Origin of the sequence: Modestobacter sp. VKM Ac-2978, assembly GCF_026968025.1 — a bacterium.
Taxonomy (GTDB): Bacteria; Actinomycetota; Actinomycetes; order Mycobacteriales; family Geodermatophilaceae; genus Modestobacter.
This window is the reverse complement of the sequence record NZ_JAPVBP010000009.1, coordinates 56,848-111,479: the sequence shown is the minus strand read 5'-3', so window position 1 is coordinate 111,479 and position 54,632 is coordinate 56,848. Positions and strand designations below refer to the sequence as shown.

61 protein-coding genes and 1 other RNA gene (2 of these 62 only partly in view) are annotated in these 54,632 nt (G+C 73.7%); 34 read left to right on the top strand and 28 right to left on the bottom strand.

Annotated features, from left to right (window positions below; translation table 11 throughout):
• Positions 1–672: the final stretch of an ABC-F family ATP-binding cassette domain-containing protein gene (locus O2W53_RS20130; protein WP_269164843.1), read on the top strand. The gene continues 957 nt to the left of window position 1, outside the view; 672 of the gene's 1,629 nt are visible here — the last part of the coding sequence; the start codon falls outside the window, past its left edge; the stop codon is at positions 670–672.
• 74 nt (positions 673–746) lie between these two features.
• On the opposite strand, the gene O2W53_RS20125 is transcribed toward O2W53_RS20130, so the two are convergent.
• Both O2W53_RS20125 and O2W53_RS20120 read right to left on the bottom strand, forming a co-directional pair.
• Positions 747–1,463, bottom strand: coding sequence for a Clp protease N-terminal domain-containing protein (locus O2W53_RS20125; RefSeq protein ID WP_269164842.1), 717 nt, complete (start codon positions 1,461–1,463; stop codon positions 747–749).
• 55 nt (positions 1,464–1,518) lie between these two features.
• Positions 1,519–1,749: a hypothetical protein gene (locus tag O2W53_RS20120; protein WP_269164841.1), complete on the bottom strand. Its 231-nt coding sequence runs from the start codon at positions 1,747–1,749 to the stop codon at positions 1,519–1,521.
• 193 nt (positions 1,750–1,942) lie between these two features.
• Here O2W53_RS20120 and O2W53_RS20115 point away from each other — a divergent pair, with 193 nt between their 5' ends.
• From O2W53_RS20115 to O2W53_RS20105, 3 genes are read left to right on the top strand one after another with little or no spacing between them, the layout of a single operon-like run.
• Positions 1,943–2,188: a hypothetical protein gene (locus O2W53_RS20115; RefSeq protein ID WP_269164840.1), complete on the top strand. Its 246-nt coding sequence runs from the start codon at positions 1,943–1,945 to the stop codon at positions 2,186–2,188.
• The gene (locus O2W53_RS20110) at positions 2,185–2,928 is read left to right on the top strand and encodes an ABC transporter ATP-binding protein (protein ID WP_269164839.1); all 744 of its coding nucleotides are present in this window, start codon (positions 2,185–2,187) and stop codon (positions 2,926–2,928) included. Before O2W53_RS20115 ends, O2W53_RS20110 begins: the two co-directional genes overlap by 4 nt.
• A gap of 3 nt (positions 2,929–2,931) precedes the next feature.
• On the top strand, positions 2,932–5,439 hold the full coding sequence (locus O2W53_RS20105) for an FtsX-like permease family protein (RefSeq protein WP_269164838.1): 2,508 nt from the start codon (positions 2,932–2,934) through the stop codon (positions 5,437–5,439).
• A gap of 15 nt (positions 5,440–5,454) precedes the next feature.
• Here O2W53_RS20105 and O2W53_RS20100 read toward each other — a convergent pair whose 3' ends face one another.
• The 3 genes from O2W53_RS20100 to O2W53_RS20090 all read right to left on the bottom strand — a co-directional run bounded on the left by O2W53_RS20100 (position 5,455) and on the right by O2W53_RS20090 (position 6,552).
• The gene (locus O2W53_RS20100) at positions 5,455–5,652 is read right to left on the bottom strand and encodes a hypothetical protein (RefSeq protein ID WP_269164837.1); all 198 of its coding nucleotides are present in this window, start codon (positions 5,650–5,652) and stop codon (positions 5,455–5,457) included.
• 145 nt (positions 5,653–5,797) lie between these two features.
• Positions 5,798–6,034 (bottom strand): hypothetical protein, encoded by a 237-nt coding sequence (locus tag O2W53_RS20095; protein WP_269164836.1) that lies wholly within the window; start codon positions 6,032–6,034, stop codon positions 5,798–5,800.
• A gap of 281 nt (positions 6,035–6,315) precedes the next feature.
• Positions 6,316–6,552: a hypothetical protein gene (locus O2W53_RS20090; protein WP_036337631.1), complete on the bottom strand. Its 237-nt coding sequence runs from the start codon at positions 6,550–6,552 to the stop codon at positions 6,316–6,318.
• A 230-nt stretch (positions 6,553–6,782) separates the two neighbouring features.
• Here O2W53_RS20090 and O2W53_RS20085 point away from each other — a divergent pair, with 230 nt between their 5' ends.
• Positions 6,783–8,564 carry a putative bifunctional diguanylate cyclase/phosphodiesterase gene (locus tag O2W53_RS20085; RefSeq protein WP_269164835.1) on the top strand — a complete coding sequence of 594 codons (1,782 nt, stop codon included), beginning with the start codon at positions 6,783–6,785 and terminating at the stop codon, positions 8,562–8,564.
• Between the two features lie 32 nt (positions 8,565–8,596).
• Here the strand turns inward: O2W53_RS20085 and O2W53_RS20080 are convergent, their stop codons facing one another.
• Positions 8,597–8,911, bottom strand: a complete 315-nt coding sequence (locus tag O2W53_RS20080; protein WP_269164834.1) for a DUF6343 family protein — start codon at positions 8,909–8,911, stop codon at positions 8,597–8,599.
• A gap of 45 nt (positions 8,912–8,956) precedes the next feature.
• On the opposite strand from O2W53_RS20080, the gene prfB reads away from it, so the two are divergent.
• The 5 genes from prfB (at position 8,957) to O2W53_RS20055 (ending at position 13,374) form a co-directional block, all read left to right on the top strand.
• Positions 8,957–10,069, top strand: coding sequence for a peptide chain release factor 2 (prfB, locus tag O2W53_RS20075; RefSeq protein ID WP_269164833.1), 1,113 nt, complete (start codon positions 8,957–8,959; stop codon positions 10,067–10,069).
• Between the two features lie 165 nt (positions 10,070–10,234).
• The gene (gene ftsE / locus O2W53_RS20070) at positions 10,235–10,924 is read left to right on the top strand and encodes a cell division ATP-binding protein FtsE (protein ID WP_269164832.1); all 690 of its coding nucleotides are present in this window, start codon (positions 10,235–10,237) and stop codon (positions 10,922–10,924) included.
• Positions 10,925–11,001: 77 nt separating this feature from the next.
• A complete protein-coding gene (gene ftsX / locus O2W53_RS20065) occupies positions 11,002–11,886 on the top strand; it encodes a permease-like cell division protein FtsX (RefSeq protein ID WP_269164831.1) in 885 nt (294 codons plus the stop codon).
• A gap of 83 nt (positions 11,887–11,969) precedes the next feature.
• Positions 11,970–12,446, top strand: coding sequence for an SsrA-binding protein SmpB (gene smpB / locus O2W53_RS20060; RefSeq protein ID WP_036333358.1), 477 nt, complete (start codon positions 11,970–11,972; stop codon positions 12,444–12,446).
• A gap of 4 nt (positions 12,447–12,450) precedes the next feature.
• A complete protein-coding gene (locus O2W53_RS20055; protein WP_269164830.1) occupies positions 12,451–13,374 on the top strand; it encodes an NADP-dependent oxidoreductase in 924 nt (307 codons plus the stop codon).
• Positions 13,375–13,381: 7 nt separating this feature from the next.
• Here the strand turns inward: O2W53_RS20055 and O2W53_RS20050 are convergent, their stop codons facing one another.
• Entirely contained in the window at positions 13,382–13,708 is a 327-nt protein-coding gene (locus tag O2W53_RS20050) for a DUF1905 domain-containing protein (protein ID WP_269164829.1), read from the bottom strand.
• Positions 13,709–13,802: 94 nt separating this feature from the next.
• Between O2W53_RS20050 and O2W53_RS20045 the strand changes: the two genes are divergently transcribed.
• Complete coding sequence (locus O2W53_RS20045; RefSeq protein WP_269164828.1) at positions 13,803–14,693, top strand: amidohydrolase family protein; 891 nt, start codon at positions 13,803–13,805, stop codon at positions 14,691–14,693.
• A gap of 11 nt (positions 14,694–14,704) precedes the next feature.
• Positions 14,705–15,700 (top strand): GNAT family N-acetyltransferase, encoded by a 996-nt coding sequence (locus O2W53_RS20040; protein WP_269164827.1) that lies wholly within the window; start codon positions 14,705–14,707, stop codon positions 15,698–15,700.
• A 45-nt stretch (positions 15,701–15,745) separates the two neighbouring features.
• Here the strand turns inward: O2W53_RS20040 and O2W53_RS20035 are convergent, their stop codons facing one another.
• Together O2W53_RS20035 and O2W53_RS20030 are read right to left on the bottom strand one after the other, a co-directional pair.
• Positions 15,746–17,257 (bottom strand): MFS transporter, encoded by a 1,512-nt coding sequence (locus O2W53_RS20035; RefSeq protein ID WP_269164826.1) that lies wholly within the window; start codon positions 17,255–17,257, stop codon positions 15,746–15,748.
• Positions 17,258–17,460: 203 nt separating this feature from the next.
• Positions 17,461–18,090 carry a TetR family transcriptional regulator gene (locus tag O2W53_RS20030; RefSeq protein WP_269164825.1) on the bottom strand — a complete coding sequence of 210 codons (630 nt, stop codon included), beginning with the start codon at positions 18,088–18,090 and terminating at the stop codon, positions 17,461–17,463.
• A 109-nt stretch (positions 18,091–18,199) separates the two neighbouring features.
• On the opposite strand from O2W53_RS20030, the gene O2W53_RS20025 reads away from it, so the two are divergent.
• The 4 genes from O2W53_RS20025 to corA all read left to right on the top strand — a co-directional run bounded on the left by O2W53_RS20025 (position 18,200) and on the right by corA (position 22,024).
• On the top strand, positions 18,200–19,192 hold the full coding sequence (locus O2W53_RS20025) for a hypothetical protein (RefSeq protein ID WP_269164824.1): 993 nt from the start codon (positions 18,200–18,202) through the stop codon (positions 19,190–19,192).
• Positions 19,193–19,210: 18 nt separating this feature from the next.
• Positions 19,211–20,092: an SCO6745 family protein gene (locus tag O2W53_RS20020; protein WP_269164823.1), complete on the top strand. Its 882-nt coding sequence runs from the start codon at positions 19,211–19,213 to the stop codon at positions 20,090–20,092.
• Positions 20,089–20,625 (top strand): carboxymuconolactone decarboxylase family protein, encoded by a 537-nt coding sequence (locus O2W53_RS20015; RefSeq protein WP_269164822.1) that lies wholly within the window; start codon positions 20,089–20,091, stop codon positions 20,623–20,625. Before O2W53_RS20020 ends, O2W53_RS20015 begins: the two co-directional genes overlap by 4 nt.
• A gap of 253 nt (positions 20,626–20,878) precedes the next feature.
• On the top strand, positions 20,879–22,024 hold the full coding sequence (gene corA, locus O2W53_RS20010; protein ID WP_269164821.1) for a magnesium/cobalt transporter CorA: 1,146 nt from the start codon (positions 20,879–20,881) through the stop codon (positions 22,022–22,024).
• A 3-nt stretch (positions 22,025–22,027) separates the two neighbouring features.
• On the opposite strand, the gene O2W53_RS20005 is transcribed toward corA, so the two are convergent.
• A complete protein-coding gene (locus tag O2W53_RS20005; RefSeq protein WP_269164820.1) occupies positions 22,028–22,921 on the bottom strand; it encodes a dioxygenase family protein in 894 nt (297 codons plus the stop codon).
• A 171-nt stretch (positions 22,922–23,092) separates the two neighbouring features.
• Here O2W53_RS20005 and ssrA point away from each other — a divergent pair.
• Positions 23,093–23,468, top strand: a transfer-messenger RNA (tmRNA) gene (gene ssrA, locus O2W53_RS20000).
• Positions 23,469–23,613: 145 nt separating this feature from the next.
• On the opposite strand, the gene O2W53_RS19995 is transcribed toward ssrA, so the two are convergent.
• Positions 23,614–24,858, bottom strand: coding sequence for a serpin family protein (locus O2W53_RS19995; RefSeq protein WP_269164819.1), 1,245 nt, complete (start codon positions 24,856–24,858; stop codon positions 23,614–23,616).
• 186 nt (positions 24,859–25,044) lie between these two features.
• Between O2W53_RS19995 and O2W53_RS19990 the strand changes: the two genes are divergently transcribed.
• Both O2W53_RS19990 and O2W53_RS19985 read left to right on the top strand, forming a co-directional pair.
• Entirely contained in the window at positions 25,045–26,670 is a 1,626-nt protein-coding gene (locus tag O2W53_RS19990) for a sodium-dependent transporter (RefSeq protein ID WP_269164818.1), read from the top strand.
• Positions 26,667–26,801, top strand: a complete 135-nt coding sequence (locus tag O2W53_RS19985; RefSeq protein ID WP_269164817.1) for a methionine/alanine import family NSS transporter small subunit — start codon at positions 26,667–26,669, stop codon at positions 26,799–26,801. Before O2W53_RS19990 ends, O2W53_RS19985 begins: the two co-directional genes overlap by 4 nt.
• A gap of 43 nt (positions 26,802–26,844) precedes the next feature.
• Here the strand turns inward: O2W53_RS19985 and O2W53_RS19980 are convergent, their stop codons facing one another.
• Together O2W53_RS19980 and O2W53_RS19975 are read right to left on the bottom strand one after the other, a co-directional pair.
• Positions 26,845–27,537, bottom strand: a complete 693-nt coding sequence (locus tag O2W53_RS19980) for an NADPH-dependent F420 reductase (protein WP_269164816.1) — start codon at positions 27,535–27,537, stop codon at positions 26,845–26,847.
• Positions 27,538–27,598: 61 nt separating this feature from the next.
• Positions 27,599–28,633 carry a 5-methyltetrahydropteroyltriglutamate--homocysteine methyltransferase gene (locus tag O2W53_RS19975; protein WP_269164815.1) on the bottom strand — a complete coding sequence of 345 codons (1,035 nt, stop codon included), beginning with the start codon at positions 28,631–28,633 and terminating at the stop codon, positions 27,599–27,601.
• A 148-nt stretch (positions 28,634–28,781) separates the two neighbouring features.
• Between O2W53_RS19975 and O2W53_RS19970 the strand changes: the two genes are divergently transcribed.
• From O2W53_RS19970 to O2W53_RS19955, 4 genes are all read left to right on the top strand, one after another.
• Positions 28,782–29,720, top strand: a complete 939-nt coding sequence (locus O2W53_RS19970; RefSeq protein WP_269164814.1) for a Rieske 2Fe-2S domain-containing protein — start codon at positions 28,782–28,784, stop codon at positions 29,718–29,720.
• Positions 29,717–30,199, top strand: a complete 483-nt coding sequence (locus O2W53_RS19965) for a hemerythrin domain-containing protein (protein WP_269164813.1) — start codon at positions 29,717–29,719, stop codon at positions 30,197–30,199. The genes O2W53_RS19970 and O2W53_RS19965 overlap by 4 nt, the downstream gene beginning before the upstream one ends.
• Before the next feature lie 79 nt (positions 30,200–30,278).
• On the top strand, positions 30,279–31,541 hold the full coding sequence (locus tag O2W53_RS19960) for a sensor histidine kinase (RefSeq protein ID WP_269164812.1): 1,263 nt from the start codon (positions 30,279–30,281) through the stop codon (positions 31,539–31,541).
• A complete protein-coding gene (locus O2W53_RS19955) occupies positions 31,529–32,188 on the top strand; it encodes a response regulator transcription factor (protein ID WP_036333338.1) in 660 nt (219 codons plus the stop codon). The genes O2W53_RS19960 and O2W53_RS19955 overlap by 13 nt, the downstream gene beginning before the upstream one ends.
• A 103-nt stretch (positions 32,189–32,291) precedes the next feature.
• On the opposite strand, the gene O2W53_RS19950 is transcribed toward O2W53_RS19955, so the two are convergent.
• Positions 32,292–32,618, bottom strand: a complete 327-nt coding sequence (locus O2W53_RS19950; protein ID WP_269164811.1) for a hypothetical protein — start codon at positions 32,616–32,618, stop codon at positions 32,292–32,294.
• A gap of 13 nt (positions 32,619–32,631) precedes the next feature.
• Positions 32,632–33,285 (bottom strand): DJ-1/PfpI family protein, encoded by a 654-nt coding sequence (locus O2W53_RS19945; protein WP_269164810.1) that lies wholly within the window; start codon positions 33,283–33,285, stop codon positions 32,632–32,634.
• A 117-nt stretch (positions 33,286–33,402) separates the two neighbouring features.
• Here O2W53_RS19945 and O2W53_RS19940 point away from each other — a divergent pair, with 117 nt between their 5' ends.
• The 4 genes from O2W53_RS19940 to O2W53_RS19925 all read left to right on the top strand — a co-directional run bounded on the left by O2W53_RS19940 (position 33,403) and on the right by O2W53_RS19925 (position 36,510).
• Entirely contained in the window at positions 33,403–34,341 is a 939-nt protein-coding gene (locus tag O2W53_RS19940) for a GlxA family transcriptional regulator (RefSeq protein ID WP_269164809.1), read from the top strand.
• A gap of 214 nt (positions 34,342–34,555) precedes the next feature.
• Positions 34,556–35,458 (top strand): hypothetical protein, encoded by a 903-nt coding sequence (locus O2W53_RS19935; protein WP_269164808.1) that lies wholly within the window; start codon positions 34,556–34,558, stop codon positions 35,456–35,458.
• Between the two features lie 52 nt (positions 35,459–35,510).
• Positions 35,511–35,960: an ASCH domain-containing protein gene (locus O2W53_RS19930; RefSeq protein WP_269164807.1), complete on the top strand. Its 450-nt coding sequence runs from the start codon at positions 35,511–35,513 to the stop codon at positions 35,958–35,960.
• 256 nt (positions 35,961–36,216) lie between these two features.
• A complete protein-coding gene (locus tag O2W53_RS19925; RefSeq protein ID WP_269164806.1) occupies positions 36,217–36,510 on the top strand; it encodes a response regulator transcription factor in 294 nt (97 codons plus the stop codon).
• Between the two features lie 96 nt (positions 36,511–36,606).
• Here O2W53_RS19925 and O2W53_RS23995 read toward each other — a convergent pair whose 3' ends face one another.
• The 3 genes from O2W53_RS23995 to O2W53_RS19910 form a co-directional block, all read right to left on the bottom strand.
• A complete protein-coding gene (locus tag O2W53_RS23995) occupies positions 36,607–36,996 on the bottom strand; it encodes an excisionase family DNA-binding protein (RefSeq protein ID WP_442929293.1) in 390 nt (129 codons plus the stop codon).
• A gap of 407 nt (positions 36,997–37,403) precedes the next feature.
• The gene (locus O2W53_RS19915) at positions 37,404–38,519 is read right to left on the bottom strand and encodes a winged helix DNA-binding domain-containing protein (protein WP_269164805.1); all 1,116 of its coding nucleotides are present in this window, start codon (positions 38,517–38,519) and stop codon (positions 37,404–37,406) included.
• 140 nt (positions 38,520–38,659) lie between these two features.
• A complete protein-coding gene (locus O2W53_RS19910) occupies positions 38,660–39,091 on the bottom strand; it encodes a VOC family protein (protein WP_269164804.1) in 432 nt (143 codons plus the stop codon).
• 101 nt (positions 39,092–39,192) lie between these two features.
• Here O2W53_RS19910 and O2W53_RS19905 point away from each other — a divergent pair, with 101 nt between their 5' ends.
• The gene (locus O2W53_RS19905; protein WP_269164803.1) at positions 39,193–40,236 is read left to right on the top strand and encodes a helix-turn-helix transcriptional regulator; all 1,044 of its coding nucleotides are present in this window, start codon (positions 39,193–39,195) and stop codon (positions 40,234–40,236) included.
• 22 nt (positions 40,237–40,258) lie between these two features.
• On the opposite strand, the gene O2W53_RS19900 is transcribed toward O2W53_RS19905, so the two are convergent.
• The 4 genes from O2W53_RS19900 to O2W53_RS19885 all read right to left on the bottom strand — a co-directional run bounded on the left by O2W53_RS19900 (position 40,259) and on the right by O2W53_RS19885 (position 42,592).
• On the bottom strand, positions 40,259–41,002 hold the full coding sequence (locus O2W53_RS19900) for a DUF6518 family protein (protein WP_269164802.1): 744 nt from the start codon (positions 41,000–41,002) through the stop codon (positions 40,259–40,261).
• 131 nt (positions 41,003–41,133) lie between these two features.
• The gene (locus O2W53_RS19895; RefSeq protein WP_269164801.1) at positions 41,134–41,412 is read right to left on the bottom strand and encodes a hypothetical protein; all 279 of its coding nucleotides are present in this window, start codon (positions 41,410–41,412) and stop codon (positions 41,134–41,136) included.
• A complete protein-coding gene (locus tag O2W53_RS19890) occupies positions 41,388–41,870 on the bottom strand; it encodes a hypothetical protein (protein ID WP_269164800.1) in 483 nt (160 codons plus the stop codon). Before O2W53_RS19890 ends, O2W53_RS19895 begins: the two co-directional genes overlap by 25 nt.
• On the bottom strand, positions 41,867–42,592 hold the full coding sequence (locus O2W53_RS19885; protein WP_269164799.1) for an ABC transporter ATP-binding protein: 726 nt from the start codon (positions 42,590–42,592) through the stop codon (positions 41,867–41,869). The genes O2W53_RS19890 and O2W53_RS19885 overlap by 4 nt, the downstream gene beginning before the upstream one ends.
• Positions 42,593–42,722: 130 nt before the next feature.
• Between O2W53_RS19885 and O2W53_RS19880 the strand changes: the two genes are divergently transcribed.
• Positions 42,723–43,898, top strand: a complete 1,176-nt coding sequence (locus O2W53_RS19880) for a sensor histidine kinase (protein ID WP_269164798.1) — start codon at positions 42,723–42,725, stop codon at positions 43,896–43,898.
• Complete coding sequence (locus tag O2W53_RS19875; protein ID WP_269164797.1) at positions 43,895–44,545, top strand: response regulator transcription factor; 651 nt, start codon at positions 43,895–43,897, stop codon at positions 44,543–44,545. The genes O2W53_RS19880 and O2W53_RS19875 overlap by 4 nt, the downstream gene beginning before the upstream one ends.
• Positions 44,546–44,582: 37 nt before the next feature.
• Here the strand turns inward: O2W53_RS19875 and O2W53_RS19870 are convergent, their stop codons facing one another.
• Together O2W53_RS19870 and O2W53_RS19865 are read right to left on the bottom strand one after the other, a co-directional pair.
• Positions 44,583–45,758 (bottom strand): serine hydrolase domain-containing protein, encoded by a 1,176-nt coding sequence (locus O2W53_RS19870; protein ID WP_269164796.1) that lies wholly within the window; start codon positions 45,756–45,758, stop codon positions 44,583–44,585.
• A gap of 125 nt (positions 45,759–45,883) precedes the next feature.
• Complete coding sequence (locus tag O2W53_RS19865) at positions 45,884–46,387, bottom strand: hypothetical protein (RefSeq protein WP_269164795.1); 504 nt, start codon at positions 46,385–46,387, stop codon at positions 45,884–45,886.
• Between the two features lie 123 nt (positions 46,388–46,510).
• Here O2W53_RS19865 and O2W53_RS19860 point away from each other — a divergent pair, with 123 nt between their 5' ends.
• On the top strand, positions 46,511–47,512 hold the full coding sequence (locus O2W53_RS19860) for an aldo/keto reductase family protein (protein ID WP_269164794.1): 1,002 nt from the start codon (positions 46,511–46,513) through the stop codon (positions 47,510–47,512).
• Positions 47,513–47,555: 43 nt separating this feature from the next.
• Here the strand turns inward: O2W53_RS19860 and ggh are convergent, their stop codons facing one another.
• Both ggh and O2W53_RS19850 read right to left on the bottom strand, forming a co-directional pair.
• The gene (gene ggh / locus O2W53_RS19855; RefSeq protein ID WP_269164793.1) at positions 47,556–49,100 is read right to left on the bottom strand and encodes a glucosylglycerate hydrolase; all 1,545 of its coding nucleotides are present in this window, start codon (positions 49,098–49,100) and stop codon (positions 47,556–47,558) included.
• 136 nt (positions 49,101–49,236) lie between these two features.
• Positions 49,237–50,604: an APC family permease gene (locus O2W53_RS19850; protein ID WP_269164792.1), complete on the bottom strand. Its 1,368-nt coding sequence runs from the start codon at positions 50,602–50,604 to the stop codon at positions 49,237–49,239.
• 162 nt (positions 50,605–50,766) lie between these two features.
• Here O2W53_RS19850 and O2W53_RS19845 point away from each other — a divergent pair, with 162 nt between their 5' ends.
• Complete coding sequence (locus O2W53_RS19845) at positions 50,767–52,050, top strand: EAL domain-containing protein (RefSeq protein ID WP_269164791.1); 1,284 nt, start codon at positions 50,767–50,769, stop codon at positions 52,048–52,050.
• Positions 52,047–52,226 (top strand): DUF1059 domain-containing protein, encoded by a 180-nt coding sequence (locus O2W53_RS19840; RefSeq protein ID WP_269164790.1) that lies wholly within the window; start codon positions 52,047–52,049, stop codon positions 52,224–52,226. The genes O2W53_RS19845 and O2W53_RS19840 overlap by 4 nt, the downstream gene beginning before the upstream one ends.
• 15 nt (positions 52,227–52,241) lie before the next feature.
• Here the strand turns inward: O2W53_RS19840 and O2W53_RS19835 are convergent, their stop codons facing one another.
• Complete coding sequence (locus O2W53_RS19835; RefSeq protein ID WP_269164789.1) at positions 52,242–53,267, bottom strand: potassium channel family protein; 1,026 nt, start codon at positions 53,265–53,267, stop codon at positions 52,242–52,244.
• An 86-nt stretch (positions 53,268–53,353) separates the two neighbouring features.
• Positions 53,354–53,896 carry a MarR family winged helix-turn-helix transcriptional regulator gene (locus O2W53_RS19830; RefSeq protein WP_269164788.1) on the bottom strand — a complete coding sequence of 181 codons (543 nt, stop codon included), beginning with the start codon at positions 53,894–53,896 and terminating at the stop codon, positions 53,354–53,356.
• Positions 53,897–53,936: 40 nt separating this feature from the next.
• Between O2W53_RS19830 and O2W53_RS19825 the strand changes: the two genes are divergently transcribed.
• Positions 53,937–54,632: the beginning of an MMPL family transporter gene (locus O2W53_RS19825; RefSeq protein ID WP_269164787.1), read on the top strand. 1,443 nt of this gene lie beyond the right edge of the window; the window shows 696 of its 2,139 coding nt (coding positions 1–696); the start codon lies at positions 53,937–53,939; its stop codon lies beyond the right edge, outside the window.

Here is a 54,632-nt window from a genome sequence, read left to right as displayed (position 1 = left end):
CGGGACGACCAGGCGATCGTGCTGGAACTGCCCGGCACCGCGGTGCCGGCCGGGCGGACCGTGTTCGCCGGCGAGGGGCTGCAGCTGCGGCTGGGGGAGCGGGCACTGTTCGCCGAGGACGGCGTCGACCTGACCGTCCGTGGCCCGGAGCGGATCGCGCTGACCGGGGCGAACGGCGCCGGGAAGTCGACACTGCTGCGGCTGATGACCGGCGACCTGCACCCCGACGCGGGGGAGATCCGGCGGGCCGACGGTCGGGTCGCCCACCTCTCCCAACGGCTGGACCTGCTCGACCCCGACCGCACCGTGGCCGAGGCGCTCGCAGACGCGGCACCGGCGATGCCCACGGCGGAGCGGATGAACCTGCTGGCCCGGTACCTGTTCCGCGGCAGCCGGGCGCACCTGCCGGTGCGGTCGCTGTCCGGCGGTGAGCGGCTGCGGGCCACGCTGGCCTGCGTGCTGCACGCCGAACCGGCTCCCCAGCTGCTGCTGCTCGACGAACCGACGAACAACCTCGACCTGGTCAGCGTCGGCCAGCTGGTGAGTGCGCTGGCGGCCTACCGGGGCGCGTTCGTGGTGGTCAGCCACGACGAGCGGTTCCTCACCGAGCTCGGCATCACCCGCTGGCTCCACCTCACCGACGGCCGCCTGCAGGAGATCATCGCGCCCTGACCCGGCCGCGCCTGTGCACTCGTCGTCGGTCCTGGCGCGGCGAACCGACGGTCAGCGCACAACGGGCGCCGTCCTCACTGCGGGGGTTGCTCGGAACTGGCGGCCAGGGCGGCGACCAGGTTCCGCTCCGCGGTCGCCTTGTCGACACCCAGCGAGGTCAGCAGGCCGGCGCCGTCCTCGGCCTCCAGCAGCGCCAGCAGCAGGTGCTCGGTGCCGATGTAGTTGTGCCCCAGCCGCAGCGCCTCGCGGAAGGTCAGCTCCAGCGCCTTCTTCGCACCCGCGTCAAACGGGATGAGGGCCGGGACGTCGCCGGCCGCCGGCGGCAGCGACGCGGACGCGGCCTGCCAGACGGCGTCCAGCGTCAGGCCCTGCGCGACCAGTTCCTCGGCGCCGAGCCCGTCACGCTCGGTCAGCAGCCCGAGCACCAGGTGGGTCGTGGTCAGCTCGACGTTGCCGGCCGCGCGAGCTGCCTCCTGAGCCGCCACCACCACGTTGCGGGCGCGCGGGGTGAAGCGGTTGAAGCCCTCGTCCGGGTCCATCGGCAGGTCCTTGGGCACGAAGCGCTTCTGGGCCGCCTGCTTGGTCACGCCCATGCTCTTGCCGATCTCGGTCCACGACGCCCCGGAGCGGCGGGCCTGGTCGACGAAGTGGCCGATCAGGTGGTCGGCGACCTCACCCAGGTGGTCGGCGGCGAGGACGGCGTCGGTGAGCTGGTCCAGTGGCTGGTCGTGCGCCCGCTGGATCGCCGAGATCAGGTCGTCGAGCCGGACGGTGGGCGGTAGCTGTGTCATGCCGTCAACGCTAGGTTGACGACTCGCTGACGTCAACCCCCGGTTGACGATATGGTCAGCCGGCGATGCGGGTGCACTCGGCGCAGCGGTCGGTGCCCGGGAAGGTGAGCCAGTCCTGCGTGGCGACGGCGGAGACCAGGACGCCGCAGACCGACTGGTCCAGACCGTCGACGACCGGGCGGGCGACGGCATGGGTGACCTGGTCGCTGCTGCGCGGGTCGTGTGCCGTGGAGGCCACGTGGGTGGCGGTGCCGTCGGTGCCGATCGAGGAGATGGTCGCCGTCATGGCCAGCAGCCTGCCGGACGAACATGACGATCTGACTGCGATGGGACGTTGATCCTGCGATGGCTCGTCACACACGTGCCGAGCCGGCCCCGGGTACAGCCTGCTGCACCGCAAGAGGCCAGGTCAGGGGATCGGAGACGGGGCCCGCCCCGAGCAGCATCGGGAGGGACACCAACCCGACCGAGGAGCCCCCGTGCCCGACCCGTACCGCCTCGAGCCCACCGCACAGCCCGTCGACCTCCGCCCCGCACCCGAGCCGGCCCGCAGCACCCCGGACCGGTCGCTGCGCACGCTGCTGTGGGTCGTCCTGGTGCTGAGCATCGCCGGCAACAGCGTCACCTCGTTCAGCGCCGTCCCGCTCGCGGTCAGCATCGGCTTCGGCCTGCTGACCGCCGTCAGCGCCATCACGCTGATCAGCCTGCACGTACGCAACCGATGAGCACCGCCCTCGCACCGACGGCCACCGCCGCCGTCGCGCTCACCCACGTGACCAAGACCCACCCCAACGGCGTCCGCGCCCTGGACGACGTCACGGTCGAGGTGCCCCGCGGCAGCTTCCTCGCCGTCATGGGCCCCTCCGGCTCCGGCAAGAGCACCCTGCTGCAGGTCGCCGCCGGGCTGGACACCCCGACCAGCGGGGAGGTCCTCCTCGACGGCACCGGGATCGGCGGGCTGGACGAGACCCGTCGCACCGAGCTGCGCCGCGACCGGATCGGCTTCGTCTTCCAGGCCTACAACCTGCTGCCCGCGCTCACCGTGGGGGAGAACATCACCCTGCCGTTGCGGCTGGCCGGGAAGTCGCTGGACCGGGAGTGGGTGCAGTACCTGGTCGACCGGGTGGGCCTGGGCGACCGGCTGGACCACCGGCCGACCGAGCTCTCCGGCGGCCAGCAGCAACGGGCGGCGATCGCCCGCGCCCTGGTCGCCCGGCCCGCCGTCGTCTTCGCCGACGAGCCCACCGGCGCCCTGGACCTGCACAGCGCCGCCGAGGTGCTCGGCCTGCTCCGCGCCCTGGTCGACGACCTGGGGCAGACCGTCGTGCTGGTCACCCACGACCCGGCCGCCGCCGCCCGCGCCGACCGCGCGCTGGTGATGGCCGACGGCCGGGTCGTCGACACCCTCGAGCACCCGGCCGCCGCCGACCTGGCCGGGCGCCTCGTCGCGCTGCGCGAGGGCTGAGCCGTGCTCGCGCTCGCCCTGCGGCTGGCCCGCACCCGGCTCACCGCCTCTCTCGCCGTCCTCGTCGCGGTGCTCGGCGGGGCGGCCATCGTCACCGGCACCGGCGTGCTCGCCGAGTCCGGCCTGCGCTCGCACCTGCCCGTCGACCGGCTGGCCGGCGCGGAGGTGGTCGTCTCCGCCGACCAGACGGTGCAGCCCAGCGCCGACCTCGCCGTCGCCCTGCCCGAGCGGGGGAGCGTGCCCGCAGCGCTGGCCGACGAGCTGGGAGAGCTGCCGGGGGTGGACGCCGCCGTCGCCGACGTCGGCTTCCCGGCCGCCGTCCTCGGCACCGACGGGGACGTCGTCGCGACCACCGACCCGACGACCACCGGGCACGGCTGGTCCTCCCTCGGCCTGCTCGACGACCCCGAGGTCACCGGCACCCGGCCGACCGGCGTGCAGGAGGTCGCCCTCGACTCGGCGATCGCCGCTGCGGCCGGCGTGGCCCCCGGCGACACCGTGCGGGTCGTGCTGGCCGGCCGCCCCGTCGACGCCCGGCTCGCCGCCGTGGTCCCGGCCGGTGCGGGTGTGCTCGTCACCGACGACCGGGCGGCGCAGCTGGCCGGGCAGACCGACACCGTCGACCTGATCGGCCTCCAGGTGACCGGGGACGTCGAGGCGGTCGCCGACTCCGTCCGCCCGCTGCTGCCCGCCGGCACGATCGTCAGCACCGGCGACGCCCGCGGCGACGTCGCCCTCCCCGAGGCGGCCGCGGCCCGGTCGCTGCTGGTCGTGCTCGCGTCCTCCCTGATGGGCGTGCCGCTGCTGATCGTCGGGTTCGTCGTCGCCGGGGCGCTGGCCGTCTCGATCGGCGGTCAGCGCCGCGAGCTGGCCCTGCTCCGCGCGGTCGGCACCACCCCGCGGCAGCTGCGCCGGCTGGTCGCCGGTCAGGCGAGCGTGGTCGCGGCGGTCGCGCTCGTCCCGGGCATCGCCCTCGGCTACCTGCTGGCCGGGCAGTTCCGTCGGCTGCTGGTGCACGTCGGGGTGCTCCCCGACGCGCTGCCGCTGGCCGTCGGCCCGCTGCCGGCGCTGGCCGCCGCCGCACTGCTGCTCCTCGTCGTCCAGGTCGCCGCCCGCTGCGCCGCCTGGCGCACCAGCCGCGAGCCGGTGACCCAGCTGCTCGCGGACTCCCGGACCGGCCCGCGCACCCCGTCACCCGGCCGGCACCGCACCGGCCTGCTGCTCATCGCCGCTGCCGTGCCGCTCTCGGTGCCGCCGCTGCTGGTGCAGTCGCCGATCGGGGCGGCGTCCACCTCGCTGGCCGGCATCGTCGCCGCCATCGGCTTGGCGCTGGCCGGCCCCCTCCTGCTCCGCCGGGTCACCGGCCGGCTCGCCCGCCGGCTGCCGGCCGGCACCTCCGCGCCCGCCTGGCTGGCGGTGGCCAACCTGCACGGCTACGCGCTGCGCTCGGCGGGTGCGGTCACCACGCTGGCGATGGCGGTCGTCGTCGCGCTCACCTACACGTTCGCCCAGACCACCGTGATCGACGCGACGGCGGAGGAGACCCGGGCGGGCACCGTCGCCGATGCGACGGTCACCGCCCCCGCGCTGGGCGGCATCCCCGCCGGCCTCCTCGGCGCGGTGCAGGCCGTCCCCGGGGTGGAGTCGGTCGCGCCGGTCAGCTCCACGGCCGTGCTCTGGCCGATGCGCGTGCTGGGGGAGGAGGAGCTGTCCGGCGGGCCGGCGCTGGTGCTGCCCCCGACGGGGGCCGGCGTGCTCGACCTCGACGTGCGGGACGGCGACCTGGCCGACCTGACCGGCGCCACCGTTGCCGTCGGAAGCGACGCCGCCGCCGCCCGGGACGTCGGGATCGGCGACCAGGTGCAGCTCATCCTGGGGGACGGCGCCGAGGTCGAGGCCCGGGTGGTCGCCGTCTACGACCGGGAACTGGGCTTCGGCTCCGTCGTCCTCTCCGCCGACCTGGCCGCGGGGCACACCACCGGCGGGCTGGCCGACAGCCTGCTGGTGCGCACCGACGGCGACCCGGCGACCGACCGGGCGCTGGCGGGCCTGACCGACCGGCCCGGCGTGACGGTGTCCGACGGCGGGGTCGCCGGCGACCGGCCGGCCGCGCCGCCAGAGGTGTGGATCAACCTGGCGGTCATCGGCGTGCTGCTCGGCTACCTGCTGCTGGGCATCGCCAACGCGCTGGTCGCGGCCACCGCCCAGCGGCGCGGGGAGATCGCGGCCCTGCGGCTGACCGGGACCACGCCGCGTCAGGTGCGCGCGATGATGCGGCGCGAGGCGGCGCTGGTCTCCGGCGCCGCGGTCGTGGCCGGGGTGCTGGTCTCCGTGGTGCCCCTGGCGCTGCTCGGCCTGGGCTTCCTCGACCGCCCCTGGCCGTCGGGGCCCGGCTGGCTGCTGCCGGTGACGGCGCTGGTCGTCACCGGCATCGCGTTCCTCGCCATCGAGGTGCCGACCCGGGCCGCGCTGCGCGTCCCGCCGGCCGACGCGCTCGCCACCCAGGGGTGAACCGGCCGTGCCGACTCAGCTCGGGAAGCCGTCCCCGCCGGCCAGTGCGGTGATCGCGATCATCGCGGCGAAGACCAGGACGGTGGCGACCAGGACGCCGAGGCACAGCACCCAGCCGCGGTCACCCAGCCCGGGCTCCTCCGCCGGCGCCGGGGTGGGGGTGGACTGCTCGGCAGCGGGACGGGTGCGGCGCTGCTCGACGGACACGCTCATGCGGACTCCCGGAGACGTCGGCCGGACCGGCCGGTGGCCTGGACGCCGTGGTCAGCGCCCGATCCGGACGTTAGGGAGCCCAGGGGCGCAGGACCCGGGGTCGGAGGTCCCTGGTCGAGGGACTCTCGGCCTCAACCGGGCAGCGTCACTGCAGGGTGTCGCGGTTCTGGGCGTGCTCGCTGACCTGCGGCATCTCCTCGCCACCGGAGCCCACCCGCACCGGCTCGCCGGCCGTGGTGCGGGCCCAGCACAGTCGGCACAGGTGGGTGGGCTCCTCCGGCAGCAGTGGGTGCGCGCCGAGTGGCTGCACCTGCACCCAGCCGACGGCGGCGGGGGCGTCAGCCACCTCGGCGCACCGGTCGCAGCGGTACTGGACGGACATGCGGATCAGCCTCCTGGCCCGGGGGACGACGGTGGCCCTCAGGACACCAGCGTCCCCCTCCGCCGCCGAGATCGCAGCCCGGATCCGATCAGGAGCGCAGCGTGATCAGGCCAGCGGCAGCTGCTCCTGCAGGTCGGCCTCGAACCAGTCGCTGCCCAGGTCCTCGACCTCGCGCAGTTCGAGCTCGGCGAGCAGGGCGTAGGCGGTCTCGATGTCCATGCCCCCGAGCCAACGGCGAGTTCCGCACGCCCGGCTGGAGGGATCCGCAAGAGAACCGCAGATCAGCCGCCGCGGTTGACCTCGGCCTGGACCACGCCGAGGAGCGCGGTCTGCAGTGTCTGGTCGTCGTGGTCGCCGCGGTCGAGGGCCTCCTGGGCCGGGCCGGGGAGCTGGCGCACGTCGAGGTCGTCGAGCCACGTCGTCTCCCCGCCGACCTGGCGCCCCAGCGTGAGGGCGTCGCCCTCCCGCCGCACCAGGTACTCCTCGCCACCGAGCTCGATCGTCGTTGAGTCGCTCATGGCGTCGCCGTACCCGGGGCCCCTGCAGGTCTACACCCGCCCCGACACGGGCACCCCGGTGATCGGGCGCTGGGACACGCCGTCCTGAGCTGCCGGTGTTCACTCTTTCCGGGCCGACCGGCGTGGCGGGTCTCCAGCTGTGGCCACTGTTGCCGATGGTCTCGGGGAGACAGGAGAGGCCTGGGAGATGCCCGGACGGGCCCTGGGACGGACCGGAGGAGGAGGTGGACGTGCCGCGAGCGAGGAGTGGTGCACAGCTGCCGATGGACGTCCGGCACCGGGACGGCGGCGAGCAGGCGCAGGCCGGCCTGGTGGCCGGCGTGCTGGACGCCCTGCCCTCGCCGACGGTGCTGATCGACGCCGACGGCACGATGCTGCTGGTCAACTCCGCCTGGCAGGCCGCCGGCGACCTGCTCGACGACGACCGGCTGCGGGTCGGCGTGGGGGGCAACTACTTCGCGGTGGTGCTGAGCCTGTCCGACGACGCGGCGAACCGGGCGCGCATCGACCAGCTGCGGGAGCTGTCGGCGGGGCGCCGGACCACGGTGTCGGCCGACTACGCGCTGGCCACGGTGACCGGGGTGCGCTGGTACCACCTGCAGGCCTCCCGCGCCGACCGTTCCGGGCGGGTGGTGGTCACCCACACCGACGTGACCTCGCGGGTGGAGGCGGAGCGGGCGTCGTCCTGGCAGGCCCGGCACGACCACCTCACCGACCTGCCCAACCGGGCGCACCTGCACGACCTGATCTCCGCCGAGCTGCGCCGCGTCGACCGTGGCCCGGTCACCGTGCTGTTCCTGGACGTCGACGGCTTCAAGGACGTCAACGACACGCTCGGTCACGAGATCGGCGACCACCTGCTGCGCGAGCTGGCCACCCGGCTGACCAGTCGCACCCGGACACAGGACACCGTCGGCCGCCTCGGCGGCGACGAGTTCGTCGTGCTGTGCCGTGACTGCGACGTCGACGGCGCCCTCGCGCTGGCCGAGCGGTTCCAGAGCACCTTCGACGAGCCGTTCGACCTCGGTGAGCGGGTCACCCGGCTGACCGTGAGCATCGGCGTGGCCACCGCGCCCGGCGACGACCCGGACCTGCGCTCCACCGACCTGGTCCGGGACGCCGACCTGGCGATGTACGCGGCGAAGGCGGCCGGCCGCAACCGGGTACGGGTGTTCAGCCCCGACCTGCGCAGCGCCGTCGAGCAGAAGGTGCTCGTCGCCGCCGAACTGCGGGAGGCGATCGAGGCCGGCCAGCTGGTGCTGCACTACCAGCCGGTGCTGCACCTGCCCAGCGGTGAGGTGTCCGGGGTGGAGGCGCTGGTCCGCTGGCAGCACCCCGAGCGGGGCCTGCTGAGTCCGTGTGACTTCATCCCGCTGGCCGAGCAGACCGGGGTCGTCGTCCAGCTCACCCGGTGGGTGCTCGGCGAGGCGACCCGGCAGGCCGCAGCGTGGGAGCGGGCCGGCCTCTCGCTGGTCACCGGGGTCAACATCAGCGCCGCGCACTTCGCCACCGGCACCCTCGTCGCCGACGTCCACGACGCGCTCGACGCCGCCGGGCTCGCCCCCGAGCGCCTGGTGCTGGAGCTCACCGAGACCAGCGTCGCGGAGGACCCGCTCCGGGCCGCGGCCCAGTTCGCCCAGCTGCGGGTCACCGGCGTCGAGGTGTCCATCGACGACTTCGGCAGCGGCTTCTCCTCGCTGAGCCAGCTGGTGTCCATCCCGGCCGGCGTCCTCAAGCTGGACCGCAGCCTGATCGCCGGCATCGAGGTGCGGCGCAGCGAGTCCGCGGCGGCGATCGCCGCGGTGGTCGGGCTGGCCGCCGCCTGCGGCATGCGCAGCCTCGCCGAGGGGGTGGAGACCGCCGGTCAGCTGGAGCTCGTCAGCGAGCTGGGCTGCACCCACGCGCAGGGCTTCCACATCGCCCGGCCCATGCCGGCCGCCGAGGTGGCCGACTGGCTGGCCATCCGGCACGCAGCCCGGCGCGCCCGGCGCAGGCGCCTGCAGACCGCCTGACCCCGCCCGGCGGCCGGTGCGGGCGGCCGGGCTCAGCCCGGTTCGCCGCGCAGTTTGCGGCGGGCCACGACCATCAGGTCGACCAGCGCGATCACCGCCAGCACGGCCAGCGCGATCGGGAAGACCAGTGGGACGTCGGCGAGGAACGCCAGCACCGCGAACACCGCGCAGATCACCAGACCGAAGGTCGCCAGCACCAGCCGCAGGGTCAGCGCACTGCGGGCTGTGTCGGCGCCGCCTTCCGGGTACCTGGGTTGGGACTCGGGGATCCCGTGCGGGAACTGGTCGCGCTCGTACTCGGTGAGGTCGTCGGGGTTGCGCCGGTCGTCCGGCGGTGACGTGCTCATGCCGCCGTGGGTACCCGGTGGCGCAGCGCACTACCCTGGATCGACGTGGCCGCTGACTTCTCCGTCGTCCTGGACGAACTCGACACGACCTTGAAGTCCATCGAGGCCGTGATGCGGGTCGATGACCTGCGTCGGGAGGTGGCCGAGCTCGAACAGAAGGCCTCCGCACCCGACCTCTGGAACGACGTCGAGGCGGCGCAGGCGGTGACCTCACGCCTGTCCTACCTGCAGGGCGACCTGCGCCGGGTGGAGGAGCTGCGCAGCCGGCTCGACGACGTCGGACTGCTGCACGAGATGGCGGCCGAGGAGGGCGACGAGGCCACCACCGCCGAGACCGAGCGCGAGCTGACCAGCATCCGCGCCGTGCTCGACGAGCTCGAGGTGCGCACGCTGCTGTCCGGCGAGTACGACTCCCGCGAGGCGCTGGTCACCATCCGCTCGGAGGCCGGGGGAGTGGACGCCGCCGACTTCGCCGAGATGCTGATGCGGATGTACCTGCGCTGGGCCGAGCGGCACAAGTACCCCACCGAGGTCTACGACGTCTCCTACGCCGAGGAGGCCGGGATCAAGTCGGCCACCTTCGCCGTCAAGCAGCCCTACGCCTACGGCACCCTCTCCGTCGAGCAGGGCACCCACCGGCTGGTGCGCATCTCGCCGTTCGACAACCAGGGCCGCCGGCAGACCTCCTTCGCCGGCGTCGAGGTGCTGCCGGTCGTCGAGCAGACCGACCACGTCGACATCCCGGAGAACGAGATCCGGGTCGACGTCTTCCGGTCCTCCGGCCCGGGTGGGCAGAGCGTGAACACCACCGACTCCGCCGTCCGGATGACCCACATCCCCACCGGCATCGTCGTCTCGTGCCAGAACGAGAAGTCCCAGATCCAGAACCGGGCCGCCGCGCTGCGCGTGCTCCAGGCCCGGTTGCTCGTGGTCCGGAAGGCCGAGGAGCGGGCCGAGATGGACGCGCTCAAGGGCGAGGGGAGCAGCTGGGGCAACCAGATGCGCTCCTACGTGCTACACCCGTACCAGATGGTCAAGGACCTGCGCACCGAGGTCGAGACCGGCAACCCGAGCAACGTGCTCGACGGTGACATCGACGGCTTCATCGAGGCCGGGATCCGCTGGCGGCGGCAGCAGGAGTCGGCGCCGCTCGCCTAGCGGCCCGGGGGAGAGACCGGCCACAGCCGGCCCCCGCCCGGGGGCACGCTGGGTGACCACGGCCCACAGGAGGGGCTGTGCTCGCTCACCGTCTGCACACAACGTCGCAGGGCGCGCCGGGCGAACGTGTCATCGTCCGGCGCGGGGCAGGTACCGTTGCCCCCCGTGATCGAATTGCAACACGTCTCCAAGATGTACCCGACCAGTCCCCGGCCGGCGCTGGATGACGTCTCGATGCACATCGACAAGGGTGAGTTCGTCTTCCTCATCGGTTCGTCGGGTTCGGGCAAGTCGACCTTCCTGCGGCTGCTGCTGAAGGAGGACAGCCCCACCAAGGGCGTCATCACGGTCAACGACAAGAACCTGAACACGATGAGCAAGTGGCAGGTGCCCAAGCTCCGCCGCACGATGGGCTGCGTCTTCCAGGACTTCCGGCTGCTGCGCAACAAGACGGTCGCCGAGAACGTCGCCTTCGCCCTCGAGGTGATCAACAAGCCCCAGCGCACCATCAAGCGGGTCGTGCCCGAGGTGCTGGAGATGGTCGGCCTGGACGGCAAGGAGAACCGGCTGCCCAGCGAGCTCTCCGGTGGTGAGCAGCAGCGGGTGGCGATCGCCCGGGCGTTCGTGAACCGGCCGCTGGTGCTGCTGGCCGACGAGCCCACCGGGAACCTGGACCCGGAGACCAGCCAGGACATCATGCTGCTGCTGGAGCGGATCAACCGCACCGGCACCACCGTGGTCATGGCCACGCACGACTACCACATCGTCGACTCGATGCGGCGGCGCGTGATCGAGCTCAACGACGGCGTCGTCAGCCGTGACCAGAGCCGCGGCGTCTACGGCGTGGGCCGCTGAGGTGGCGGCCGCCTCCGCGCGACCGCTGGACGCCCGACCGCTGACACCGGGCCACTGAACGACATGACAGGGAACTGATGCGCGTCAACTTCGTCCTCTCCGAGGTGGCTGCCGGGCTGCGTCGGAACCTGACCATGACGGTCGCGATGATCCTGACCACCGGGATCTCGCTGGGCCTCATGGGCACCGGCCTGCTGATCGCCAACATGATCGGCGACATGCGCGAGATCTACTACGACAAGATCCAGGTCTCGATCTACCTCGCCGACGACGTCACCGACGAGCAGCGTGACTCGATCGCCGCGCAGCTGGACGCCTCACCGGAGGTGCAGGAGTACATCTACGAGACCCGCGCGGAGGCCTACCAGCGCTTCACCCAGCAGTTCCAGGAGCAGCCGGCGCTGATCGCCAACACCCCGGAGGACGCGCTGCCGGAGAGCTTCCGGGTCGAGCTGGTCAACCCCGAGCGGTACCCGGTCATCGCCGAGCAGTTCCCCAACGGGGAGGCCGGCGTCGACGAGGTCCGCGACGAGGGCGACTTCCTGGACCGGCTGTTCAGCCTGCTCAACGGCGCCCGCAACGGCACGCTCGCGGTGGCCCTCGTGCAAGCGCTGGCCGCGTTGCTGCTGATCTCCAACACGATCCAGCTCGCGGCCTTCAACAGACGCAACGAGACCAACATCATGCGGTTGGTCGGCGCCTCCCGCTGGTACACCCAGCTGCCGTTCATCCTGGAGGCCGCGCTCGCCGGCCTGATCGGTGCGCTGCTCGCCATCGGCGGCCTGGTGCTGACCAAGATCCTGTTCGTCGACAAGACGCTCGCCGGGCCGATCAAGGCGGGCATCATCCCGCCGGTCGACTGGTCGGCGATCATCGCGATCTCGCCGATCATCGCCGCGGCCGGGGTGGGCCTGGCCGCCGTCGCCGCCTACGTGACGCTGCGGCTCTACGTCCGGCTCTGACGCTCGCCGTCCGCTGATCATGGCGCCTGCCCCCTCGGGGTCGGGCGCCATGATCGGTTGCGGGCCCTGGGTAACCTGGCGACATGCCGCGGGAACAGGGGCGCAAGTTCATCGCCCAGAACAAGAAGGCGCGGCACGACTACTCGATCCTGGACACCTACGAGGTGGGCCTGGTGCTCACCGGCACCGAGGTGAAGAGCCTGCGTGCCGGCCGTGCCTCGCTCGTCGACGGCTTCGCCACCGTCGACGACGGCGAGGTGTGGCTGCAGCACGTGCACATCCCCGAGTACACCGAGGGGACGTGGACCAACCACACCCCGCGCCGCAAGCGCAAGATCCTCATGCACCGCGCCGAGATCGAGAAGCTGATCGGCAAGACCAAGGAGGGCGGGCTGACGCTCGTCCCGCTGGACCTGTACTTCAAGGACGGCAAGGTCAAGGCCACCCTCGCGCTGGCCAAGGGCAAGCGGAGCTACGACAAGCGCCAGGACCTGGCCGAGCGTGACTCCCGCCGGGAGATGGAACGCGCCTTCGGTCGCTACGTGAAGGGACGGCGCTGACCTCATGCGCGGCATCGCCTACGACCGGTTCGGTGACGAGTCGGTCCTGCAGTTGCGCGACGACCTGCCCGAGCCCCCGGTGGGGCCGGACACGGTGCTGGTCCGCACCCGCGCGGCCGGGGTCAACCCGGTGGACATGGGCATCCGGGCGGGCGGGCTGGCCGGCTTCTTCCCGCACCACTTCCCGATCGTGCCGGGCTGGGACCTGGCCGGTGTCGTGGAGCAGGTCGGGCCGGCGGTGGTCGACTTCGCCCCCGGTGACGAGGTCTTCGGTTACCTGCGCCGGGACGACGTCCAGTGGGGGACGACGGCCGAGCTCGTGCCCGCCCCGCAGCGGTGCATCGCGCACAAGCCCGACTCGCTGGGGTTCACCGAGGCCGCCGCGCTGCCGCTGGCCGGGCTGACCGCCTACCAGGCGCTCACCGAGGCACTCGACGTCGGCGAGGGCGACCGGGTGCTGGTGCACCGGGCCGCCGGCGGGGTCGGCTTCTTCGCCGTACAGATCGCCGCCGCGCTCGGCGCACACGTCATCGGCACCGCCAGCCCGCGCAACCACGGCTTCCTGACCGACGCCGGCGCCGCCGAGGTGCTCGACTACAACGCCGGCCCGATCTCCGGGCAGCTGTCCGAGCCGGTCGACGCCGTCCTGGACCTGGTCGGTGGGCCGGCGCTGGGCGACGCGCCCGACCAGGTGCGTGACCCGAGTCGGATCGCCAGCGTCGTCGACCCGGCGGTGCTCGACCTCGGCGGCCGGTACGTCTTCGTCCGCCCCGAGCGGCACGACCTGGAGGAGCTCGGCCGGATGGCCGACGCCGGGCAGCTGCGGGTGGCGATCGCCAAGGCGTTCCCGCTGGCGCAGACCGCCGACGCCCAGCGGCTGGTGGCCGAGGGGCACGTGCGCGGCAAGGTCGTCATCACGCTCCCCTGATCCCGCCTCACATGGTCGGGCCGCTCCCGTTGGCGGCCCGACCGCCGCGAGGGGCCACGCTCAGCGCGACCGTCACCGTGTCGCCGTCGTCGAACCGCTCCGCCGCGCGGACGTGCTGCTTCACCGGGAGCACGTAGCCGCCGGCGCGCGGGAGCAGCGAGGTCTCCCACTCGGTGGTGCCGATCTGCACGCGCACCGGGACCGCGCCCCAGCCGTAGCTGGCCACGGTGGCCTCGGCCCGGATGCGGTCGCACACGTCCGCGGGCAGGGGCAGCCAGTGGAACGGCGCCGGACCACGCCACTCGAACAGCTCTGCGGTGAAGGTCGCGTCCACGCCGCCGGAGGCTAGTGGCGATCAGCGGACGGCGGTGCTCGTCCTGCCCGGCACGGTGGGCGCCGGACGGTGGGGCGGACCTAGGGTGGCCCTCGTGCTCGCGCCGCCCGTCGACGATGCCGACGTCCCGAGGTACTGGCGGGAGCTGGGGCTGCCCGGGCTGGTCGACGTGCACGTGCACTTCCTCCCCGCGCGGGTGCAGGCGAAGGTCTGGCAGTACTTCGCCGAGGCCGAGACGCACTACGGGGCGCCGTGGCCGGTCACCTACGCGCTGCCGGTCGAGGAGCGGCTGGCGGTGCTGGCGGCGCTCGGCGTCTGCGCCTTCCCGACGCTGCCCTACCCGCACCGGCCGGGGATGGCCGCCTGGCTGAACGACGAGGCAGCCGCGTTCGCGGCCGAGCACCCGGCCGTGCTGCAGTCGGCCACGTTCTTCCCGGAGCCCTCGGCGGCGGCCTACGTCGCCGAGGCGCTGGACGCCGGCGCCCGGGTGTTCAAGGTGCACGTGCAGGTCGGCTCGTTCGACCCGCGGGACCCGCTGCTGGACGCCGTGTGGGCCCGGCTGGCCGAGACCGGCACCCCGGTGGTCATCCACTGCGGCTCCGGGCCGCTGCGCGGGGAGCACACCGGCCCGGCGCCGATGGCCGGCCTGCTGGAGCGCCACCCGCGGCTCCAGTTGGTGATCGCGCACCTCGGGATGCCGGAGTACGCGGCGTTCCTGGACCTCGCCGAGCGGTACGAGCGGGTGCACCTGGACACCACGATGTTCGCCACCGACTTCACCGAGCGGCTGATGCCCTTCGACCGGGCGCTGCTGCCCCGGCTGGCCGCGCTGCGGGACAAGGTGGTGCTCGGCAGCGACTTCCCGGCCATCCCGTACCCCTACGCCCACCAGTTGGCCGCACTGCACCGGCTGGACCTGGGGGAGGAGTGGCTGCGGGCGGTCCTCTGGCACAACGGTGCACGGCTGTTCGGGGTCACCGCCTAACCTCGTCCCTCGTGAACTCTGCGCCGCTGGTCCTGCCCGAGGGCCTCTCCGCCCGCCCGATCCGCCCCGACGACGCCGTTGCCGTCGCCGAACTGCTCGCCGTGGCCGAGGCGGTCGACGACACCGGGCTGCACGAGTCCCCCGAGGACCTCACCGGGCTGTGGGTCAGCGAGCTGGTCGACCTGGAGCGGGACACCCGGCTGGTGAGCACCGCCGACGGCACCGTCGTCGGCTACGCCACCACGATCGCCCCGCCCACGTTCCGGGACGCCTACGGCGTGCACCTGCAGGGGCGGGTGCTGCCGGAGTGGCGGGGCCGGGGCATCGGCCGGGCGCTGCTCGCCTGGCAGCTGGCGCGGGGCGCGGAGCTGCACGCCGAGCGGCACCCGGAGTCACCGGCCCGGCTGACCGCCACCGTGTACACGACGATGCCCTCGCTGGAGGCGCTGGTGCGCCGGGCCGGGCTGGAGGCGGTCCGCTGGTTCTTCCACATGGAGCGCCCGCTCACCGACCTGCCGCCGCGGCGCCGGCTCGACGGCATCGACATGGTGCCGTTCACCTGGGACCGCGACGAGGAGGTGCGGCTGGCGCACAACGCCGCCTTCACCGAGCACTACGGCTCCAGCGAGCGCGACGTCGCCTCCTGGCAGGTCATGTTCACCGGCATGCGGACCTTCCGCCCGGACCTGTCGGTGCTGGCCGTCGAGGACGGCGAGGTGCTCGGCTACGCGCTGGCCTACGTCTCCGAGGCGACCGCCGCGGCCAGCGGCTCCCGGGAGAGCTACTTCGGCCAGATCGGCGTCCTCCCGGCCGCCCGGGGCCGGGGTGTCTCCAAGGCCGTGATCATCGAGGCGATGCACGCCGCCGCGGCACAGGACTGCCAGACCTCCGGGCTGGAGGTCGACAGCGAGAACGTCACCGGCGCGCTGGGGCTGTACGAGAGCCTCGGCTTCGCCACCGCCCGCACCCAGGTCTCCTGGTCCCGGCGGCTGGCCCCGCTCAGCTGACGCACCGGAGGGGCCGACGCCGCGACGTCGGCCCCTCCGTGGCGGTCAGGCCGCCAGCACCATCTCGGCGGGCAGGTCGTCCTTCTTCGCCCGGATCAGCACGATGCTGATGACCAGCGCGACCGCCAGGAACACCGCGGCCCAGATGAAGGCCACGTGGTACCCCTGCACGAAGGCGGCGCCCGGCGCCGCACCCGGGTTGTCGACGAGGTACCCGGTGACCGCCGAGGCGTAGAAGGTGTTCAGCAGGGCCAGGCCGAGCGAGCCGCCGACCTGCTGGCTGGTGTTGAGCACGGCCGAGGCGATCCCCGTGTCGTGGCTCTCCACCCCGACCAGCGCCGTGCTGGACGCCGGGACGAACACCGCTGCCATGCCGAGGCTGATCGCCAGCAGGGCCGGCAGCACCTCGGTGACGTACGAACTGGTCTCACCGATCCGGGTCAGCCAGAGCATGCCCAACGCAGCCAGCACCAGCCCACCGATGATCAGCGGTCGCGGCCCGATCCGGGGGAGCACCTGGGAGACGATGCCGGCGCCCACGATGATCCCGGCGCTGAAGGGCAGGAAGGCGAAGCCGGAGTCCAGCGGGCTGTACCCCAGGGTCTGCTGGAAGTAGAAGGTCAGGAACAGGAAGATCGCGAAGATCCCGGCCCCCACCAGCAGGAAGACCAGGTACGAGCCGCCCCGGTTGCGGTCCAGGACCACGCGCAGCGGCAGCAGCGGGTGGCTGGCCCGCTGCTCGTAGAGCACGAAGGTCACCAGCAGGACGGCGGCGGCGGCCAGCAGGGCCAGGGTGACCGGGTCGGTCCAGCCCACGCCCTCCTCGGCGGCCTTGCTGAAGCCGTAGACCAGGCTGACCAGGCCGGCGGCCGACAGCAGCACGCCCGGCACGTCGTAGCGACGATCGCCGTCGGCGCGGCTCTCCTTCACCAGGCCGATCGCGAAGACGGCGGTGGCCAGGGCGATCGGCACGTTGACGCCCAGCGTCCAGCGCCACGAGGCGTACTCGGTGAGCACCCCACCGAGGATCAGGCCGATCGCGGCGCCACCACCGGAGATGGCACCGAAGACGCCGAAGGCGCGGGCCCGCTCCTTGGGGTCGGTGAAGGTGACCGCCAGGAGGGACAGCGCGGCCGGCGCGAGCAGCGCCGCGAACGCACCCTGCAGGCCACGGGCGGCGAACAGCAGCTCCTGGTTGGGAGCCAGGCCGCCCAGTGCGGAGGCGCCGGCGAAGCCGATCAGGCCGATCAGGAAGGCGCGCTTGCGGCCGGTGAAGTCGGCGATCCGCCCGCCGAGCAGCAGCAGCCCGCCGAAGGCGAGCGTGTAGGCGGTGACCACCCACTGGATGTTCGCCGCGCTGATGCCCAGGTCGAGGCCGGCGTCGGGGAGCGCGATGTTCACGATCGAGGCGTCCAGCACGACCATCAGCTGGGCGACGGCGATGACGGCGAGGGCCAGCCAGCGGCGGGGGTCCGGCCCCTCGGTGTCCGGTGCGGGCGGTGGTGGCGCGTCGGGGACGGTGGTCCCCGGCGGGGTGATCAGGCTGTCTGCGGGCATGGCGGAGCCGTCCTTCCTGCGCAGGGCGCAGATCGGGCTGAGGGGACGAGGGCAGGGGAGGGCTCACGGCCGGCGACGGTGCGCGGTCGCGTGGTGCAGGAGGAGCCCGGGCAGGCGCGACGGCGCGACGGTGCGCGGTCGGGGAGGGGAGTGCCTGCCGGAGGAGGGCCGGCGGGGTCGAGGCCGGCGGGGTGGGGAGCGGGTCAGCTCACGGGTCGGGCCAGTCCGCCGCCGACCAGTCGCAGGCAGTCGCGGACGAGGTCCAGGAAGTGGTCGAAGGAGTCGTCGGGGTCCCAGGCCTCGATCGCCGTGTTGAAGGCGGCGAAGGTGGTGTTGAGGACCAGGGCGGCGTGCAGCTCCTCGCCGTCGGGGGTGCGACGGGCGACCCACTCCCGCAGGTCGGGCCCGAAGCTGTCACAGACGTCCCGCGACGAGTCGCAGAGCTCCGGTGACTGCTCGAACAGCCGCTTCTGCAGGGGCAGGCGGTCGGCGAGGAGTTCCGCCAGGCTGAGGGCGAGACCGGTGAGCGCCTCCCACAGCGGCTCGCCCTTCGGACAGTCCGCCAGGAGAGCGCGCCACTGCTGCAGCTCCTGCGGATCGAGGTCGTAGACGACGGCTTCCTTGCTGCGGAAGTAGCTGAAGAACGTCGTCCGGGAGACACCGGCCTCAGCGGCGATGTCCTCCACGCTCACCGCGTCGAACCCGCGTTCGCTGATCAGGCGCAGCGCGGTCGAGCGGATCGTCCGCCAGGCCTCGAGCTTCTTGCGTTCCCGCAGGCCCAGCACGCGACCGACCGGGCAGTGCGGGGTCTTCCCCTGTCCGGATCCGGTCACGTGAGCACCGTAGGACAGAAACTGAACGGAGTACAGACATTTACCCAGTCCAGTTTCGTGAACATCGTGCGACCGATCGACGGCCGTCGCGAGGCGTAGGGTCGACGGGATGCGGAGCACCCTGCGGACGGCCGTCGTGGCCTCGGCTGCGCTCGGCGCCGCGGTGCTCGGCGCACCGGCGACCGCCTCGGCGGAGGAGCCCGGTCCCCAGCTGCGCAGCACGGTGGGGAGCACGGTCGGGTACGACGTCTCGTACCCCCAGTGCGACCGGACGCTCCCCGACGACGCGGCGTTCGCGGTGATCGGCGTCAACGGCGGCATCGCTACCACGGAGAACCGCTGTCTCGCCGACCAGTGGGAGTGGGCGGACGACTCCTCGGGTGCCGTGCCGGCCCAGCCGCGGGCGCAGCTCTACGTGAACACCGCCAACCCCGGCGAGGTGCGCGAGCAGGTGACCACCTGGCCTCGGCTGGGCGTCAACCGCTACGGGGTGTGCGACGGCGACAACAGCGCTGCCTGCTCCTACGAGTACGGCGTCGACCGGGCCGAGGACGACGTCCGGATCGTGCTGGACACCCTGGGCGACCTCGACGGGGACGCCGCCATCGAGGACCGGGCCGACCTCGTCGGCCTGCGCTGGTGGCTGGACGTCGAGACGATGAACACCTGGCAGACCGACGGCGCCGCGGCGCAGCGGAACAACCGGGCCACCCTGGAGGGGATGACCGACCACCTGGAGTCGGTGGGCGGCCGGGTCGGGCTCTACTCGACCGGCTACCAGTGGGGCGAGATCGTCGGTGACGTGCCCTCGTGGAGCAGTCTGCACGGGCTGGACAGCTGGCTGGCCGGCGCCCGCAGCCTCTCCGGCGCGGTGGCGAACTGCTCCGACTCCCCGCTCGTCGACGGCGGCCGGGTGATCATGACCCAGTACGTCGAGGACGACCTGGACCACAACCACTCCTGCGTCGCGGCCGCCCTCTCGGCCCCGGCCACCACGGCCCCGGCCACCACGACGCGGAGCACCACGGCCCCCGCCACCACCGCGCCGAGCACCACGGCCCCCGCCAGCGCGACGCCGACCACCGCGGGCGCGTCCGGCTGAGTGGTTAGGGTGCGCGGCATGGTCAGCGTCGATCAGCCCGCCTCCCCGCTCGCCCCCGACCTCCGCCTGGTCGCCCGCACCCACCGGCGGCTGGAGCCGCTGCACTCGCACGTCTACTTCGCGCCGGAGACCGACGAGCACCTGACCGGAGCCGGCCTCCGCCCGGGCCGGATGGTCTACTTCGCCGGCCGCGCGGCGGCGATGGGCGCGGTCGGCCCGGGCGTGGTGACCGCCACCTTCGCCAACTTCGCCCCGGCGATCGTGGCCCGGCACCTGCCCCGTGCCTGGACCCTCGCCACCCCGGAGCAGGTGCTCACCGCCCGGACCGCGGCCGCGCGCGCCTCGCTCACCCGGCTCCTCGACGGCGCCGACGAGAGCAGCCTGCGCGAGCTGGCCGGCCTGCTCCGCGAGGCGTGCACAGCGCTGACGCCGGAGGCCCGGCCGCTTTTCGCCGCCCACGCCGACCTGCCCTGGCCGGACGAGCCGCTGCTGCAGGTGTGGCACGGCGTCACGCTGCTCCGCGAGCACCGCGGCGACGGGCACGTGCTCAGCGTGGTCCGGCACGGGCTGACCGGGCTGGAGGCGCTGGTCACCCACACGCTCACCGGCCGCGGGTTCACCCGCGAGGCCGCCCAGGCGACCCGCGGCTGGTCCGACGAGGAGTGGACGGCGGCGCTGGACGGGCTCACCGAGCGCGGCCTGGTCGCCGACGGCGCGCTCACCGAGGCCGGCCAGCAGCTGCGGGCGTCGATCGAGCAGGAGACCGACGCGCTGTCGGCCGCCCCGTTCGTGCACCTGGGCACCGAGCGCACCGAACAGGTCGCCGCGCTCGCCGGCGACCTGACCGGCCGGCTGCTGGGCAACGGCGCGTTCCCGGCCGGCGTGCTGTCCCGGTCGTGACCGGCGCGCGGCTGCCGGACGCCGTCGGGGACACCCCGGCCGCGGAGGTGCTGCGGGCCCGGCGCGGGGGAGAGCTGTCCGGGCTGGACCGCCTCCTGCTGCACAGCCCCGCCGTCGCCGAGGGGTGGAGCGCGCTGCTCGGGGCGCTGCGCAACGGGACGACGCTGACCGCCGACCTGACCGAGCTGGTGGTGCTGCGGATCGCCGTCCTCAACGGGGCGGGGTTCGAGTGGGTCGCGCACGAGCCGGCCGCCCGCCGGGCCGGGGTCACCGACGCCCAGCTCGCCGCACTGCGGACCCCCGACGCGGCCGCGGCGCCGGTGTTCTCCCCGGTCCAGACCGCGGTGCTGCGGTTCACCGATGCGTCGAGCCGGCAGGTCGACGTCCCCGATGCGGTCTTCTCCGCCGTGCGTGCGCACCTGGACGACCGGCAGGTGGTCGAGCTCGTGACCACCGTGGCCGGCTACGCGATGGTCTCCCGGTTCCTGGTCGCGCTGCGGGTGCCGGCTCCGGCCGGCGAGGTCGCCGGCTGACTCTCCCCACGTCGTCCACCCCCCGGTCGGGCGACGGGGATGCCCAGGAGCGCCCTCGCGTGTCACGATGGACGACGGCCCGCGCGACGGACGCGGCCCTGGGACGACGGGAGGTGCTGGGCCGTGCGATCGGAGCCTCCCAGTTGCAGTCCCGAGGTCCCCTCCCGCTGACGCCGCCGGTTCGCTGAGCCGGGCGGGCACGCGTACGGGGACCTCCCGCGCCCACCCGTCCCCGCGTCCCCGGGAGCCCGCCGTGGCCGATCGTCGCCTCGCCCCCCGCACCGCCCTGTCCACCCTCACCCGCCGGCCCCGCGCCGTCCTCGTGCCCCCGCGGCCGGCCGAGCAGCCCGGTCCGGAGACCGCGGCCGAGCGGCGCTCGCGGATGGTCGACAACGCCGTCTACGCCGCCGGACGGCGGATCGCCACGCCCGCATCGGCGGCCGAGAGCCACGAGTGGCTGACCGAGGGCTTCGACGACCGGATGGTCTGGCTCGGGCTGTACCGCCCGGAGCCGGCCGCGCTGGGCGAGCTGGCCGAGCAGTACGACCTGCCCGACCTCGCGGTCGAGGACGCCATCCACGCCCACCAGCGGCCGAAGTTCGAGCGGTACGGGGACACGCTGTTCGTCGTCCTCAAGGCCGCCCGCTACCTGGACGAGGCCGAGGAGGTGGAGTTCGGCGAGCTGCACCTGTTCCTCGGCAAGGACTTCGCCATCACCGTGCGGCACGCCGAGTCGCCGGACCTGGCCCGGGTGCGCCGCCGGCTGGAGAGCTCGCCGGAGCTGCTGGCCCGCGGTTCGGAGGCGGTGCTGTACGCGATCCTGGACGCCGTCGTCGACGGGTACGCCCCGGTCGTCGCCGGGCTGGACAAGGACATCGACGAGATCGAGGTCGAGGTCTTCCGCGGTGACCCGCAGGTGTCGCGGCGCATCTACGAGCTGTCCCAGGAGGTCCTGGACTTCCAGCGGGCGGTCCAGCCGCTGACCGGCATCCTCGCCGCGATCACCGCCGGGTTCGAGAAGTACGGCGTCGACGAGGAGCTGCGCAGCCACCTGCGGGACGTCGCCGACCACGTCACCTCCACCACCGAGCGGGTCGAGGGCTTCCGGCTGCAGCTGCGCGACATCCTCACCGTGAACGCCACGCTGGTCGCCCAGCGGCAGAACGAGGAGATGAAGACCCTCACCGAGACCAGCCTCGCCCAGGGCGAGGAGGTCAAGAAGATCTCCGCCTGGGCCGCCATCCTCTTCGCCCCCAGCCTCGTGGGCGGGGTCTACGGGATGAACTTCGAGAACATGCCGGAGACCGACTGGCAGTACGGCTACCCGCTCGCCGTGGTGCTGATGTTCATGGTCAGCCTCACGCTGTACGTGATCTTCAAGCGCCGCGACTGGATCTGAGGGTCACGGGGAGGGCGTCCCGGTCGGCTCGACCACGAGGTCGATGACGGCGAGCCGGAACGGGTTCACCGTGCCGAACCGGGCGGCCTGCTCGGCGTCGTCGACGGGGGCGAAGTCGCGGATCAGGCTGCGCTTGACCGCGAAGACCGCATCGGCGTCCAGGTACGGGCTGCCGTCGACGAAGACGTGCGTGGTCACCGGCACGAACCCGGGCGCATCGGCGATGAAGTGCACGTGCGCCGGCCGGAACGGCGGCCGGTCGGTCGCCGCGAGCAGCTCGCCGACCGGGCCGTCCGTGGGGATCGGGTAGTGCGCGGGGACGGTGGTGCGGAACCAGAACCGGCCCTCCTCGTCGGTGGTGAACAGGCCGCGGCCGTTGCCCGCGGGTTGCACGTCGGGCTGCTGGACGTCGTAGAAGCCGTGCTCGTCGGCCTGCCACACGTCGACGCTCGCCCCGGGCACCGGCTCACCGCCGACCGAGAGCACCCGGCCGGTGATGACGCAGGGCTGGTCGCCGCCCACCTCGTCGATCGCGTCGCCGTTGCGGCGCGGTGGCGAGACGGTCATGTGGAAGGGCCCGAGGACGGTCGCCTCCGTGGCGCCGCCGACCTTGCGGTGGTTGATGTTCTCCACCAGCGACGAGATCCCGAGGACGTCGGAGAGCAGCACGAACTCCTGCCGCACGTCGTCGCACTGCTGCCCGGTGCGGGTGAGGAAGTCGATCGCGTGCTCCCACTCGGCGAGCGTCGGTTCCACCTCCCGGATCGCGGTGTGCAGCCCGCGCACGAGCGCGCCCAGCAGCTCCTGCAGCCGACTGTCCGGTGTCCCGGCGAAGCTGGCGACGACGGCGTCGGTGATCGTGTGCTCGTCGATGTCGGCGGTGACGTCGTCGGTCATGCGCTGCCCCCTGGCGGGTCGAGCGGGACGACCGGCGGCTGGAGCGCCGACGGCCCGGCGGTGACGTGGTGACGGTGTGCAGTGTCGTCCGCGAGCCGAGCGGGGGGTGGGCCGCGCGCTCGGGAACACCTGGGGGACGTGTGCCGTTATGCTGGCCGTACAACTACACAGGGGGGCGATTGGTCTCGACTGCGGTCGTTTGACCAGGGGAAGCGAGCCGAGGAAGGCAACGATGATCTCGTTAACCATCCGTTGCAAAAAACACAAGCGCCGATTCCAATCAGCGCGACTTCGCTCTCGCTGCCTAACAGCAGCTAGGCGAGTCTGTCAGCCCGGGTTCGTCATCGGCCCGGATCCTGGCATCAGCTAGATGACTCACCGCACGCATCGGTCGCGGGTGCGTGTGGGACACCACACAGCGACTGGGCCCGTCATCCCGACTCGTTCGTGAGATCGGGAGGGCCGAGCAGAGGCAGAGCGAACTGCGCTCGGAGAAGCCCTGGTGATGCGTCGCAGGACGCGGGTTCGATTCCCGCCGCCTCCACCACAGGATCGTCCTCGACGAGCTGGTCCGGTTCCCGGGTCCGCCGCTCGAGGTGTATCCGCTGGTGAAGCCCCCGTTCCACCACGTAGGGCCCGGTCACTCGACCGGGCCCTACGTGCGTCCGGTGCCGGTGCCCGGGCTGGGGAGCTCAGGCCGACGGTTCGTGGACGACGGTCATGAACAGCGGTGAGCGCGTCTCCGTGTCGGTCAGCACGAGGAGGAAGGGCCGGTCGAACGAGACGACCGCCGACGGGGGTGCCGCTGCCGCCTCCTCGACCACCACGGCGGTGGCAGCGGCCGCTTCGGTGCCCTCCTCGTCCACGTCGAGGAACGCCTGCTGCACGACCCGCGAGATGAAGAGGCCGTCCCGGCCGAGGGCGGAGTAGTCACCCGCGACAGGGAGCCCCATCGAGGCCAGCACGTCCAGCAGTTGGTGCGACTGCTCGAGCTCCAGCCGCGGCAGCTGCACGCCCACCTCCGCCGACTCGGCCGCCTGCAGGTCGGTGAGGGTGGCGGCGTCGACGGTGCACGGGTCGGTGCCCTCGGGCGGCAGGACGGCGACGGCGCTGAGCGTGCCGTCGCGGTAGGCCAGCTCGACCGACTGCCAGCCGTCCGCGGTGCGGTGGGCACCCGTCGCGCCGCTCATCATCTCGACGGTCACCTCGCCGGACGGCGCCGCGAACGGAGCCGGCCGCGTGTCGGTGAAGGGGACCGCCCACCTGGCCCGCAGGTGCAGGGCATTGGTCAGCACGGCGACGGTCGTCGGGTTCAGCGGGTCGTCGAGGAGCTCCTCGATGACCCCGCGGGTGTCCTCCTCGACCGCCGTGTTGATCCGGTCGGTCGCCCCGGCCGGGTCGCCGGCGAAGTCCAGTGCCTGCACGTCCGCGTCGAAGCCCGTCGCGATGTCGTCCAGGTAGTCGGGGTCGGGCTCCATGCCCTCGGCGATCCAGAGGCGGTTGCTCATCTGCAGGGAGTCCGGCGCATCGTCGTCCTCGAGGTCGCCCTCATGGCGGAGGCCGTCGAGCGCGTCGGTGTGGTCGCGGAACGCCGCGACGAGGTCGGGGGACCACTCCGGCAGGTGCAACACGGTCCGGACGGCCTCCGCCGTCTGCCCGCGGCTGGCGGGGTACAGCAGGCTCAGCGCCCCGGCCGCCGAGGTCGGGGACAGCAGCACGGTCTGGTCGGGGGCGCGCTCGCAGACCTCGTGCAGCAGGTCGACACCGAACGCGGTCTGTGCCTCGGCGACGTCGTCCGCCGTCAGCGTCCCCACCGGCACGGGGACGACCTGCCCGCGGTGGCCGAGGGGGTCGGTGCCCGCCGTGCCGCAGGCGGTCAGCGCCGCCGCCGAGCCGGCCGCGACGGCGAGGAGTCGTCCCCGACCGCACCTGGCCATCGCGTCGCTCCTCCCTGGTGTCACCCGCGCCACGGACGGGGTCAGCATGATCGTGCCGGGCCGTGCCGGTACAGGACCGCGCGGCCTTCGTGCTGCTCCCGTGACCTGGGAGGGCGCCGGGACGATGCCGCCGAGGCGCCGGGGCCTGACATCCTCTCCTCGGCGGATCACGACACAGGAGGTCGCATGAGCACGACGGCGGGGCGGGCCCCGGAGCAGCCCGACGAGGAGGAGCGCCGCGGCGGGTTCAGCTCCAGGCGGGTCTTCATCCTGGCGGCGATCGGGTCGGCGGTCGGGCTCGGCAACATCTGGCGGTTCCCCTACGTCGCCTACGAGAACGGCGGCGGCGCCTTCCTGCTGCCCTACCTGATCGCGCTGCTGACCGCCGGCATCCCCTTCCTGCTGCTCGACTACGCGATCGGCCACCGCCACCGCGGCTCGGCACCGCTCTCCTTCGCCCGGCTGCGCCGCGGCACCGAGGGGCTCGGCTGGTGGCAGGTGGGCATCTGCTTCGTCATCGCCGTCTACTACGCCGCGGTCATCGCGTGGGCGCTGCGGTACACCTTCTTCTCCCTCGACCTGGCCTGGGGCGACGACCCCGAGGGCTTCTTCTTCAGCGAGTTCCTCCAGGCCGGCGACGTCCGGGTCACCGCCGACGTGGTGCCCGGGGTGCTCGTGCCCCTCGCGCTGGTCTGGCTGGCCGTCCTGGTGGTCATGGCCCTCGGCGTCCAGCGCGGCATCGGCCTGACCTCGCTGGTCTTCATCCCGGTGCTGGTGCTCGCCTTCGTCGCCCTCGTGGTGCAGGCGCTGCTGCTGCCGGGCGCCGGAGCCGGCCTCGATGCGCTCTTCGCGCCCGACTGGTCGGCACTGACCTCGCCGGCGGTCTGGGCCGCCGCGTTCGGCCAGATCTTCTTCTCGCTGTCGGTCGGCTTCGGCATCATGATCACCTACGCCTCCTACGTCCGCCGCCGCGAGGACATGGTCGGCTCCGGCCTCGTCGTGGGCTTCTCGAACTCCGGCTTCGAGCTGCTCGCCGGGATCGGGGTGTTCGCCGCCCTGGGCTTCATGGCCCAGGCCAGTGGACAGGCGGTCGACGAGGTCGCCAGCGGCGGGATCGGCCTGGCCTTCATCGCCTTCCCGGCGATCATCAGCGAGGCACCGGCCGGCGGCCTCCTCGGCGTGCTGTTCTTCGGGGCGCTGGTCATCGCCGGCATCACCTCGCTGATCAGCGTGATCGAGGTGGTGATCTCCGCGGTCCGCGACAAGCTCGACACCGGCCGCCTCACCGCGACCCTCGCGGTCGGTGTCCCCGCCGCGGTGCTGAGCCTGGTGCTCTTCAGCACGACCAGCGGCATCTACGTGCTCGACGTCGTCGACCACTTCGTCAACCAGTACGGCATCCTCGTCGTGGCGCTGGTCAGCATGCTGGTCGTCTCCTGGGTGGTCCGGGCACTGCCCGGTCTCGGCGGGCACCTCAACGTGCACGGCCGTCCCCGAGTCGGCACCGGCTGGCGCCTGCTGACGAGCGTCGTCGCCCCGGCGGGCCTGGCCGTCGTGCTCGTCCTCGCGCTGCGGGACGACCTGGCCGCGCGCTACGAGGACTACCCGGCCTGGCTCCTGCTGGTCCTCGGCTGGGCGCTGGTCGTGGCGCTGCCGCTCATCGGCTTCCTGCTCGCCCGGCTGCCGTGGCGCGCCGGGACGCACCTGGACGGACCGCCCCCCGGCTCCGATCCGGCGGCGCCGCTGCACGCGCCCGCCACCACGGACCCGACCCCGCACGAGCGCCGGCAGGACGAGGGAGGACCCCGATGAGCACGGCCGCGATCGTGATGATGGTGGTGGCGATGGTCGTGATCTGGGGCGGCCTCGCCCTGGCCGTCGCCAGCCTGCTGCACCACGGCGCCGTCGAGGAGCGCGCCGAGGGCCCGCGCCGGGACCGCTGACCCCGGCGGACGGCGGGTCGGGGCGTCGACGACGCCCCGACCGTCACATGTCGCGGTAGCGGACGGCTGCGGCCAACTGCTCCGTCAGCTCCGCCCGGGCGACCTGGCGGCCCGGCACCTCGGGGAAGCCGTCGCCGGGGACCGCGTAGGGCACGACGTAGGCCGCCGTGTCGCGCTGGAAGCGCCAGCCCTCCGCGAGCGGGCCGACGTCGTGGGCGTCGTAGCCGATCGAGTCGAGGAACGCCGACACCGTCTGCTTGGCCGTCTCGTCGTCCCCGGCGATCGGCAGCACGGAGCGCTCGGGGTCGCCCACGGGCCGCTGCAGGGTGCCGAGCTGGGTGACGTAGATGTTGTTGAAGGCCTTCACGACCTGCGCCTCCGGCAGGTGTGCCTGGAGCAGCTCGCTGGTGGTCGTCGACTCGTCGTCGAGCTCGGCGATGCGCCCGTCACGCTCGGGGTAGTAGTTGTTCGTGTCGATCACGACCTTGCCGCGCAGCGGCTCGACCGGCACCTCGCGGTAGGCCTTGAGCGGCACGGTCACCACGACGACGTCGCCGGCCGCGGCGGCCTCGGCCGCGGTGGCCGCCCGGGCCCTCGGACCGAGCTGGTCGATGAGGTCGGTGAGGGTCTCCGGCCCCCGGCTGTTGCTGAGCACGACGTCGTGGCCGGCGTCGACCGCGAGCCGGGCGACGGTGCTGCCGATGTTGCCGCTGCCGATGAGTCCGATGGTGGTCATGCCCGCGGCAAGCGAGCCGCCGGCCGGGTCATTCCCGGCCGGCGGCGTCCCCCCGGCCGGGTCAGAGCTCGGCGCGCAGCAGCTCCGCAGCCCGGGCGAGGGAGCGCATCTTGCCTGCGGCCGACTCGCGCGGCAGGTACTTCAGCCCGCAGTCGCTGGACAGCACGAGCGTGTCGACGTCCACGTGGTCCAGGGCACGCCGCACCCGGTCCGCGACCGTCTCCGGGGTCTCCACCTCGGGAGTGGACAGGTCCAGCACGCCGAGCGCGACGCCCTTGCCGCGCAGCGGGCGCAGGGTCGCCGGGTCCAGGTGCGACTGCGCCGTCTCGATCGAGATCGCCGCGGCCGGCACGTCGGCCAGCTGCGGCAGCACCGAGTAGCCCTCGGGCCGGTCGGCGACCATCGCCGCGTAACCGAAGCAGACGTGCACGTGCACCGGCCCGGGGGCGTCGGCCAGCGCGGCGGTGAGCACCTCGACGCCGTAGCGACGGGCGACCTCGGGGCGGGCCTGCAGCCACGGCTCGTCCAGCTGCACGATGTCGGCGCCGGCGGCGAACAGGTCGGCGATCTCCGCGCGCACGACCTCGGCGTAGGCCAGCGCCAGGGCGCGGTCGTCGCCGTAGTGGTCGTCCTGCGCCTGCTGCGCCATGGTGAACGGACCGGGCACGGTGATCTTCACGGCCCGGTCGGTCTGGGCGCGCAGGAACCGGACGTCGTCCACCTGCACCGGGCCCGGACGGCGGATCTCACCCACCACCCGCGGGGCCGGGATGTCGATGCCCGAGCGGTTCCGCACCGACCCGGGATGGTCCAGGTCCAGCCCCTCGAGCGCGGTCGCGAAGTGGTTGGAGTAGGACTCGCGCCGGATCTCGCCGTCGCCGACGATGTCCAGCCCGGCCTGCTCCTGCGCCCGGATGGTGGCCAGCGTGGCGTCGTCCTGGGCCTCCTGCAGGAACTCCGGCGGCACGCGCCACAGCTCCTTGGCCCGGACCCGTGGCGGGAACTGGTGCCCGAGCCGGTCACGGTCGATGAGCCAGTCGGGCTGGGGGAGGCTGCCGACGACGGTCGTGGGCAGCGGCGGGAGCGGGGCTGGCATCTGTTCCTCCTGAGGACGCGAACGGCCCCGATCCTCCACGCCGGGTGCGACGAGGTCGGTCACCGGGACCCGGCGACGACCTCGGCCCGTCGTTTCGACCGCCGGGCATCGGGCACCCGGGGAACGTGACCGGACGGGACGTGCCCCGATGAGCGTGCGGAGTCGGCTGGAACGCGTCCTGGGGGCGGTCGAGCGCTGGCAGGTGCTGGACGGCCCGGGCTACCAGGTCGAACACGGCGTCGCGCTGACGTACCTGCTCACCGGCCGGTACGCCCGGCCGCTCCAGGACCTGCTGCACGGCGTCTGGCTCGGCCACCCGCTGCACCCGGCGCTGGTCACCGTGCCGGTCGGCGCCTGGACGGCGGCGTCGGTGCTCGACGCCCTCGACGCCACCGGCCGCGGGGGACCGGGAGCCGGGCCGGCGGCCCGCACCGTGGTCGGCGTCGGCGTGGCCGGTGCGGTGGCCTCCGCGGCGACCGGGTTCACCGACTGGCAGCACGCCCACGACGGCGCCCGGCGGGTCGGCCTGGTGCACGCCGGTCTGAACAGCACCGCGCTCGGGCTGTACGTGTGGTCCTTCGCCGACCGGGGACGGGGCCGCGCGGTGCGGGCCCGGCTCACCGCGGCCGCCGGCCTCACGCTCACGGTGGCGAGCAGCTGGCTGGGCGGCGCGCTGTCCTACCGCCACGGGCTCGGCACCGACCACGCCGAGCGCAGCCCCGAGCCGCGCCGGTTCACCCCCGTGCTCGCGGAGGCCGACCTCGTCGACGGCACACCGGTCGGGGCCGACGTGGACGGCGTGCCGGTGGTGCTGGTCGCCCGGGGTGGCGAGGTCCACGCCATGGGCGGCACCTGCCCGCACCAGGGTGCCCCGCTCGGGGAGGGCTGGCTGCACCGCGGTGAACTGGTCTGCCCGTGGCACGGGTCCCGCTTCGACCTGTCCACGGGCGAGCCGACGCAGGGCCCGTCGACCGCGCCGCTGCCGTGTTTCGAGACCCGGCTGCGTGGAGGCCAGGTCGAGGTGCGGCGCCGGGCGCACTGGCGGGGGCCCACTGCGACGACGACCGTCGAGGAGGCGTCCCGATGAAGGCCGACGAGGTGCTGATCGCCCACCACGACGTGCTGCGAGGGCTGCTGCGGCAGCTGGCGGAGACGACCGGTGACCAGACCGCGGAACGCCGGCGGCTGCGCGATGACCTGCTGCGCGAGCTGGAGGTGCACACCCAGATCGAGGACGAGCTGTTCTACCCCGCCGTCCGGGACGTCTCGCCGCTGCTCTCGGTGGCCCACGCCGAGCACCGCCAGATCGACGACCAGCTCGCCACCGTCATGCGCACGTCCCTGGACGACCCGGAGTTCGTCACCGAGGTGCGCATGCTCGAGTCGACGCTGCGCCACCACACCTTCGAGGAGGAGCAGCGGATGTTCCCCCAGGCGCACGCCCTCGGCGAGGAGCGGATGGAGGAGCTCGGTCGCCAGCTGCAGGAACGGCAAGACGAGCTCGGCCGCTCGGGCGCGATGCGGCTGATCGTGCGACTCAAGCGGATGACGCTGAAGCTCGTCTGACCCGCCCGGGGTACAGCAGGCTGTACTCCTGGGCCGGTTCGCTGTCCCCGCCCGGTGCCGGGCCCTAGCGTCAGCAGCCGTGGGGACGACGAGCAGGCAGCGCGCGGGCGCCCGGCGAGGCCCGGTGGTGCGCGCCGCCGGCCGGAGCCTCCCGGCCCTGGAGCAGCTGCCGGGTGCGCTGGGCACCGCGTTGCTGGCCTTGGGCGTGCTGCTGTTCCTGCTGGTCGCCGTGGTCACCAGCGTGGTCGGGGTCGGGCTGCTCGCGCTGCCCGCCGGGCTGCGCGGCGCACACGCCGTCGCCGAGCGGGAACGGGCCCGGCTCGGCCGCTGGGGCCCGGAGGTCGTGGGCCCGCCGCCACCGCCGCAGCAGCTCCGCGACGCTGCCGCCGACCCGGCAACCCGGCGCGAGCTCCGCTGGCTCGTCGGCCACGCGACGGCCGGTCTGCTGCTGTCGGCGGTCGGTCTCCTGCTGCCGATCTACGCCGTCCGCGAGCTCACCTTCCCGCTGTGGTGGCAGCTCCTCCCCGACGACGAGGCCACCGATGCGCTCACCTTCTGGGTCGTGGAGGACTGGGCCGGCGTCGCCCCGGTGGTGGCGATCGGCGTCGGCTGGGCGCTGCTCACCGTCGTCCTCACCCCGCCGGTCGCCGAGTTGCTCGCCCGCCGCGGACGCCGGCTGCTCGCCGCGGACGCCGGTGCCGACCTCTCCTTGCGGGTCGCGCAGCTGACCGCCACCCGCGCCGCCGCCCTGGACGCGCACGCCACCGAGCTGCGCCGGATCGAGCGCTCGCTGCACGACGGCACGCAGAACCGGCTGGTCGGTGTCACCGTGCTGCTCGGTGCCGCGCGGCGGGCCGTGCTCCGGGACCCGGCGGCCGCCGAGGAGATCCTCGAGCGGGCGCAGGACGCCGCCGAGCAGGCGCTGGCCGAGCTGCGGTCGGTGGCCCGCGGCATCCTGCCGCCGGTGCTGGAGGACCGCGGTCTGGCCGGCGCGCTCACCGGGCTGGCCGCGACGTCCGCCGTGCCGTGCCAGGTGGACGTCGACGTGCCGGCCCGCTGCGCCGCCTCCGTCGAGGCGACCGCCTACTTCGCCGTCGCCGAGGCGCTGACCAACGTGTCGCGGCACAGCGGGGCCGGCCGGGCGGCCGTCGAGGTGCGGCTGCGCGAGCAGCGGCTGTGCGTCCGCGTCACCGACGACGGCGCCGGTGGCGCCGTCGAGGGGGCCGGCTCCGGGCTGGTCGGCATCCGCCGCCGCGTCGAGGCGCACGACGGCACCCTCACCCTGACCAGCCCGCCCGGCGGGCCGACCACCCTCACCGTGGAGCTGCCGTGCGGATCGTGATCGCCGAGGACGACGCGCTGCTGCGCGAGGGCCTGGCCCTGCTGCTGCGTGCCGAGTCGCTGGACGTGGTGGCGACCGCGGGGGGCCCGGCGGAGTTCCTCACCGCGCTGGACGAGCACCGGCCCGACGTCGCGATCGTCGACGTCCGGATGCCCCCGACGCACACCGACGAGGGGATCGTGGCCGCCGTCGAGGCGCGCCGCCGCCGGCCGGACCTCGCCGTCCTGGTGCTCTCGGCGCACGTGGAGCAGGCCTTCGCCACCGACCTGCTCGCGGGTGGCGCCGCCCGGCTGGGCTACCTGCTCAAGGAGCGGGTCGGTCGGGTGGAGGAGTTCCTCGGCGCCCTGCACCGGGTCGCTGCCGGCGGCACCGCGATCGACCCCGAGGTGGTCGCCCAGCTGTTCGCCCGCACCCGCACCGACACCCGGCTGGAGCGGCTCAGCCCGCGCGAGCGGGAGGTGCTGGCGCTGATGGCCGAGGGGTTGGGCAACACCGCGATCGGGGAGCGGCTGGTGGTCACCGACGGTGCGGTGCACAAGCACATCCGCAGCATCTTCGCCAAGCTCGACCTGCCCCCCGACGACCGCGCCGACCGCCGGGTGACCGCGGTGCTCCGCTACCTGGAGGACGTCCGCCGCCGCGCTTAGCTCGTGTCCTCACGTGCGAGCTGGGCGCGGCCCAGAAGCGGGCGTTTCCGGTCGATCTCTGGCTGGACGTCGGTGAGCGGCGATGAACTGAGAACGAATGCAGCTAGCCCGAGATGCGATGCCCCGTCACGGTCGACTTGGGGAGCCGGCCTGCGCGGGAGTGGCCATGGAGCTCGTCCCCAGCGACGACGACGTCGAACACGAGCTTCAGCCGCAGTGGCTTCGTGATGGTCTGCGCCCAGGTCACCTGCTCACCGTCCTGGTGGGCTGCTGTCCGGACGTCGTGCAGTGGGACCGTCTCTCCCCTTCCGGTGGCCTGGCCGGTGAAGCCGTCGTCGTGCTGGGTGAAGGTCATCTCTGCCTCGATGCTGCCGATGGGGGTCTGCATGCGCAGGGCCCAGCGGCCGGGGAGGTGGCTGGTGGTCGGCACGGGAGTCCTCAGGTCAGGCGGGGAGCGGGACGTGACCGACGGGGCGCCAGACGGTGCCGCGTCGCTCGTACTGGAAGAGCTGCTCGACGGCGTGGGCGACCTGGGGGCCGAACTGTCGGTCCAGCAGGTGCAACCCGAGGTCCAGACCGGAGGTGACCCCGCCAGCGCTGACCAGGTCGCCGTCGTCGACGACCCGCGCGTCGACCACGTGCACGCCGGTGGCCTCGAGGACGTCGTTGCCCATGTGGTGAGTGACGGCGTGGCGGCCGTCCAGGAGCCCTGCCATGGCCAGGGCGAGGGAACCACCGCAGACGGTGGCCACCACGGTGTCGGGTGCGGCGAAGGCCTGCTCGATCTTGCCCGGCAGCGAGGTCTCCCCGACGCGGGCCAGCAGGACTGGGATGGTGTCCACCACGTCGGGATCGGCGGCCACCGGGCCCGAGGCGCCCGGGACGATCACGTAGCCGGGCTCCGTGGGGGCGAGCACGTGGGTGGCCTCCAGTCGCAGGCCACCCGTGCCGCTGGTGACCGGGCCGGTGGCGTCGATGCCGACCAGTCGCACCTCGAGCCGGCCGCCAACTGAGTCCGAGCCTGCACTGAGCACCTCGAAGGGTGCGATGACGTCCAGCGGGTCGAACCCGTCGAACAGCACGATCTGGGCCAGCACCAAAGCTCCTCTCGCAGGGCGTGTGGAGAGCCTAGGAAGCGGCTGGGCACGTGCGTGAGTGGCCGGTTCGCCAACCTCCGCAACGATCTCGCCACGCTCGGCGCTACCGTGAGTGGCGTGCACACCGTGGCGGTCCTGGCCTTGGACGGCGTGATCACGTTCGATCTCGGTACGCCGGTGGAGGTGTTCGGCCGCACCACCGTCGCGGGTGAGCCCGCCTACGAGGTGGTCGTCGCCGGTCCACGGCGCACCGTCGACGCCGGGCCGGTCTCGCTGGCGGTGCCGCACGGCCTCGACCGCATCGTCAACGCGGACACGGTGATCGTCCCGGGCCGGTCGGACCTCACTCTGCCGCCGGACCCCCGGGCGGTGCGTGCCCTCCAGGAAGCGGCCGGCCGCGGTGCGCGCATCGCGTCCATCTGCGTGGGCGCCCTGGACCTGGCGGCCACCGGGCTGCTGGACGGACTGCGGGCCACGACCCACTGGCGGGCCGCCGGTGTCCTCGCCGACCGTCATCCAGCCGTCGACGTCGACGCGGGCGCCCTGTTCGTCGACAACGGCCAGGTGCTCACCTCCGCCGGTGCGGCGGCCGGCCTGGACCTCTGCCTGCACATCATCGCCCGCGACCACGGAGGAGCGGTCGCTGCCGAAGCCGCCCGCACCGCCGTCGTGCCGCTGACGAGGGACGCCGGCCAAGCGCAGTTCATCCGGGACGACGAGCTGGGCAGCGGCGGGCTGGCGGCAACGCTCCAGTGGATCGAGGAGCACGCTGCCGAGCCCTTGACCGTCGCCGACATCGCCGCGGTGTCCGCCGTCAGCGCCCGCACCCTCAACCGCCGGTTCGCCGAGGAGGTGGGGACCACCCCCAGCGCCTGGCTGACCCGGTCCCGGGTCCGCCGGGCGCAGCGGCTGCTGGAGACCACGGACTGGTCGGTCGACCGCGTCGCCATGGCCAGCGGCCTGGGGTCGGCCACCAATCTGCGGACCCGGTTCTCCGCCGTCGTGGGTACCAGCCCCACGCGCTACCGGACTGCCCTGGGCGCCGCCCCGCGCTGACCTAGGTTCTCTCACCACCGCTGGATCCGCTCGGTTCGAGGACTCTCCGATGGCGTCCTTCACCCTCATCGTCACCGGCCTTCGCGGGTCCGAGAACGGTTTGGGTATCGGCCAGTCCGTCAACGGGCGTTGATGAGCCTCAGAATCACTCGGCGGCCGCTCCAGGCCGCACCAACGTGCGGCCCCCGGACCCCTGGCCGCTCAGACTGACCGTATGGCGACTCTTGAGCACCGCAGCGAGGAGTTCATGCGGGCTCCATTGGCCGCAGCGTTCTTCGTGCTGGCCGCCCGCAACGACTTGAACGCCGACCAGCTGGCCGACCCCGCCACGAGCTGCACCCTGGCCAGCGCCGCCTTGCGCGAGCTGAACCCCTGGAGCGGTGGTCGCCGCCCGGCCGCCGTCCGCGCCGACGTCCTCGAGGCCGCGCGACCGCTGCGCTCCCGGGTCGCCGCGGTGCTGGCCGATGAGCGCAACGCCTGGTGGGACGCCCCGCTGCGGCGCGATGACCAACTGCTGCTGGTCGGCCGCGAGGACCGCCAACCGGACCCGGCCGAGGTGCCCGCGCCCACCGGGGCGATCAGCTCGTGGGAGATCTACGCCCAGAAGCCGCTGCACGGGTTGGTCACGTCCACCGAGCTGGCAGTGCCGGCAGACGAGCCGATCCGGTCCAGCGCCCACGCCGAGCTGGCTTGCGGGTCCAGCGATTGGAACGCCGCCTACCCCGTGGACCAGCAGCGTCTGCGGGTAGCCGAGCACGCGCGCATCGCCGAGGTCCACTCCGCCGCCGACTGGCATGCCCTGAGCACCCGCTACGGCGATCCAGCCACCCACCACGGCTCGGACACCAACTTGCGCGAGGTGGCCGAGATCGACAACGGCCTGGCCCCGACGTGGAGCGCTCTTGCCGTCGACTACGACGGGGTGCATCTGAGCTTCGCCGGCCTGCTCAGCGCCCTGTACGTCCCGGTCAGCAGCCCACAGATCGGGACCACGACGCTGTGGGCGTGGGATTGGGAGTGCACCCACTGGATCCGCTCGGTCTTCACCGCCACCACCGCCCTGACCCAGCTGCCGGAGCCACCGCGGGCCGCGGACCACTGGCAGCCACTGGCCTGACGGCCCCGTGACGGATTGAGCCAGCTGGCGGCCGGGCTACCGTCGGGGACTGATGACGACCGATGCGAGTGGGCCGGCTGATGCCGCGGGTCTGCCCAGGACTGAGTTCGGTTTTCCCGGCCGATTGCGCGACCGGCTGGTCGCCGCGAGCCTCGATGGCAGCAAGACCAGCACCACGGCGTTGGCGCTCGGTTACGAGGTGGAGGAGGAGCCACTGCCGCAGGTCGGCGATCGCTCCGTGTTGGTCGACTCCGACGACCATCCCGTTGCGGTGCTGGAGGTGGTGCACGTGCGCGTCGTACCGCTGGGGAAGGTCGACCTGTCTCACGCGCTCGATGAAGGCGAAGGGCACCAGACGGTCGCCCAGTGGCGCGCTGGACACGAGAGCTTTTGGCACAGCCCGCAGATGCGGGCTGTGCTCGGTGACCCAGACTTCACTGTGGATGACGCGACTCGCGTTGTTCTGGAACGCTTCCGCGTCGTGGCCCACCTGCCCGACTGAGCCGCTTTCCCCTTCAGTAGGGATTCGGCGTCCCCGCTGGTCGTTTCGGCCCACGGGACGGTCGTGTCTGCCGGAGGCGGGCGTCATGGGCGGTCGCTGAGCGATCGGCTTGCAGAGTTGGCTCGTCGGACTGCCATGACCAGGAGCGTCAGGACGGCGACGTAGCCGGCCAAGGAGACGATCAGCGGTCCTGCACCCTCGTTGTCTGTTGCGAGGAGCAGTGCAGAGAGGCAGATGCCGAGGCGCTCTGCACCGGGTGGCCGTCGGCGGCACCGCGATCGACCCGGAGGTGGTCGCCCAGCTGTTCGCCCGCACCCGCACCGACACCCGGCTGGAGCGGCTCAGCCCGCGCGAGCGGGAGGTGCTCGCGCTGATGGCCGAAGGGCTGGGCAACACCGCGATCGGGGAACGGCTGGTGGTCACCGACGGTGCGGTGCACAAGCACATCCGCAGCATCTTCGCCAAGCTCGACCTGCCCCCCGACGACCGCGCCGACCGCCGGGTGACCGCGGTGCTCCGCTACCTGGAGGACGTCCGCCGCCGCGCGTAGCGCGTGTCCTTTGAGCGCGCGTCCAGGCGGGGGACGGCCGCCTAGTCGTGCCCGCAAGAACGCGGAGGCATGCCGCGCGTGGCTGTGGTGCAGCTGTCAGGCGGCGTCGGTGCGGGCGTCGTCGAGGTAGGTCCGGACGGCGGTCGCGGGGACGCGGAAGGAGCGGCCGACGCGGACGGCGGCCATCTCGCCGCCGTGCACGAGGCGGTAAACGGTCATCTTCGACACCCGCATCATCGCGGCGACCTCGGCCACGGTCAGGAAGGTGACGGCGGCGCGCGGAGCGGGCTGCCCGGTCATCGGGCGCGGGGCCATCGGCTGGGTCTGCGTGGGGTGCGCGGCCAGCGGGCGCGGGGCGGCGCCGGGCTGCCGGGCGCCTGGGGGCTGGGTGCGGAACTGCTGGCCGTAGCCAGCCTGGCGGGGGAGGGGCGCGGCGGACGAGCGGACGGGGGAGGTGGCAGCGGGGGAGCGCTGGGCCAGGGTCACGGGAGTTCCTCTCGAAGGCGGTTCACGGGATCGCTGCCGTTTCGCGCTCGGCGACGGTGTGCGTCCTTGCTGCTACCGAACGTAGTGGGCCAGCTCCGAATGTCACGGGGTGATAACGGACGAGACGAACTGGTCCGCTTCGTCAGTTGTTGCCCGTGCGCCACCCGGGGCAGATGCGATGCGTGGGATGGACCTTGGCCCGAGCGAGGGGTTCAGAGGCGCAGTGCTGTCTGGACGAGGTCGGCGACAGGCCGGGATCGGCTGTGCGGTGGCCAGGCGATCACCGTGGTGACCTCCGGCGGAACGAAGACCCCCGCTGAAGGTGCAGCAGCGTGAGCAGACAGCCGGGCGGTTGCGTGTGCTGCCGAGGCCACCAGGAGCCGGCGCGCCAGTTCCCGAGTGCGGCGTCAGGTCCTGGCGGCGATCCGGGCGCGGCCCCGGCCGTCGTACAGGAAGGCGGCCAGTCGGTGGGCCTCCTGGGTGACCTCGGTGCGCTGGGCCCGGGTGAGGCCGTGCAGCGGGGTGACGGTGACCGTCCCGCCTGCCTCCGTGCTGTCCGGTGCGTGGGTCCAGGTGGCCGCGACCCTGCCGTCGACGAGGACCATGCGGGCGCCGGTGACGGACAGGCGTCGGTGCTCGTCGTCGACGATGCGGCTGCGGTCGTGGAAGCCCAGGACGACGTTGTCGAAGGCGGGCAGGAACCGCACCGGGGCGGGGGTGTCCGGGTCGGGGCGGGGCGCGTCGGGGAGGTCGAGGAGCTCACGACCGCGGGCATCGCGGAACGAGACGAGTTCGTCGCGGATCGCCGTCACCGCTGCGGGGAGGCCGGTCAGGCCACACCAGGCGCGCAGGTCGGCGGACGCGGCCGGTCCGAAGGCGGTGAGGTACCGGCGGACGAGGTCCTGGTCGGCGTGGCCGGCGGTGTCTGCCTCGGATGGCACGTGAGTCGGGCCCAGCCAGGTCGAGAGCAGCTGGTACCGGGCGCCTGCGGTGCTCCGCCAGGTCCCGCGCGGGGGGAGTTGCACGGTCGCCAGGAGAGCTGCGACGGCCACTTCGCCGAGGACCCTGGGACCCGGCTCGGGCCATCTCGCCGCCAGCGCACGACCGACCTCTCCCAGCGATCGGCTCCGGCCATCGGCCAGGAGCTCGTGCGCGGCGCGTGTGAGCTCGTCGAGGTCGGTACCGGCGAGTTCGCGGGTGTGGGTCCCGACGGTCCGCTGGCGCAGCAGGTCCTGGTGGCGGGGCCGCCAGTTCCACGCGTCGTCGGCGGTGACCAGGTGCACCGTGCGCCGCATGAGGTGCAGCCGGACGAGCCGGCGTTCCTCCAGCCCTCCGGTGAGGTCGGCAGGGTCGACGTCGATCAGCCGTGACCAGAGTCCGACGAAGGGCTCTTGCGGTTCCTGGGCCTGCAGACCGCACAGGTGGGTGACTGCCTCCAGGGCCGGGGTGTCGGTGCGGGTGAGCAGGAACTGGCGGGCCAGCGTCGCGCGGTTGAGCGCCCGCGCGTCGAGCAGCGTGCTCACCGCGGGGCCCGCCGTCCGCGGGTGGAGGTGCGGCCCAGCGGTCGGGTGTCCACGAGGTGCTCTCTCTCGTTGGTCGGGGCGGTCGACGGGGGCGGTCGACGGGGGCGGGAGGGCGTTGGCCTCCCGCCCCCGGGGCTGGGTCAGCCGTTGTAGGGCGGCAGGACGTCGAGGACCCAGGTCACGCCGAAGCGGTCGGTGACCATCCCGTAGAGCGGGGCGTAGCCGGCCGGGGCGAGCTCCGCGCGGACCGTGCCGCCGACGACGAGTGCCTGCCAGTACCGGGTGATCTCCTCGGTGTCGGTGCCGCGCACCGAGACGTAGACGGCGTCGGTCCCGGCGTCGTACGCCCGCGCCGGGGGGACGTCGAAGGCCATGACCGCGAAGCCGTTGGGGGCCTGGACGCCGCCCCACTTGATCTGCTCGGCCACCGCGCCGTCGGCGGTGTCCCGCTCGTCCCCGCCCTGGGCGAAGGTGAAGGCCATGACCTCCCCACCGAACACCGACGCGTAGAAGTCCAGCGCCTCGCGGGCCTGGCTGCGGAAGTTCAGGTGCGTGGTGGTGGTGACGCTCATGTCGTGCTCCTCGTTGTCCCGCCACCCCCTTGGTGGCGCTGCGAAGAGCTTCGCAAGGGTAGAGGACAGGTGATGTCCTCTACTGTCGCATCATGGACGGCGTGCACGATAAGAACGGGACGTCCTCCCGGTTGCTGACCCTGCTGTCGCTGCTGCAGGCCCGCCGCGACTGGCCGGGCGCCACCCTGGCCGAGCGGCTCGACGTCACCCCCCGCACCGTGCGCCGCGACATCGACCGGCTCCGCGAGCTCGGGTACCCCGTCCAGGCGTTCAAGGGCCCCGACGGCGGTTACCGCCTCGACGCCGGCGCCGACCTGCCGCCGCTGCTCTTCGACGACGACCAGGCCGTCGCCCTCGCCGTGGCCCTGCAACTGGCCGCGGCCAGCGGCGCGGGCATCGGCGAGGCCGCCGCCCGCGCGTTGACCACCGTCCGGCAGGTGATGCCCGCACGGCTGCGACACCGCATCGACGCCGTCCAGGTCACCCCGGTTGCTCCCGGCACGGCCGCGCAGGTCGACCCGGACGTGCTGGTCGCGCTGACCGCTGCCATCCGGGCTCATGAGGTCCTGCGCTTCGACTACGTCCCCGCCGGTGGCTCCACCACTCCAGGCACCGCCGCAACGCCGGAGGACGCCGCGCCGGCCCAGCGCGCCGACGAGTTCGTCCCACCTCGGCGCGTTGAACCGCACCACCTGGTCACCCGGAACGGCCGCTGGTACCTCGTCGCCTTCGACCTCGACCGGGCCGACTGGCGGACCTTCCGCTGCGACCGGTTGACTCCCCGCACACCGACCGGCCTGCGTTTCAGCCCCCGCGAGCTGCCCGGCGGTGACCTCGCCACCTTCGTGAACGGTGTCTTCAAGGGCACCACCAGCGGCGCCGACACCTGGCCGTGCACCGGCACCGTGGAACTCGGTCTACCAGCCGGCCGCGTCGCCCCGTTCGCCTACGACGGCGTCGTCGAGGCCCTCGCCTCCGACCGCTGCCGACTCACCCTCGGCGCCTGGTCCTGGGTGGGCATCGCCGCCGCCGTCGCCCGCTACGACACCGACGTCCTCGCCGTCAGCCCACCGGCGCTGGCCGAGGCCTTCCACACACTGTCCGGCCGGTTCGCCGCAGCCGCCCTGGCCGGCACCCGACCCTGACCTGTGCGCACCGGGGCACGGCTCAGGCGATGACTCGCAGCAGGGCCTGCCCGGCGGCACCCAGCGGGAAGACCAGCAGCAGCCAGACCATGGCGGTGCCGATGCCCCGACCAGGCGCACGAGCCGCTCGTGCCGCCGGCGCAGCGGCTCCCAGGGTCACCACGAGCAGAGCCCCGAGGGTGCAGAAGACGACGGCGTCACCGGCGTACCCGAGGTAGACCCCGTAGCCGATGGCGCCTTCGGAGAGGAACACCCCGCCCAGGAGCGCCGCGCTCAGCCCCGCCCAGCGCAGCGACGGCACCCGACGCCAGTACCACCCCGCGGCGCCGAACAGTGGACCGCCGACCACGCCGGTGGCCACCCACAACACGACCATGGTCGGGTTGACGCCGAAGTCACGCACCATGGAGACGAGGTAGTAACCGCCGACCTCGCCGAAGCAGACGAGGACCCCGGCGACGGCGGCAACCCACGACCGCCTGGTCAGCGCACCGATGGCGAAAGCGGGAGCGACCCAGGGACTGACTGCGTTGGCGAGCCCGGAGAAGGGCGAGGGCAGGACCGTCTGCAGGCCGGACGTCGCCGCTCCCCAGGCCAGGCCGATCAGCACGGCCAGGCCGAGCGCCACCGGGGCGCCCAGCCCAGGTCGCCGTTCCTCAGGGGGTGCGACGCCGCCATCCCGGTCATGGGCCAGGTCGAGAGGACGGTCAGGGGTGGCCTGCGGAGCCTCGGACGGCGCGGCGGCAGCGGGAACGGGGTTGCTCACCGTCGAACCGTGGCACACAGCAGGTCACCGCGGATCGACCCACGGGAGGACTTCGGCGAACCCACCCCCTCCCCAGGTCGGACGGCCTGTCGTCCGGCCGTTCTCCGCCGACCTCACCGGGCAGGACACACCTAGGCGTCCCGGCGGCGCAGCACCCACCAGGCGCCGAGCACCGCCGCCGCGGCCCACAGGGCCAGCACGGCCAGCCCGGTGACCGGTCCGAAGGCGTCGATCGGGCGGGCGTGCAGCCGGATGGCGACCTGGCCGGCCCGGTCGGGGAGGTAGACCGCGAGGCGCTGCAGCACCGGCACCAGTTCGAGCAGCGGCGAGACCAGGAAGAAGAACGGGACCAGCAGCCCGAGGGCGATGGTCTGGTCGCGCATCATCATCGCCACGCCCATGCAGACCACGGCCAGCAGCGTCGGGTACAGCGCTGCCGCCACGGTCGGCCGGGCGAGCTCGGACAGGGCGACCCCCGCCGGCCCGAGCAGGGCCTGGGTGACCACCACGCTGACAGCGCGGTGACCGTGGCGGTGGCGAGCACCAGGGCGCCGCCCACCGCCACCTTGCTCGCCACGAACACGCCGCGCCGTGGGACGGCGACCAGCGCGTCGTGCACCGTCTGCCGGCCGTACTCCCCGGCGGTGAGCAGCACCGCCACCACGATGACGGCCACGTGCCCGAAGTTCAGGCCGTAGAAGGCGAGCAGACCGGCGTCGTACCCGGGCTCGGCGGCCTGGAGGTCGCCGACCGTGCCCACCACGGCGGCGCTGATGCCGGCGGCGGCCACGGCGAAGCCCGCCAGGCACAGCCAGGTCGACCACAGCGAGGTCGCCTTGACCCACTCGGCGTGCAGGGCGGGGATCACCGGTCGGCTCCGGTGGTAAGGGCCAGGAAGGCGTCCTCCAGCGACCGGTGACGGGTCCCCGGCGGGGAGTGCTCGGCGAGGAAGTCGGGCAGCGGGGTGTCGGCGAGCAACCGGCCGCGGCTGATCACGAGCAGGTGGTCGGCGGTCTGCTCGACCTCGCTCATCAGGTGGCTGGAGACGAGCACCGTGCGGCCCTCGGTGGCGAGCCGCCGCAGCGAGGTGCGCAGCCACCGGATGCCCTCGGCGTCCAGCCCGTTGACCGGTTCGTCCAGCAGCAGCACCGATGGGTCCCCGAGCAGGGCCGCGGCCAGGCCCAGCCGCTGTCGCATGCCCAGGGAGAACCCGCGCACCCGCCGGTCGGCGACGGCGGTCAGGTCGACCATCTCGAGGACCTCGTCGACCCGGTGTCCGGGGACGCGGTTGCTCGCGGCGAGCCAGCGCAGGTGTGCCCGGGCCGTCCGGCCGGGGTGGGGTGCGCTGCTGTCCAGCAGTGAGCCCACGGTCCGCAGCGGGTCGCGCAGCTCGGCGTAGCGCTGACCGTCGATGCGGGCCGTGCCGGCGGTCGGCCGGTCCAGCCCGAGCAGCATCCGCAGGGTGGTCGACTTCCCGGCCCCGTTGGACCCCAGGAACGCGGTGACCACGCCCGGGGCCAGGTCGAAGGTCAGCCCGGCCACCGCGGTCACCGGGCCGTACCGCTTCGTCAGTCCACGTACCTCGATCACGTCCCGCTCCCGTCGTCCGGCATGCGTCCACGCTGGCCGACCGGGCGCTCCCGCACCTCCACCGCACGGTCCGTCCGGCTCCCTCTCCGGCGGGAGGCCGTGGGCGGCCGGGAGACGGGATCATGGCCGCGTGCACAGCGTGCTGCGGCCGGCGACCAGCAGGACGACGTGGACGCGCGTCCTGCACCTGGCGATCGGGCTCTGGGTCGCGGCCGCCTGCGCGATGGTCTGGCCGGGCCTGGAGGACACCTCGCCCGCCACGCTGGCCGGGCTCGCGCTGGCCCCGCTGCCGCTGCTGGTGCTGCTGGCCGCCGTCCCGGTGGTGCGGCGCAGCGAGGGCGTCCAGGCGCGCGCCCTGGTGCTGCCCGGCGACGACGACGTCACGGTCGAGCCCTCGCGCAGCTGGTCGGACCGGGCCCGGCTGCTGGCCTGGCTGGTCGTGCGGGTCGAGCTCGGCGTGCTGGCCGGTCAGCTGACGGCGGTCACCGTGGCCGCCGGCTGGTCCCTGCTGGGTCTCCCGTCGGCACGGTGGCCCGCGGCGAGCGTCCCGGGCTGGGCCGGACTGCCGCTCGCGCTGCTGCTGGTGGCCGCGCTGGTGTACGCGCTGGCCGCCCTCGGCGCGCTGATCGCGGCGGCCGCCCGGCATCTGCTGCACCCCTCGGCGGCCGAGCGGCTGGCCGCGCAGCGGGCCCGCACCGAGCGGCTGCTGGAGCGCACCCGGCTGGCCGCCGAGCTGCACGACTCGATCGGGCACGCGCTGACGGTCACGCTGCTCCAGGCCGGCGCCGCGCGGGAGGTCGCCGGCCGGGACCCGGCCTTCGTCGACGGCGCACTCCGCGCCATCGAGGACTGCGCCCGGCAGGCCACCGACGACCTGGAACGGGTGCTCGGCCTGCTGCGCGACACCGCCCGCCCGCCGGTCGCGGCGCCCACGCTGGCCGACCTCGACCGGCTGGTGCGCTCGGCCGAGGCCGCCGGGGCGCAGGTCGACCTGCACGTCACCGGCGAGGTGGCCGACCTGCCGGGTCAGCTGTCGGAGGAGGGGTACCGGATCGTGCAGGAGGCGCTCACCAACGCGCTGCGGCACGCCGGCCCGGTGCCGGTCCGGCTGCAGGTCGAGGTGCACGGCGGAGGACTGGTCGTCGACGTCCGCAACCCGATCCCGGCGGCGCTGCCCGCGACGGCCGGCACCGGCAGCGGGGTGCCCGGCCTGCAGCACCGGGCCGCGGCGCTCGGCGGCACCGTGGAGGCCGGTCGGGTCGACGGCGGGTGGCGGGTCGCCGTCCGGCTGCCGGTGCCCGGATGACCGTTCGCGTGCTGCTGGTCGACGACGAGGAGCTGGTGCGCAGCGGGTTGCGCACCATCCTCGAGGCGCAGGCGGACATCGAGGTGGTCGGCGAGGTCGCGGACGGGGCGGTGGTCGTGCCGGCGGTGGCGCGGTCGTGCCCGGACGTCGTCGTCCTGGACATCCGGATGCCGCTGGTCGACGGCATCGAGGCGACCCGCACGCTGCGCCGCCGCCACCCCACCGCCCCGCGCGTCCTGGTGCTGACCACCTTCGCCGACGACGAGAACGTGTACGCCGCCCTGCACGCCGGCGCCGACGGGTTCCTCCCCAAGCGCGCGCGCCCGGCCGAGATCGTGGACGCCGTGCGGGTCGTCGCCCGGGGCGAGAGCCTGCTGTTCCCGGCCGCGATCCGCTCCCTCGCCGTGCGGCACGCGGGCGGGGGCACGGCCCGAGGTGCGGCGCGGGTGGCGTTGACCGATCGAGAGGCGGACGTGCTGCGGCTGATGGCGCACGGGCTGAGCAACGGTGAGATCGCCACCGAGCTGTTCCTCGGCCTGCAGACCGTCAAGACCCACGTCAGCAGCCTGCTGCGCAAGCTCGGCGCCCGGGACCGCACGCAGGCCGTGATCGCTGCCTACGAGTCCGGGCTGGTGCCGTTGCGCTGAGGGCCCGGCTGCGCGATGGCGCAGCCGGGGCCTTCGTTCACCCGCAGACGGCGGCGTCCACGGCGTCCTCGACGTGCACGATCTGCTCCACCGCGGTCGGCAGCGCGGTGACCGCGACCATGACGCCGCGCCCGTCCTCCGTCACCGCACCGCGGGTCTCGTAGCCGGGGATGTCGCCGCCGTGGGTCCAGGCGGTGACGCCGCAGCTGAGCGAGAGGCTCTGCAGCCCCAGGCCGTAGGGCTCGTCGCCGCTGGCGGTCGACTCCGGCGCCGGCACGGTGGTCTGCATCTCGGCCAGCAGCTCGGGGGCGAGCAGCTCGCCGTCGACCAGGGCGGTGAAGAACTCCAGCAGGTCGCCGGGGCTGGAGACCATCTGGCCGGCCGCCCAGCCGAAGGAGGGGTCCTGCACCGTGACGTCGGTGTACTCGGCGTCGGGTGCGGGTGCGTAGTAGCCGCTGGGGTGCTCGTCGCGGATCACCTGCTCGCCCTCGAGCGGCCAGTAGGTGTCGTCCAGGTCGAGCGGTTCGATGACCCGGGTGGTGATCTGCTCGCCGATCGGCCGGCCGGTGACCTCCTGGACGAGCAGGCCGGCCAGCACGTAGTTGGTGTTGCTGTACTCCCAGCCGGTGTCGGGGGCGAAGGAGGCCGGCCGGGCCAGCGCGATGTCCAGCAGCTGGTGGGGCTCGACGTAGCGGTGCTGCACAGCGAGGTAGTCGGCCACCACGACGTCGTCGTAGTCGGGGAGGCCGCTGGTGTGCTGCAGCAGCTGGCGCACCGTGATGGCGTTGCCGTCGCCGCCCGGCCCGCGGACCAGCCCGGGCAGGTAGGTCTCGATCGGGGCGTCCAGGTCGACCAGGCCCTCGCCGACCAGCTGGAGGACGACGGTGGCGACGAAGGTCTTGGTGTTGCTGGCGATCCGCACCTGGCCGTCGACCGGCACCGGCTCGCCGGTGGTCAGGTCGCCGACCCCGGCGGTGAGGTGGCGCACCCGGCCGTCCGCGCCGCGGACTGCGGCGAGCGCGCCCGGGAAGCCGTCGTCGGCGACGAGCTGGTCGAGCTCGTCCTGGAAGGCGTGCGCCGGCCGTGCGCCGCCGGCCTCCGCGACGTCGGGGGTCAGCAGGCCGGTGGCGCCGGCGGCGGTCACCGTGGCGGCGGCGACCAGCAGCGTGGCCCAGGTGCGGCGGGAGCGGTTCGGGTGGGTGGCTGAGGACACGAGAACTCCTGGAGGCGGGCCGATCGTGCGGACCTCCCGAGCCTGTCCGGGGAGGCCGCTCCGATCGATCCCGCCCAGGAGTCACCCGAGGTGGCGCAGGCTGCACCCGGGCGTGGGTCCCGGCATCAGCCCTCGATCGAGGCGCAGGCCGACCAGGCGGCGCCCTCGGCCAGGACCTCGTCGTCCAGCGGCAGCACGATGAGCGAGGTGCCGTCCTCGTCGGCCAGCAGGTCCAGGTCGAACTCCCCGGCCAGGGTGTCCAGTTGGCCGATCTCCTGCTCGGTCACCGGCAGCGCCGGGAGGTCGGCCACCGGGGCGCTGTCGACCGCGCCCTCGGTGCAGCCGCCCTCGCTGACCAGGAGCATGTCGTGGTCGCCCGGGGTCAGCCCGCTGGCCTCCACCTCGATCTCCGTGCCGGTGTCGGTGCTGGTGAAGGTGGCGGTGCTCAGCACGCTGCCCTCGGGGTCGACCAGCTCGCCGGTCAGGTCGACCAGCACCTCGGGGGTCTCGGTCACCGCCCCGTCGTCCAGCGCCTCGAAGGAGCCCCCGACGCCGTCCTCGTCGTCCCCGCAGGCGGTGAGCACGAGGGCGGTGGCAGCAGTGGCGGCGAAGAGCATCGTCCGCTTCACAGGGGGGCTCCTTCAGGTCGAGGGCGTGGTCCGTGGAGGGACTGCCCGTTCACCGCGTCCCACTCCCGTCGGCCACGGAGTCGATGCCGAGCCGTGACCTGTGCCAGCGGGTAGGAACGACACATGGAGTTCCGACACCTGGGCCGCAGCGGCCTGAAGATCAGCGAGATCACCTACGGCAACTGGATCACCCACGGCGGGCAGGTGGAGGCCGATGCGGCGAACGCCTGCGTTCGCGCCGCCCTCGACGCCGGCATCACCACCTTCGACACCGCCGACGTGTACGCCGGCGGCCGCGCCGAGGAGGTGCTGGGCAAGGCGCTGGCCGGTGAGCGGCGCAGCGGGATCGAGCTGTTCAGCAAGGTCTACTGGCCGACCGGGCCCGGCCGGAACGACCGCGGCCTGTCCCGCAAGCACGTGCTCGAGTCGATCGACGCCTCGCTGAGCCGCCTCGGCACCGACTACCTCGACCTCTACCAGGCCCACCGCTACGACTACGAGACGCCGCTGGAGGAGACGATGTCGGCCTTCGCCGACGTCGTGCGCAGCGGCAAGGCGCTCTACATCGGCGTCTCGGAGTGGCGGGCCGAGGAGATCCGGGCGGGCAAGGCCCTCGCCGACGAGCTGGGCATCCCGCTGGTCTCCAACCAGCCGCAGTACTCAGCGCTCCACCGGGTGCCCGAGGCCGAGGTCATCCCGACCTCCCGCGAGCTGGGCATCAGCCAGATCGTCTTCTCACCCATCGCCCAGGGCGTGCTCACCGGCAAGTACCTGCCGGGCCAGCCCGTCCCGGAGGGGTCACGGGCGACCGACGAGAAGGGCGGCGGGGCGAACATGATCGCCCGCTGGCTGAAGGACGACGTCCGGGAGCGGGTGCAGGAGCTCAAGCCGATCGCCGACGACCTGGGGCTGACGATGGCCACGCTGGCGGTGGCCTGGGTGCTGCAGGAGGAGAACGTGGCGGCGGCGATCATCGGCGCCAGCCGCCCGGAGCAGGTGACCGACAACGTCAAGGCCTCCGGGGTCCGGCTCGACGACGACGTCAAGCGGCGGATCGACGAGGTGCTCGCCCCGGTGGCGCTGACCGACCCGGCGCTGACCAAGAGCCCGGACCCTCGGCCCTGACACCCGACCGGGCGGGCTCCACTCCGGAGCCCGCCCGGTGGGGTCAGGACGGCCGCTGCTGCGGCTGCGGGGTGGTGGCCGGGCCGCGGCTGTGCGGCGGGCGGTGCCCGGCGAGGTGCCCGGCGTGCGGGGTGGGCGAGGCGTGCTGGGCCGCCCGATGGGCGTCCCGGTGGGCGGGGGTGATCCGCGGCAGCTCGCTGGTCAGCCAGCGGACCGGACGCCGCTGCGCCGGACGCCGGGCGGCCAGGAAGTCCAGCGCGATGGCCGCCGTCCACGACTGGTCGCGGCTGCCGAGCGTCTCGCCGGTCACCGGCTGGTAGTACTCGGCGAAGTCGCAGTCGATCAGCTGGGACAGCCCGGCCAGCCGCAGCTGGTTGGCCGCCTCGGTCTCACCGGAGCGGTTGAGCGCCCAGGCCATCAGCCAGTTCAGCACCGGCCACTGCGGCCCGCGCCAGTAGGTCTGCTCCCGGAACGCCGGGGACGCGGGGGAGACCGACGGCATGACCGGCCAGCGCAGCCGGGAGTGCCCGCACCACCGCGGCCCGAGCAGCAGGTCGCGCTGCCGGCGGGTGAGCGCCTCGTCGCCGCCGCACACCAGCGGGGCGAACCCCGCGGCGCTCTCCACGTCCAGCCACTGGCCGGTGCGCAGGTCCAGGTCGCGGGCCAGCCCGGTCTGCGGGTCGACCGAGCGGAGCACCCCGGTGCGGAACCGGCGGGCGATCGCCCGGGACTGCTCCACGCCCCCGGCCGTGCCGCCGCCGATCCCGAGCTCCTCGCCCATGTCGGCGAGCAGGTCACTGGCGGCGGCCAGCAGCGCCGACACCAGTACGTCGCCCACCACGAAGTCGCCGGTCGCCCGGTAGGCGGTGTCGTCGTACCGGGAGCGGACCTTCTGCTCCAGCAGCCACAGGTAGCGGGCGTACTCGGCGTCGGTCGGCCGCTGCGACGGGTCGGAGACGTGCGCGAGGTCGGCGCGGACGAACGGCGGCATGTCCGGCTGGGGGTGCACGTTGGCGTACGGGGAGTCCCAGCGCGGGGAGTCGTCCATCCCCGACTCCCAGCCGTGGTGGATCTCCACCAGCCCGTAGGAGTACGGGTCGCGGGCGGTGGCCAGGTACTGGTGCCAGGCCAGCCACTGGTCGAAGGTCTCCCGGACGAACTCCTCGGCGAGCTCCTGGTCCGCCCCGCCCCTCCGGCGGGCGTCGTGCAGGATCCGGGACAGCGCGATCACGTGGATCGGCGGCTGGCAGATGCCCGAGGTCAGCACCCCGGCCGGGCGGGCGGCGGCCACCTGGGTGCGCCAGCGCTCCGGACCGGGGAAGTAGTCGCTGGGCTCGTGGAACAGGATGTGCGGGATCATCCCGGTCGCCCACTGCCCGGACAGCAGGCTGCGCAGCTCGCCGAGCGCCCGCGGCACCGAGACCGTCGCGATGCCCAGCGCCACGAAGCCGGCGTCCCAGCTCCACATGTGCGGGTACAGGGTGGGGGAGGCGACGGTGAAGGCGCCGCGGTCGTTGGCCCGCAGGACGTAGCCGGCGCGGCCGGACATCAGCCCGATCTCCACCGCGCTCGGTTGGGACACGGTCATCTGCAGTCCGTTCCTCTCGCCGGCGCCCTCTCGCGGTGCCCGGCCATCCTCACCCGGGACGCTGGAGGACGACGGACCGTCAGGCACATTTCACGCGAACGTCACGCCGTGGTCGTTGACCGCCACGCCAGCAGTCTCATCCGGCCGCGGTGGGCTCGCGCGGGCGGGTCGGCCGGCCGCCCCACCAGGGTGCCTGGGCCAGCAGGTACAGCAGCACCCCGACCAGGAGCAGCAGCCCGGCCCGCAGCCAGGTGACGGCCTCCTGCTGGGACAGCAGCAGCAGGCACGAGCCGATGGCGAGCACCGGCAGGACGACGGGTGCGGTGAAGTGCTCGGCGGCCACCCGGTCGCGACGAAGCACGAGCACCGCGACGTTCGTGCTCAGGAAGACCAGCAACAGCAACAGGACGACGATGTTCGCCAGTGCGCCCAGGTCGCCCACCAGGGTCAGCGACATCGCCACCGCGGTGGTGACCACGATCGCCACCCACGGGGTGCGCCGGACCGGGAGCACCCGGCCCAGCACCGCGGGAACGAGCCGCTGCTCGGCCAGCCCGAACGCCATCCGGCTGGCCATGATCATGGTGAGCAGGGCGCCGTTGGCGACGGCGATCAGCGCGATGGCGCTGAACAGCTGGTCGGGCACCGCCACCCCGCTGGCCTGCACCACGGCCAGCAGCGGGCCGGTCGAGGCGGCCAGCTCGTCGGCGGGCAGCACGATCGAGGCGACCAGTCCGACGAGCACGTAGACGACCCCGGCGGTGAGCAGGGCACCGAACAGCGCCCGCGGGTAGACCCGCCGCACGTCGCGCACCTCCTCGGCGACGTTGGCCGAGACCTCGAAACCGACGAAGGAGTAGTAGGCCAGGATCGCCGCGGCCAGCACCGCCGTGCCGGGCGCGACCCCGTCGGGGAACTGCACCACCCGGCCCGGGTCGCCGTCTCCGCGGCCGAGCACGATGGCACCCAGCACGACGACCAGCAGGAGCCCGGACACCTCGACCACGGTCATCACCACGTTGGCCCGCACCGACTCCTGGATGCCGCGGGCGTTGAGCAACGCCACCAGCAGCAGGAACACCAGTGCGGCCGGCACCGCCGGGACGTCGAGGAAGACGCCGAGGTAGTCACCGGCGAAGGCCAGGGACAGGCCCGCGGCGCTGGTGACGCCGGCGGCGAGCATGCAGTAGCCGACCAGGAACGACAGCAGCGGCTTGCCGAAGGCCCGCTCGGCGAAGACGGCCGAGCCGCCGGCCCGGGGGTACTTGGTGACCAGTTCGGCGTAGGAGGCGGCGGTGAGCAGCGCCAGCAGCAGGGCGAGCAGCATCGGCACCCAGATCGCGCCGCCGGCCTCGCCGGCGATCTCCCCGACCAGCGCGTAGATCCCGGCGCCGAGGACGTCGCCGAGGATGAACAGGTAGAGCAGCCGGCCGCTGATCGCCCGGCGCAGCGCGGTCCCGTCGCTGTCGGCCGCGCCGGTCTGCTGATCTTGGTGCTGGGTCACCGGCCGAGTCTGGGTGGGTGCACGGGCAGCGGCAACCCGAGTCCCGGCCCTTCCGGGTGAGCCGCACCGGCCGATGTCTGCCGGTCCCGGCGCGGACCGGGCAGGCTCGAGACGGTTGCACGGCGAGACGAGATGAAGCGGCGGTCCGGGGAGGTGGAGCAGGTGTCGACAGGGACGAGCGAGGCGGCGCCCGCGCACCCGACCGGCGTCCCGGCAGGTGGCTGGAGGGCGGCCCTGGACGCCGTCCTGGCCGATCCCGCCCAGCCCCGGCTGGTCTTCCAGCCGATCGTCGACCTGCGTCGCGGCGTGGTCGCCGGGTACGAGGCGCTCTCCCGTTTCGACGGTCCGGCCGGCTGCGGCCCCGACCGGTGGTTCGCCATGGCCGACGAGCTCGGGGTCGGTGCTCGGCTGGAGGCCCGGGTCGTCGCCGCCGCGCTCCGCGCCCGGGCCGACCTGCCCCCGCACCGCTTCCTCAGCGTCAACGTCAGCCCGCACCTGCTCACCGAACCCGAGCTCGCCGACCTGCTGCTTGCTGCCGACGACCTCTCCGGCCTGGTGCTCGAGCTCACCGAGCACGTGCCGGTGGAGGACACCGGCCCGCTCGTCGAGCTGCTCGACCGGCTGCGGGCGGTCGGCGCGGCGATCGCCCTGGACGACGCCGGCTCGGGCTACTCGGGCCTCCAGCAACTCGCGCTGCTGCGTCCGGACTTCGTCAAGCTCGACCGCGCGCTGGTCGACCACGCCGACCGGGACGAGGCCAAGCTGGCCCTCGCCGAGCTGCTGGGCACCTACGCCGGCCGGCTGGACGCCTGGCTGCTGGTCGAGGGGATCGAGCGGCCCGAGGAGCTGGAGGCGTTCGTCCGGCTCGGGGTGCCGCTGGCCCAGGGGTACCTGCTGGCCAGACCCGGCCCGGGCTGGCCCGAGCTCGATCCCGGCGTCGCCGACCGGCTGCGGGTGCTGGCCGGCCGGACCGCCCTCGTCGACCAGGTGGCCCCGCTGCTGGAGGTCGCGCCGTCCGTGCGCTCGGCGGACCCCGCCGGTGACCCGGCCGCGCTGACCGCGGCGGAGGCGCTGCTGGCCGCCGACCCCGGCCTGGACGTCGTGGTGGCCGTCGACGACCTGGCCTGCCCGGTGTACCTGGTCCGCGCCGGGTTGCGGCACGGCGACCCCGGCCTGCAGATCGTGCCGATCAGCCTGCGGGTCCGCCCGTCGGCCCCGTTGGCGGAGGTCGCGACCCGGGCCATGACCCGGGTGGCCGCCCGACGGTTCGACCCCGTGCTGTGCGTCGACGAGGTCGGCCGGCTGCTGGGGCTCGTGCGACCCGAACGGATGACCCTCCGGCTGGCCGAGCTGCACCGCGGCCCGGCCCCGGCCGATGTCCCGGACGAGCCCACCCGCTGCCCGGCCGACACCGCTGGGCCACTGATCTCCGGAGGACCCCGGTGAAGGAGTTCGACTGTGCCGACGTCGTCCCCGGCTGCGGAGCCAGCTTCCGCGCCCCGACGTCCGACGAGCTGGTCGCGCACGGCCGGCTGCACGCCGAGCACGCGCACGGCAGGACCGAGCCGGACATGCCGGCGGTGGACGTCGTCGTCCGCGCGGCGATCCGCGACGTCCGCTGAGGCGGTCGGCCGCGGTCAGCCCTTCTCGGCCGCGGCCCGGTGGGCCTTGACGACCACGAGCACGTCCTCGCTCTGCAGGGTGCCGATCAGCGGGTCGTCGAAGCGCAGGGTGCGCCCGCCGCGGGCCACCGAGAGGACGACGTCCCGCAGCTGACGCGGCGCCAGGCCGACCTCGGACTGGGTGACCGTGCGCTGGGCCAGGTCCAGCCCCCGCCCGCTGGTCAGCAGGTCCTCGACGACCGCGACCACGCCGGGCTGGTCGGTCGAGAGACCGAGCAGCCGCCCGGAGGTGGCCGAGGAGGTGATCACCGAGTCGGCGCCGGACTGGCGGAGCAGGCTGGCGTTCTCCTCCTCGCGGACGCTCGCGGTGATCGGCACCGTCGGGTTGAGCTGCCGCACGGTCAGGGTGATCAGCACGGCGGCGTCGTCGCGGTCGGCCGCGACGATGACCGCCCGGGCCTTCTCCACCGACGTGCGACGCAGCACCTCCATCCGCCCGGCGTCACCGAGCACGCCGGTGAACCCGGAGGCGGTGGCCTCGTCGATGGCCTGGGGTGAGGGGTCGACGACGAGGATGTGCTCGGCGTCGGTGCCCGTGCTGAGCAGGGCGCGGATGGCGCTGCGCCCCTTGGTGCCGTAACCGCACACGATGACGTGCTGGCGCAAGCGAGACCTCCAGCGTCGGATCTGGAACTCCTCCCGGGAACGCGCGGTGAGCGCCTCCAGGGTGGTGCCGATCAGGATGAGCAGGAACGTGATGCGCAGTGGGGTGATCACCAGGATGTTGACCAGCCGGGCCCCTGGAGTCACCGGGACGATGTCGCCGTACCCGGTGGTGGAGAGCGTGACGGTGGCGTAGTAGGTGGCGTCCAGCACGCTGATCTCGCCGCCCTGGTTGTCCGCGTAGCTGTCCCGGTGCAGGTAGACGATCAGCACGGTGGCGGTCAGCACGACGGCGGCGATCAGCACCCGGCGCCAGACCTGCCGGGCCGGGGACTCCTCGGTGTGCGGCAGGTGGACGCCGCTGTGGTCCTGGTTCACGATGCCCCGTTCACCGGACCGGCTGCTCGCACGTCACCGGCGGGACGATAGCCGTCGTCGCTGGGTGTTGCGGGGTGGCCGGGCGCTCAACCGGGGGTGTCGGCCGCTCCGGGGTTCGGCTGCGGCCCACCGTCCCGGCCCACTCCGGGTGGCGGCTGGACCGCGGCCAGCACCCGCTCCAGGAGGCCGTGCAGCGTCGCGGCCTCCTGCTCGGTCAGCCCCAGGACGGCGGGGCGGCCCAGCTCGGCCAGCACCGGGCCGGCGGCCAGCAGCGCCCGGTGCCCGGCCTCGGTGAGGTGCACCTCGGACTTCTGCCCGCGGCGGACGGGACCGGGCCGCTCGACCCAGCCGGCGTCGACCAGCCCGTGCAGCAGGGTGCTCATGCTCTGCGGCGTCAGCTGGAGCCGGCGGGCCAGCTCCGCGGAGGTGAGCGTGCGGGCGCGGGCAAGGTGCACCAGCACCACGAAGGTGTGCGGCCGCAGCCCGACGCTGGCCAGCTGCCGGGAGAAGAGGGCGTTGACCGCGGCGCCGGCCCGGGCGAGGGCGTAGGCGGGGATGCCGGCCGGGTCGTCGGCGAGCCAGGGCGGCAGCTCCGTTCCCGGACCGACTCCGTCCACTGGCTCCTCCACGCAGGACACCGTAGGTTGCCGACAGAGCATCAGTCTCCTGATGGTCGGGGTCGAGGAGGAGAAGATGGGCGCACTGGCCGACTGGGTGCTCGGGCACCGCCGGATCGTGGTGCTCGCCTGGCTGGCGCTCGCGGTCGTGGGCGGTGTGCTCGCGCCCACCACGATCGACCGGCTGGGGTTCGACTTCTCCACGCCCGGCCAGCCGGCCTACGAGGCGAACCAGGCCATCACCGAGCAGTTCGGCAACGGCGGGGGCGTCGACCCGCTGGTGGTCACCGTCCCCCTGCCCGAGGGCAGCACCGTCGCCGAGAACCGGGACGAGCTCGCCGCCGTCGTCGACCGGCTGCGGCAGCCCGGCTGGCGGGTGGCCAGCCCGCTCGACGAGGGCGCGGCCGCCGACGTGCTCGCCGCCGAGGGCACCGCGGTCGCGCTGGTGTGGCCCCCGGCGGTCGAGGGCCCGGCGCCCTACGCGGCTGCGCTGCCCCAGCTGGAGGGGGCGCTGCAGGGGGTCACCGTGGCCGGGGTCGAGCCGGTCGTCACCGGCACCCCGGTGCTGGCCGAGGGGGGCGGTGAGGAGCGCCCGATCATCGTGGAGATCGCCCTCGGCGCCGGCGGGGCGATCGTCGTCCTGGCGCTGGTGTTCGGCTCGCTGCTGGCCCTGGTGCCGCTGCTGGTCGCCGCGGTGGCGATCACCACGACCTTCCTGCTGGTGCTCGTCCTGACCACGGTCACCGAC

What these genes read in the sequence shown, in the direction of transcription:
- smpB (WP_036333358.1), top strand. Translation starts at nt 11,970, where the DNA reads ATGCCGCGGGAACAGGGGCGCAAGTTCATCGCCCAGAACAAGAAGGCG.
- O2W53_RS20100 (WP_269164837.1), bottom strand. Translation starts at nt 5,652, where the DNA reads ATGAGCGTGTCCGTCGAGCAGCGCCGCACCCGTCCCGCTGCCGAGCAG.
- O2W53_RS19930 (WP_269164807.1), top strand. Translation starts at nt 35,511, where the DNA reads ATGACGACCGATGCGAGTGGGCCGGCTGATGCCGCGGGTCTGCCCAGG.
- ggh (WP_269164793.1), bottom strand. Translation starts at nt 49,100, where the DNA reads ATGACCGTGTCCCAACCGAGCGCGGTGGAGATCGGGCTGATGTCCGGC.
- O2W53_RS20080 (WP_269164834.1), bottom strand. Translation starts at nt 8,911, where the DNA reads ATGAGCACGTCACCGCCGGACGACCGGCGCAACCCCGACGACCTCACC.
- O2W53_RS20110 (WP_269164839.1), top strand. Translation starts at nt 2,185, where the DNA reads ATGAGCACCGCCCTCGCACCGACGGCCACCGCCGCCGTCGCGCTCACC.
- O2W53_RS19985 (WP_269164817.1), top strand. Translation starts at nt 26,667, where the DNA reads ATGAGCACGGCCGCGATCGTGATGATGGTGGTGGCGATGGTCGTGATC.
- O2W53_RS20090 (WP_036337631.1), bottom strand. Translation starts at nt 6,552, where the DNA reads ATGAGCGACTCAACGACGATCGAGCTCGGTGGCGAGGAGTACCTGGTG.
- O2W53_RS20025 (WP_269164824.1), top strand. Translation starts at nt 18,200, where the DNA reads ATGCGGAGCACCCTGCGGACGGCCGTCGTGGCCTCGGCTGCGCTCGGC.
- O2W53_RS20055 (WP_269164830.1), top strand. Translation starts at nt 12,451, where the DNA reads ATGCGCGGCATCGCCTACGACCGGTTCGGTGACGAGTCGGTCCTGCAG.
- O2W53_RS19875 (WP_269164797.1), top strand. Translation starts at nt 43,895, where the DNA reads ATGACCGTTCGCGTGCTGCTGGTCGACGACGAGGAGCTGGTGCGCAGC.
- O2W53_RS19935 (WP_269164808.1), top strand. Translation starts at nt 34,556, where the DNA reads ATGGCGACTCTTGAGCACCGCAGCGAGGAGTTCATGCGGGCTCCATTG.
- O2W53_RS20095 (WP_269164836.1), bottom strand. Translation starts at nt 6,034, where the DNA reads ATGTCCGTCCAGTACCGCTGCGACCGGTGCGCCGAGGTGGCTGACGCC.
- O2W53_RS19965 (WP_269164813.1), top strand. Translation starts at nt 29,717, where the DNA reads ATGAAGGCCGACGAGGTGCTGATCGCCCACCACGACGTGCTGCGAGGG.
- O2W53_RS20005 (WP_269164820.1), bottom strand. Translation starts at nt 22,921, where the DNA reads ATGACCGACGACGTCACCGCCGACATCGACGAGCACACGATCACCGAC.
- ftsX (WP_269164831.1), top strand. Translation starts at nt 11,002, where the DNA reads ATGCGCGTCAACTTCGTCCTCTCCGAGGTGGCTGCCGGGCTGCGTCGG.
- O2W53_RS19910 (WP_269164804.1), bottom strand. Translation starts at nt 39,091, where the DNA reads ATGAGCGTCACCACCACCACGCACCTGAACTTCCGCAGCCAGGCCCGC.
- O2W53_RS19995 (WP_269164819.1), bottom strand. Translation starts at nt 24,858, where the DNA reads ATGGCCAGGTGCGGTCGGGGACGACTCCTCGCCGTCGCGGCCGGCTCG.
- O2W53_RS20020 (WP_269164823.1), top strand. Translation starts at nt 19,211, where the DNA reads ATGGTCAGCGTCGATCAGCCCGCCTCCCCGCTCGCCCCCGACCTCCGC.
- O2W53_RS20120 (WP_269164841.1), bottom strand. Translation starts at nt 1,749, where the DNA reads ATGACGGCGACCATCTCCTCGATCGGCACCGACGGCACCGCCACCCAC.
- O2W53_RS20125 (WP_269164842.1), bottom strand. Translation starts at nt 1,463, where the DNA reads ATGACACAGCTACCGCCCACCGTCCGGCTCGACGACCTGATCTCGGCG.
- O2W53_RS19860 (WP_269164794.1), top strand. Translation starts at nt 46,511, where the DNA reads ATGGAGTTCCGACACCTGGGCCGCAGCGGCCTGAAGATCAGCGAGATC.
- O2W53_RS19980 (WP_269164816.1), bottom strand. Translation starts at nt 27,537, where the DNA reads ATGACCACCATCGGACTCATCGGCAGCGGCAACATCGGCAGCACCGTC.
- O2W53_RS19975 (WP_269164815.1), bottom strand. Translation starts at nt 28,633, where the DNA reads ATGCCAGCCCCGCTCCCGCCGCTGCCCACGACCGTCGTCGGCAGCCTC.
- O2W53_RS20035 (WP_269164826.1), bottom strand. Translation starts at nt 17,257, where the DNA reads ATGCCCGCAGACAGCCTGATCACCCCGCCGGGGACCACCGTCCCCGAC.
- O2W53_RS19970 (WP_269164814.1), top strand. Translation starts at nt 28,782, where the DNA reads ATGAGCGTGCGGAGTCGGCTGGAACGCGTCCTGGGGGCGGTCGAGCGC.
- O2W53_RS19990 (WP_269164818.1), top strand. Translation starts at nt 25,045, where the DNA reads ATGAGCACGACGGCGGGGCGGGCCCCGGAGCAGCCCGACGAGGAGGAG.